Source organism: Nocardioides sp. (genome assembly GCF_036503465.1).
Lineage (GTDB): Bacteria > Actinomycetota > Actinomycetes > Propionibacteriales > Nocardioidaceae > Nocardioides.
In genome coordinates this window covers 55,420-110,227 of the sequence record NZ_DASXWU010000023.1, presented here as the reverse complement: position 1 = coordinate 110,227, position 54,808 = coordinate 55,420, and the positions used below count along the sequence as shown (strand labels likewise).

The 54,808-nt window shown below is 70.9% G+C and carries 51 protein-coding genes and 2 tRNA genes (1 of these 53 cut by a window edge); 32 read left to right on the top strand and 21 right to left on the bottom strand.

Going from position 1 to position 54,808, the window contains the following annotated elements:
- The 8 genes from VGK78_RS03760 to VGK78_RS03725 all read left to right on the top strand — a co-directional run.
- Window positions 1-2,037 (top strand): DNA-directed RNA polymerase subunit beta (locus VGK78_RS03760; protein ID WP_331526014.1); only part of this gene is annotated, 2,037 nt, incomplete at its 5' end.
- 116 nt (window positions 2,038-2,153) lie between these two features.
- Window positions 2,154-6,053, top strand: a complete 3,900-nt coding sequence (locus VGK78_RS03755) for a DNA-directed RNA polymerase subunit beta' (protein ID WP_331526013.1) — start codon at window positions 2,154-2,156, stop codon at window positions 6,051-6,053.
- A 186-nt stretch (window positions 6,054-6,239) separates the two neighbouring features.
- The gene (locus VGK78_RS03750; protein WP_331526011.1) at window positions 6,240-7,523 is read left to right on the top strand and encodes a DUF429 domain-containing protein; all 1,284 of its coding nucleotides are present in this window, start codon (window positions 6,240-6,242) and stop codon (window positions 7,521-7,523) included.
- A gap of 117 nt (window positions 7,524-7,640) precedes the next feature.
- Window positions 7,641-8,888, top strand: coding sequence for a geranylgeranyl reductase family protein (locus VGK78_RS03745; protein ID WP_331526010.1), 1,248 nt, complete (start codon window positions 7,641-7,643; stop codon window positions 8,886-8,888).
- Window positions 8,889-8,924: 36 nt separating this feature from the next.
- Window positions 8,925-9,806, top strand: a complete 882-nt coding sequence (locus tag VGK78_RS03740) for an NUDIX domain-containing protein (RefSeq protein WP_331526009.1) — start codon at window positions 8,925-8,927, stop codon at window positions 9,804-9,806.
- 151 nt (window positions 9,807-9,957) lie between these two features.
- Entirely contained in the window at window positions 9,958-11,166 is a 1,209-nt protein-coding gene (locus VGK78_RS03735) for an SAM-dependent methyltransferase (RefSeq protein WP_331526008.1), read from the top strand.
- A gap of 5 nt (window positions 11,167-11,171) precedes the next feature.
- The gene (locus VGK78_RS03730) at window positions 11,172-12,158 is read left to right on the top strand and encodes a hypothetical protein (RefSeq protein ID WP_331526007.1); all 987 of its coding nucleotides are present in this window, start codon (window positions 11,172-11,174) and stop codon (window positions 12,156-12,158) included.
- Window positions 12,159-12,295: 137 nt separating this feature from the next.
- Window positions 12,296-13,303, top strand: coding sequence for a DNA topoisomerase IB (locus VGK78_RS03725; RefSeq protein WP_331526006.1), 1,008 nt, complete (start codon window positions 12,296-12,298; stop codon window positions 13,301-13,303).
- Between the two features lie 3 nt (window positions 13,304-13,306).
- On the opposite strand, the gene VGK78_RS03720 is transcribed toward VGK78_RS03725, so the two are convergent.
- Window positions 13,307-14,158, bottom strand: coding sequence for a hypothetical protein (locus tag VGK78_RS03720; protein ID WP_331526005.1), 852 nt, complete (start codon window positions 14,156-14,158; stop codon window positions 13,307-13,309).
- 59 nt (window positions 14,159-14,217) lie between these two features.
- Here VGK78_RS03720 and VGK78_RS03715 point away from each other — a divergent pair, with 59 nt between their 5' ends.
- Both VGK78_RS03715 and VGK78_RS03710 read left to right on the top strand, forming a co-directional pair.
- The gene (locus VGK78_RS03715; protein ID WP_414690626.1) at window positions 14,218-14,715 is read left to right on the top strand and encodes an O-acetyl-ADP-ribose deacetylase; all 498 of its coding nucleotides are present in this window, start codon (window positions 14,218-14,220) and stop codon (window positions 14,713-14,715) included.
- Between the two features lie 4 nt (window positions 14,716-14,719).
- The gene (locus VGK78_RS03710; protein WP_331526004.1) at window positions 14,720-15,073 is read left to right on the top strand and encodes a DNA polymerase ligase N-terminal domain-containing protein; all 354 of its coding nucleotides are present in this window, start codon (window positions 14,720-14,722) and stop codon (window positions 15,071-15,073) included.
- A 45-nt stretch (window positions 15,074-15,118) separates the two neighbouring features.
- Here VGK78_RS03710 and serC read toward each other — a convergent pair whose 3' ends face one another.
- The gene (gene serC / locus VGK78_RS03705) at window positions 15,119-16,240 is read right to left on the bottom strand and encodes a phosphoserine transaminase (RefSeq protein ID WP_331526003.1); all 1,122 of its coding nucleotides are present in this window, start codon (window positions 16,238-16,240) and stop codon (window positions 15,119-15,121) included.
- A gap of 100 nt (window positions 16,241-16,340) precedes the next feature.
- On the opposite strand from serC, the gene VGK78_RS03700 reads away from it, so the two are divergent.
- Window positions 16,341-16,802, top strand: coding sequence for a zinc ribbon domain-containing protein (locus tag VGK78_RS03700; RefSeq protein WP_331526002.1), 462 nt, complete (start codon window positions 16,341-16,343; stop codon window positions 16,800-16,802).
- The gene (locus VGK78_RS03695; protein ID WP_331526000.1) at window positions 16,792-17,277 is read left to right on the top strand and encodes a GNAT family N-acetyltransferase; all 486 of its coding nucleotides are present in this window, start codon (window positions 16,792-16,794) and stop codon (window positions 17,275-17,277) included. The genes VGK78_RS03700 and VGK78_RS03695 overlap by 11 nt, the downstream gene beginning before the upstream one ends.
- A 126-nt stretch (window positions 17,278-17,403) precedes the next feature.
- Here the strand turns inward: VGK78_RS03695 and VGK78_RS03690 are convergent, their stop codons facing one another.
- Both VGK78_RS03690 and VGK78_RS03685 read right to left on the bottom strand, forming a co-directional pair.
- A complete protein-coding gene (locus VGK78_RS03690; protein WP_331525998.1) occupies window positions 17,404-18,255 on the bottom strand; it encodes an ABC transporter permease subunit in 852 nt (283 codons plus the stop codon).
- Window positions 18,252-19,187 (bottom strand): ABC transporter ATP-binding protein, encoded by a 936-nt coding sequence (locus VGK78_RS03685; protein WP_331525997.1) that lies wholly within the window; start codon window positions 19,185-19,187, stop codon window positions 18,252-18,254. Before VGK78_RS03685 ends, VGK78_RS03690 begins: the two co-directional genes overlap by 4 nt.
- Window positions 19,188-19,319: 132 nt before the next feature.
- Here VGK78_RS03685 and VGK78_RS03680 point away from each other — a divergent pair, with 132 nt between their 5' ends.
- Window positions 19,320-20,399, top strand: coding sequence for a sensor histidine kinase (locus VGK78_RS03680; protein ID WP_331525996.1), 1,080 nt, complete (start codon window positions 19,320-19,322; stop codon window positions 20,397-20,399).
- Window positions 20,396-21,052 carry a response regulator transcription factor gene (locus VGK78_RS03675; RefSeq protein WP_331525995.1) on the top strand — a complete coding sequence of 219 codons (657 nt, stop codon included), beginning with the start codon at window positions 20,396-20,398 and terminating at the stop codon, window positions 21,050-21,052. Before VGK78_RS03680 ends, VGK78_RS03675 begins: the two co-directional genes overlap by 4 nt.
- On the opposite strand, the gene VGK78_RS03670 is transcribed toward VGK78_RS03675, so the two are convergent.
- Window positions 21,004-21,600: a GNAT family N-acetyltransferase gene (locus VGK78_RS03670; RefSeq protein WP_331525994.1), complete on the bottom strand. Its 597-nt coding sequence runs from the start codon at window positions 21,598-21,600 to the stop codon at window positions 21,004-21,006. The genes VGK78_RS03675 and VGK78_RS03670 overlap by 49 nt on opposite strands.
- 24 nt (window positions 21,601-21,624) lie before the next feature.
- Entirely contained in the window at window positions 21,625-22,740 is a 1,116-nt protein-coding gene (locus tag VGK78_RS03665; protein WP_331525993.1) for a citrate synthase 2, read from the bottom strand.
- 92 nt (window positions 22,741-22,832) lie between these two features.
- Here VGK78_RS03665 and pdxH point away from each other — a divergent pair, with 92 nt between their 5' ends.
- From pdxH to VGK78_RS03635, 6 genes are all read left to right on the top strand, one after another.
- Window positions 22,833-23,471 carry a pyridoxamine 5'-phosphate oxidase gene (gene pdxH, locus VGK78_RS03660; RefSeq protein ID WP_331525991.1) on the top strand — a complete coding sequence of 213 codons (639 nt, stop codon included), beginning with the start codon at window positions 22,833-22,835 and terminating at the stop codon, window positions 23,469-23,471.
- Between the two features lie 80 nt (window positions 23,472-23,551).
- The gene (locus tag VGK78_RS03655) at window positions 23,552-24,661 is read left to right on the top strand and encodes a hypothetical protein (RefSeq protein ID WP_331525989.1); all 1,110 of its coding nucleotides are present in this window, start codon (window positions 23,552-23,554) and stop codon (window positions 24,659-24,661) included.
- Window positions 24,662-24,778: 117 nt separating this feature from the next.
- Window positions 24,779-25,357 carry a TetR/AcrR family transcriptional regulator gene (locus VGK78_RS03650; protein WP_331525988.1) on the top strand — a complete coding sequence of 193 codons (579 nt, stop codon included), beginning with the start codon at window positions 24,779-24,781 and terminating at the stop codon, window positions 25,355-25,357.
- Window positions 25,357-27,102 (top strand): ABC transporter ATP-binding protein, encoded by a 1,746-nt coding sequence (locus tag VGK78_RS03645; RefSeq protein ID WP_414690625.1) that lies wholly within the window; start codon window positions 25,357-25,359, stop codon window positions 27,100-27,102. Before VGK78_RS03650 ends, VGK78_RS03645 begins: the two co-directional genes overlap by 1 nt.
- On the top strand, window positions 27,099-29,177 hold the full coding sequence (locus VGK78_RS03640; protein WP_414690624.1) for an ABC transporter ATP-binding protein: 2,079 nt from the start codon (window positions 27,099-27,101) through the stop codon (window positions 29,175-29,177). Before VGK78_RS03645 ends, VGK78_RS03640 begins: the two co-directional genes overlap by 4 nt.
- Window positions 29,178-29,827: 650 nt before the next feature.
- Window positions 29,828-30,262, top strand: a complete 435-nt coding sequence (locus tag VGK78_RS03635; RefSeq protein ID WP_331525987.1) for a MarR family winged helix-turn-helix transcriptional regulator — start codon at window positions 29,828-29,830, stop codon at window positions 30,260-30,262.
- A 5-nt stretch (window positions 30,263-30,267) separates the two neighbouring features.
- On the opposite strand, the gene VGK78_RS03630 is transcribed toward VGK78_RS03635, so the two are convergent.
- The gene (locus tag VGK78_RS03630; protein WP_331525985.1) at window positions 30,268-31,869 is read right to left on the bottom strand and encodes a glycoside hydrolase family 13 protein; all 1,602 of its coding nucleotides are present in this window, start codon (window positions 31,867-31,869) and stop codon (window positions 30,268-30,270) included.
- Window positions 31,870-31,874: 5 nt separating this feature from the next.
- Entirely contained in the window at window positions 31,875-32,678 is an 804-nt protein-coding gene (locus tag VGK78_RS03625; RefSeq protein WP_331525984.1) for a hypothetical protein, read from the bottom strand.
- Window positions 32,679-32,776: 98 nt separating this feature from the next.
- On the opposite strand from VGK78_RS03625, the gene VGK78_RS03620 reads away from it, so the two are divergent.
- Window positions 32,777-33,463 (top strand): metal-dependent transcriptional regulator, encoded by a 687-nt coding sequence (locus VGK78_RS03620; protein WP_331525983.1) that lies wholly within the window; start codon window positions 32,777-32,779, stop codon window positions 33,461-33,463.
- Window positions 33,464-33,548: 85 nt separating this feature from the next.
- Here the strand turns inward: VGK78_RS03620 and VGK78_RS03615 are convergent, their stop codons facing one another.
- From VGK78_RS03615 to VGK78_RS03605, 3 genes are read right to left on the bottom strand one after another with little or no spacing between them, the layout of a single operon-like run.
- Window positions 33,549-34,400, bottom strand: a complete 852-nt coding sequence (locus VGK78_RS03615; RefSeq protein WP_331525982.1) for an NAD-dependent protein deacetylase — start codon at window positions 34,398-34,400, stop codon at window positions 33,549-33,551.
- Window positions 34,401-34,407: 7 nt separating this feature from the next.
- Window positions 34,408-34,677, bottom strand: a complete 270-nt coding sequence (locus VGK78_RS03610; RefSeq protein WP_331525981.1) for a DUF2277 domain-containing protein — start codon at window positions 34,675-34,677, stop codon at window positions 34,408-34,410.
- A gap of 15 nt (window positions 34,678-34,692) precedes the next feature.
- Window positions 34,693-36,759: a beta-propeller domain-containing protein gene (locus tag VGK78_RS03605; protein WP_331525980.1), complete on the bottom strand. Its 2,067-nt coding sequence runs from the start codon at window positions 36,757-36,759 to the stop codon at window positions 34,693-34,695.
- 56 nt (window positions 36,760-36,815) lie between these two features.
- Here VGK78_RS03605 and VGK78_RS03600 point away from each other — a divergent pair, with 56 nt between their 5' ends.
- Complete coding sequence (locus VGK78_RS03600) at window positions 36,816-38,021, top strand: saccharopine dehydrogenase family protein (protein WP_331525979.1); 1,206 nt, start codon at window positions 36,816-36,818, stop codon at window positions 38,019-38,021.
- Between the two features lie 75 nt (window positions 38,022-38,096).
- Here VGK78_RS03600 and VGK78_RS03595 read toward each other — a convergent pair whose 3' ends face one another.
- The 3 genes from VGK78_RS03595 to VGK78_RS03585 form a co-directional block, all read right to left on the bottom strand.
- Complete coding sequence (locus VGK78_RS03595) at window positions 38,097-40,496, bottom strand: CHAP domain-containing protein (protein WP_331525978.1); 2,400 nt, start codon at window positions 40,494-40,496, stop codon at window positions 38,097-38,099.
- Window positions 40,497-40,883: 387 nt separating this feature from the next.
- A tRNA-Arg gene (locus tag VGK78_RS03590) sits at window positions 40,884-40,959 on the bottom strand.
- Between the two features lie 64 nt (window positions 40,960-41,023).
- A complete protein-coding gene (locus VGK78_RS03585; protein WP_331525977.1) occupies window positions 41,024-42,457 on the bottom strand; it encodes a PQQ-binding-like beta-propeller repeat protein in 1,434 nt (477 codons plus the stop codon).
- Between the two features lie 185 nt (window positions 42,458-42,642).
- On the opposite strand from VGK78_RS03585, the gene VGK78_RS03580 reads away from it, so the two are divergent.
- A complete protein-coding gene (locus tag VGK78_RS03580) occupies window positions 42,643-43,833 on the top strand; it encodes an LCP family protein (protein WP_331525976.1) in 1,191 nt (396 codons plus the stop codon).
- Complete coding sequence (locus VGK78_RS03575; protein WP_331525974.1) at window positions 43,833-44,027, top strand: hypothetical protein; 195 nt, start codon at window positions 43,833-43,835, stop codon at window positions 44,025-44,027. Before VGK78_RS03580 ends, VGK78_RS03575 begins: the two co-directional genes overlap by 1 nt.
- A 23-nt stretch (window positions 44,028-44,050) precedes the next feature.
- Here VGK78_RS03575 and VGK78_RS03570 read toward each other — a convergent pair whose 3' ends face one another.
- From VGK78_RS03570 to VGK78_RS03555, 4 genes are all read right to left on the bottom strand, one after another.
- Window positions 44,051-44,449, bottom strand: coding sequence for an MscL family protein (locus tag VGK78_RS03570; protein ID WP_331525972.1), 399 nt, complete (start codon window positions 44,447-44,449; stop codon window positions 44,051-44,053).
- Window positions 44,450-44,498: 49 nt separating this feature from the next.
- Entirely contained in the window at window positions 44,499-45,152 is a 654-nt protein-coding gene (locus tag VGK78_RS03565; protein ID WP_331525969.1) for an SAF domain-containing protein, read from the bottom strand.
- Window positions 45,153-45,213: 61 nt separating this feature from the next.
- Complete coding sequence (locus VGK78_RS03560; RefSeq protein WP_331525968.1) at window positions 45,214-45,603, bottom strand: FmdB family zinc ribbon protein; 390 nt, start codon at window positions 45,601-45,603, stop codon at window positions 45,214-45,216.
- Window positions 45,604-45,863: 260 nt separating this feature from the next.
- The gene (locus VGK78_RS03555) at window positions 45,864-46,430 is read right to left on the bottom strand and encodes a 5-formyltetrahydrofolate cyclo-ligase (protein WP_331525967.1); all 567 of its coding nucleotides are present in this window, start codon (window positions 46,428-46,430) and stop codon (window positions 45,864-45,866) included.
- Between the two features lie 73 nt (window positions 46,431-46,503).
- On the opposite strand from VGK78_RS03555, the gene VGK78_RS03550 reads away from it, so the two are divergent.
- The 7 genes from VGK78_RS03550 (at window position 46,504) to VGK78_RS03520 (ending at window position 51,708) form a co-directional block, all read left to right on the top strand.
- The gene (locus VGK78_RS03550; protein WP_331525966.1) at window positions 46,504-47,880 is read left to right on the top strand and encodes a UTP--glucose-1-phosphate uridylyltransferase; all 1,377 of its coding nucleotides are present in this window, start codon (window positions 46,504-46,506) and stop codon (window positions 47,878-47,880) included.
- Window positions 47,873-49,105 carry a gephyrin-like molybdotransferase Glp gene (glp, locus tag VGK78_RS03545; protein ID WP_331525965.1) on the top strand — a complete coding sequence of 411 codons (1,233 nt, stop codon included), beginning with the start codon at window positions 47,873-47,875 and terminating at the stop codon, window positions 49,103-49,105. The genes VGK78_RS03550 and glp overlap by 8 nt, the downstream gene beginning before the upstream one ends.
- Window positions 49,106-49,576 carry a cyclic pyranopterin monophosphate synthase MoaC gene (gene moaC, locus VGK78_RS03540; protein ID WP_331525964.1) on the top strand — a complete coding sequence of 157 codons (471 nt, stop codon included), beginning with the start codon at window positions 49,106-49,108 and terminating at the stop codon, window positions 49,574-49,576.
- Entirely contained in the window at window positions 49,573-50,052 is a 480-nt protein-coding gene (locus VGK78_RS03535; RefSeq protein ID WP_331525963.1) for a molybdenum cofactor synthesis domain-containing protein, read from the top strand. The genes moaC and VGK78_RS03535 overlap by 4 nt, the downstream gene beginning before the upstream one ends.
- A gap of 22 nt (window positions 50,053-50,074) precedes the next feature.
- Complete coding sequence (locus VGK78_RS03530) at window positions 50,075-50,683, top strand: GNAT family protein (RefSeq protein ID WP_331525962.1); 609 nt, start codon at window positions 50,075-50,077, stop codon at window positions 50,681-50,683.
- A gap of 60 nt (window positions 50,684-50,743) precedes the next feature.
- Complete coding sequence (locus VGK78_RS03525; protein ID WP_331525960.1) at window positions 50,744-51,523, top strand: hypothetical protein; 780 nt, start codon at window positions 50,744-50,746, stop codon at window positions 51,521-51,523.
- A gap of 112 nt (window positions 51,524-51,635) precedes the next feature.
- Window positions 51,636-51,708 (top strand) — tRNA-Ala (locus tag VGK78_RS03520).
- A 63-nt stretch (window positions 51,709-51,771) separates the two neighbouring features.
- Here VGK78_RS03520 and VGK78_RS03515 read toward each other — a convergent pair.
- Window positions 51,772-52,014, bottom strand: a complete 243-nt coding sequence (locus VGK78_RS03515) for a DUF3263 domain-containing protein (RefSeq protein WP_331525959.1) — start codon at window positions 52,012-52,014, stop codon at window positions 51,772-51,774.
- A 701-nt stretch (window positions 52,015-52,715) separates the two neighbouring features.
- On the opposite strand from VGK78_RS03515, the gene VGK78_RS03510 reads away from it, so the two are divergent.
- Window positions 52,716-52,865 (top strand): hypothetical protein, encoded by a 150-nt coding sequence (locus VGK78_RS03510; protein ID WP_331525958.1) that lies wholly within the window; start codon window positions 52,716-52,718, stop codon window positions 52,863-52,865.
- 7 nt (window positions 52,866-52,872) lie between these two features.
- Here VGK78_RS03510 and VGK78_RS03505 read toward each other — a convergent pair whose 3' ends face one another.
- Window positions 52,873-54,234 (bottom strand): helix-turn-helix domain-containing protein, encoded by a 1,362-nt coding sequence (locus tag VGK78_RS03505; protein ID WP_331525957.1) that lies wholly within the window; start codon window positions 54,232-54,234, stop codon window positions 52,873-52,875.
- A gap of 292 nt (window positions 54,235-54,526) precedes the next feature.
- Window positions 54,527-54,808, bottom strand: the 3' end of a protein-coding gene (locus tag VGK78_RS03500) for a TetR/AcrR family transcriptional regulator (protein WP_331525955.1). 318 nt of this gene lie beyond the right edge of the window; only the last 282 of its 600 coding nucleotides appear in the window; its start codon lies beyond the right edge, outside the window; it ends in the stop codon at window positions 54,527-54,529.

Genomic DNA, 54,808 nt, shown 5'->3' with positions numbered 1-54,808 from the left:
ACCTTCGGCCGGATCAACCCGTTCGGGTTTGTGGAGACGCCCTACCGCAAGGTCGTCAAGGGCAAGGTCACCGACCAGATCGACTACCTCACCGCCGACGACGAGGACAAGTACGTCATCGCCCAGGCGAACGCGCCGCTGGACGACAAGGGCCGCTTCGCCGAGGAGCGCGTGCTGGTCCGGCAGCGGCACGGCGAGGTCAGCGAGATCCTGGCCGACGAGGTCGACTACATGGACGTCTCGCCGCGGCAGATGGTCTCGGTCGCGACGGCCCTGATCCCGTTCCTCGAGCACGACGACGCCAACCGGGCCCTGATGGGTGCCAACATGCAGCGCCAGGCCGTGCCGCTGATCACCAGCGACGCGCCCCTGGTCGGCACCGGCATGGAGTACCGCGCGGCGGTCGACTCCGGCGACGTGCTCACCGCCGAGAAGGCCGGTGTCGTCAAGGAGGTGTCGGCGGACGCCATCGAGGTGATGAACGACGACGGCACCTACACGACGTACAAGCTGTCGAAGTTCCGCCGCTCCAACCAGGGCACCTGCATCAACCAGCGGCCGCTGGTGGCGGAGGGTGACAAGCTCGTCGAGGGCTCCCCGATCGCGGACGGACCTTGCACCGACGAGGCCGAGATGGCGTTGGGCACCAACCTGCTCGTCGCCTTCATGCCGTGGCAGGGCCACAACTACGAGGACGCGATCATCCTCAGCCAGCGTCTGGTGCAGGAGGACATCCTCACCTCGATCCACATCGAGGAGCACGAGGTCGACGCCCGCGACACCAAGCTCGGCCCCGAGGAGATCACCCGCGACATCCCCAACGTCTCCGACGAGATGCTGGCCGACCTCGACGAGCGCGGCATCATCCGCATCGGCGCCGAGGTCACCACGGGCGACATCCTGGTCGGCAAGGTCACGCCCAAGGGCGAGACCGAGCTCACCCCGGAGGAGCGGCTGCTGCGCGCGATCTTCGGTGAGAAGGCGCGCGAGGTCCGCGACACCTCGATGAAGGTGCCGCACGGCGAGGAGGGCACCGTCATCGGTGTCCGGGTCTTCGACCGTGAGGAGGGCGACGAGCTGCCGCCGGGCGTCAACCAGCTGGTGCGCGTGTACGTCGCGCAGAAGCGGAAGATCTCGGTCGGTGACAAGCTGGCCGGCCGACACGGCAACAAGGGCGTGATCGCCAAGATCCTGCCGATCGAGGACATGCCGTTCATGGAGGACGGCACCCCGGTCGACGTGATCCTCAACCCGCTCGGCGTCCCGCGTCGTATGAACATCGGGCAGATCCTGGAGCTGCACCTCGGCTGGCTGGCCAAGCAGGGCTGGGACCTCAACCTGTCCGACGACCCGAAGAACGCAGACTGGAAGCAGCGGCTGATCAAGATCCACGCCGACAAGGCCGACCCGGACACCAACCTGGCGACGCCGGTCTTCGACGGCGCCAAGGAGGACGAGATCACCGGGCTGCTCGGCGCGACCCTTCCCAACCGGGACGGCGAGCGCGTGGTGGGCCGGGACGGAAAGGCGCGTCTGTTCGACGGGCGCTCCGGCGAGCCGTTCCCCGACCCGGTCGCGGTCGGCTACATGTACATCCTCAAGCTCCACCACCTGGTCGACGACAAGATCCACGCACGGTCGACCGGCCCCTACTCGATGATCACGCAGCAGCCGCTGGGCGGTAAGGCCCAGTTCGGCGGCCAGCGGTTCGGCGAGATGGAGGTGTGGGCGATGGAGGCCTACGGAGCGGCGTACGCCCTCCAGGAGCTGTTGACCATCAAGTCCGACGACGTGCCGGGCCGGGTCAAGGTGTACGAGGCCATCGTCAAGGGCGAGAACATCCCCGACTCCGGCATCCCCGAGTCGTTCAAGGTGCTCGTCAAGGAGATGCAGTCGCTCTGCCTCAACGTCGAGGTGCTGTCGCAGGACGGTACGGCGATCGAGATGAAGGACGCCGAGGAAGACGTCTTCCGGGCGGCCGAGGAGCTCGGCATCGACCTGTCCCGCCGCGAGCCCAGCTCCGTCGAGGAAGTCTGAGTGCCCCGCATCCCGGTGGTTGAGGAGGCGCGCCAGCGCCGTCTCGAGACCACCGGGAAGGGGACTCGGTCCACAGCCTCTAGAGAATTCGAAACGAACGAAGGATTGCAGCCACCGTGCTCGACGTGAATTTCTTCGACCAGCTTCAGATCGGCCTGGCCACCGCGGACGACATCCGTCAGTGGAGCCACGGCGAGGTCAAGAAGCCGGAGACCATCAACTACCGCACGCTCAAGCCCGAGCGTGACGGCCTCTTCTGCGAGAAGATCTTCGGTCCCACCCGGGACTGGGAGTGCTACTGCGGCAAGTACAAGCGCGTGCGCTTCAAGGGGATCATCTGCGAGCGCTGCGGCGTCGAGGTGACCCGCAGCAAGGTCCGCCGCGAGCGGATGGGCCACATCGAGCTCGCCGCTCCGGTGACCCACATCTGGTACTTCAAGGGTGTCCCGAGCCGGCTCGGCTACCTGCTCGACCTCGCTCCGAAGGACCTGGAGAAGGTCATCTACTTCGCGGCGTACATGATCACGCACGTCGACGAGGACGCACGCCACCGCGACCTCTCCTCCCTGGAGAACAAGGTCGGCCTGGAGCGTGAGCGCCTCGAGAAGCGTCGCGACGGCGCGCTGGACGACCGCTCCAAGAAGCTCGAGGAGGACATCGCCGCCCTCGAGGAGGAGGGTGCCAAAGCCGATGCCCGCCGCAAGGTCCGCGACGGCGCCGAGCGTGAGATGAAGCAGATCCGCGACCGGGCGCAGCGCGAGCTGGACCGGCTCGAGGAGGTCTGGAGCACCTTCAAGTCCCTGCAGGTCCAAGACCTCATGGGCGACGAGATGCTCTACCGCGAGATGAAGAACTGGTTCGGCAAGTACTTCGAGGGCCACATGGGGGCCACCGCCATCCAGAAGCGTCTCGAGAGCTTCGACATCGAGGCCGAGGTCGCCAACCTGCGCGACACCATCGCCAACGGCAAGGGTCAGCGCAAGGTGCGTGCCCTGAAGCGGCTCAAGGTCGTCGACGCGTTCCGCAAGACCGACAACAAGCCGCAGGGCATGGTCCTCGACGCTGTCCCGGTCATCCCGCCCGACCTGCGCCCGATGGTGCAGCTCGACGGTGGCCGGTTCGCGACCTCCGACCTCAACGACCTGTACCGCCGGGTCATCAACCGGAACAACCGCCTCAAGCGGCTGCTCGACCTCGGGGCGCCCGAGATCATCGTCAACAACGAGAAGCGGATGCTCCAGGAGGCCGTCGACTCGCTGTTCGACAACGGCCGTCGTGGTCGTCCGGTCACCGGGCCGGGCAACCGTCCGCTGAAGTCGCTGTCCGACATGCTCAAGGGCAAGCAGGGCCGCTTCCGGCAGAACCTGCTGGGCAAGCGCGTCGACTACTCCGGCCGTTCGGTGATCGTGTCGGGTCCCCAGCTGAAGCTGCATCAGTGCGGTCTGCCCAAGCAGATGGCGCTGGAGCTGTTCAAGCCGTTCGTGATGAAGCGGCTGGTGGACCTGTCGCACAGCCAGAACATCAAGTCCGCCAAGCGGATGGTCGAGCGGGCGACGTCCGGCCTGTCCCGGTACGCCGTGGTGTGGGACGTGCTCGAGGAGGTCATCACCGAGCACCCCGTGCTGCTCAACCGGGCGCCCACCCTGCACCGACTGGGCATCCAGGCCTTCGAGCCCCAGCTGATCGAGGGTAAGGCGATCCAGATCCACCCGCTGGTCTGCACGGCGTTCAACGCCGACTTCGACGGTGACCAGATGGCGGTGCACCTGCCGCTGTCCGCCGAGGCGCAGGCTGAGGCGCGGATCCTGATGCTCTCGACGAACAACATCCTCAAGCCGTCGGACGGTCGTCCGGTGACCATGCCGACCCTGGACATGGTGATCGGTCTGTTCTTCCTGACCACCGACCGTGAGGGCGAGCCGGGCGAGGGCCGTGCGTTCGCGAACGTCGCGGAGGCGATCATGGCCTTCGACCGGGGCGAGATCACCCTGCAGAGCAAGGTCAAGATCCGCTTCGACGACATCGTCCCGCCGCTTGAGCTCGAGCTCGGTGCGGACTGGGAGGAGGGCCAGTCGATCACGCTCGAGACGACCCTCGGCCGGGCGATGTTCAACGACACCCTGCCGGCCGACTACCCCTTCGTGAACTACGAGGTGGGCAAGAAGGCCATGGGGGCGATCATCAACGACCTCGCCGAGCGCTACACCAAGGTCGAGGTCGCCGCGTCGCTGGACGCCCTGAAGGACACCGGTTTCCACTGGGCCACCCGCTCGGGCGTGACGGTCTCGATCGACGACGTCACGACCCCGCAGAGCAAGGGCGAGATCCTGGCGGGCTACGAGTCGCAGGCCAACAAGGTCCAGAAGCAGTTCGAGCGCGGCCTGGTCACCGACGAGGAGCGTCGCCAGGAGTTGGTCGAGATCTGGACCCAGGCCTCGAACGACGTGGCCAAGGAGATGGAGAAGTCCTTCGACCGGACCAACCCGATCTTCATGATGGTCGACTCCGGCGCCTCCGGAAACATGATGCAGATCCGTCAGGTGGCGGCGATGCGTGGTCTGGTGGCCAACCCGCGAGGCGACATCATCCCGCGCCCGATCAAGGCCAACTTCCGTGAGGGTCTGTCCGTGCTGGAGTACTTCATCTCCACGCACGGTGCCCGCAAGGGTCTGGCCGACACCGCTCTCCGTACTGCGGACTCCGGGTACCTGACCCGTCGTCTCGTGGACGTCTCACAGGACGTCATCATCCGCGAGGACGACTGCGGCACCGAGCGCGGCATGGAGAAGCGGATCGGTGTCCGGGGCGAGGACGGCGTGGTCCGCAAGGACGAGAACGTCGAGACCTCGGCGTACGCCCGGACGACCGCGGTGGACGTCACTCACCCGGAGACCGGCGAGGTGCTCTCCCCGGCCGGGGAGGACCTCGGCGACGTCCGGATCGGCGAGCTGGTCGCGGCCGGCATCGAGTCCGTGCGGGTCCGCTCCGTGCTGACGTGCGAGGCGCGCACCGGCACCTGCGCCAAGTGCTACGGCCGGTCGCTGGCCACCGGCAAGCTGGTGGACATCGGCGAGGCCGTCGGCATCATCGCGGCGCAGTCGATCGGTGAGCCCGGCACGCAGCTGACGATGCGGACCTTCCACACCGGTGGCGTGGCGTCGGCCGACGACATCACGCAGGGTCTGCCGCGTGTCCAGGAGATCTTCGAGGCGCGTATCCCGAAGGGTCGTTCCCCGATCTCCGAGGCGGCCGGCCGGGTCGAGATCGAGGAGACCGACAAGGCCCGCAAGGTCATCGTCACTCCCGACGACGGCTCGGAGGTGCTGGAGTACCCCGTCTCGAAGCGCTCTCGCCTGCTGGTCGCCGACGGCGACCACATCGAGGTCGGCGAGATGCTGACGGTCGGTACGCCGGAGCCGCATGAGGTGCTGCGCATCCTCGGCGTCCGCAAGGCGCAGGAGCATCTGGTCGAGGAGGTCCAGGCGGTCTACCGGAGCCAGGGCGTGTCGATCCACGACAAGCACATCGAGATCATCGTGCGGCAGATGCTGCGCCGGATCACGGTGATCGAGTCCGGTGACACCAACCTGCTGCCCTCCGACCTGGTCGACCGGGTGATCTTCGAGGAGGAGAACCGTCGGGTGGTCTCCGAGGGCGGCAAGCCGGCCTCGGGTCGTCCCGTGCTGATGGGCATCACCAAGGCATCGCTGGCCACCGAGTCGTGGCTCTCGGCAGCCTCCTTCCAGGAGACGACCCGGGTGCTCACCGACGCGGCCATCAACGCCCGCTCCGACAGCCTTCGTGGTCTGAAGGAGAACGTGATCATCGGCAAGCTCATCCCGGCCGGCACCGGCCTGGAGCGCTACCGGAACATCCGGGTCGAGCCGACCGAGGAGGCCCGCGCGGCGGCGTACGCCGTGACCGGGTACGACTCGTACGACTACGAGTTCGGCAACACCGGCGCCGGCCAGGCAGTGGCCCTGGACGACTTCGACTTTGGTTCGTACCAGAACTGAGCGCGAAGCGCTCAGTTCTGGTGTGAGGAACCCGATCGAGCAAGACGAGGCCCGCCCACGCAGGTGGGCGGGCCTTGTCGCGTCGAGATCCAGTCGGTGTACCCAGAGCATCACCACGCTGACCCGGCAGACAAAGCACGCCGAGCAGCGCTGAACTGGCAGAAACCTCACGCCTAGGGTGACCTCATGCCGTTCCCGGATGAGGCGTTCACGAAGCGGGGAGTGGAGGTCTCGGCCTACCGGGGGACCTGGGGCGACGAGGCAGCCACGTACCTCGGGCTCCTGCAGGAGCGCGTGCCCGGCGCGCTGTCGGTCGACCACATCGGCTCGACCAGCGTCCCAGGCCTGCCGGCCAAGGACTGTCTCGACCTGATGGTGCAGGTCGATGCGCTGGATGAGGACGCCGTCACGACGGCGATGGCGAGCCACGGCTTCCGGATGCGCCCCGAGCCGTGGAACCACGACGAAGTGACCGAGGGGGTCAGCTATCGCAAGCTGGTGTTCGCCGGTCCCCCCGGAGGTCGCGCTGTGAACGTCCACGTCCGGGTCGCCGGTGGTCGCAACGTCCGGTACGCGCTGCTGTTCCGCGACTTCCTGCGAGCCGACGACGCGGCCCGGGACGCATGGGGCGAGTTCAAGACGCGGCTGGCCGCGAGCGTCACGGACCTCATGGAGTACGGGCAGATCAAGGCGACCGCGCAGCCGCTGCTGATGCGTGCGGCCGAGAGCTGGGCGACCCGGACGGGGTGGACCGTTGCATTGGCGACACGGTCGGACGGGCCATCCGTGCTCGGGGTGGACGGGTGCCGCGCGGGCTGGGTCGGGGTCCTCGTCGCGGGTACGACGGCCGAGGCTCTCGTGGCGCCGGCGATCAAGGACCTGGTGGAGACGGCCCGCACCCGTCAACCCGATTTGGCGGTGGTGGCCGTCGACATCCCCATCGGGCTGCCCGATCGCGGACGTCGACGGGCCGACCTGCAGGCGCGCAGGCGTCTCCCGGCGGGACGCAAGTCGTCGGTGTTCCCGACACCGACCCGCGCCACGGCCCTGGAGTCGACGTACGCGGGGGCTACCGACGCCAGCCGGGCGACGACGGACGGGAAGGGGATCAGTCGGCAGACGTTCATGATCGTGCCGAAGATCCTCGAGGTCGACGGCTACGTCCGCTCGGGCCCGCCGGTACCGGTCGTGGAGGCGCACCCAGAGGTGAGCTTCGCGGAGATCGACCCGGCCTGCGTGCTTCCGGGCAAGACGACGGTGGACGGAGCGGCGAGCCGGCTGCAGGCGCTCCGGAGCGTCGGGCTGGAGCCTCCGGCGTACGACCGTGGCCGGGGCTACGCGACCGACGACCTGCTCGACGCGTGCGTCGTCGCCTTCACCGCCGCCCGGTACGCCGCCGGCACGGCGTACTCCCTGCCCGACCCGCCCGAGGTCTTCTCCGACGGCATCCCGGCGGCGATCTGGGTCTGACGGGATGGTCCCCGACCTTCTGGTCGCCCAGGAGCGCCCCCCGGGGTGCCGGTTGTCGGGGACGATCCCTCCCGGCGTCGATTCGGAGGGCGAAGGGCCCCCTGAGAGAATCGGGGCATGACCGCGCGGGAGGAGACCGACGTCCTCGTCGTCGGTGCCGGGCCGGCGGGGTCGGCGACGGCGGCCTGGCTCGCCCGGCTCGGGGTCGACGTCCTCCTGACCGATGCGGCGGTGTTCCCGCGCGACAAGACCTGCGGCGACGGCCTCACCCCACGCGCGATCGGCGAGCTCGAACGGCTCGGACTCGGTGACTGGCTCCGCGCGCACACCGTCAACCGCGGTCTCCGCACCCACGGCTTCGGCCAGACCCTGCTGCTGCCCTGGCCGGGCGGGAATCTCCCCGACTGGGGCTCGGCCGTCGCCCGCACCGAGCTCGACGACCATGTCCGCACCACCGCGATCAAGGCGGGCGCGCGGGCGATCGACGGCGTCCGTGCGCTCGACGTACGCCGGGACGGCGGCCGGGTCGCGTCGGTCGTGTTCAGCCGTGGCGACGAGACCCTCGAGGTCGACTGCCGACGCCTGGTCGTCGCCGACGGCGTACGGTCGCCGCTCGGCAAGCTGCTCGGACGGGAGTGGCACCGCGACACCGTGTACGGCGTGGCCGGACGCGCCTACGTCACCTCGACGATGGCGGACGACCCGTGGATCAGCTCCCACCTCGAGCTGCGCGGCGACCGCGGCGAGGTGCTGTCCGGCTACGGCTGGATCTTCCCCCTCGGCTCGTCGTCCGGCACCGCCGAGGTCAACCTCGGTGTCGGCACCCTCGCCACAGCCAAGCGCCCGGCCGAACTGCCGGTCCGCCGGCTGATGACGACGTACGCCGACGACGTGCGCGAGGCGTTCGGGCTCGGCGACGAGCTCCGGGCGCCCACGAGTGCCCTGCTGCCGATGGGCGGCGCCGTGAGCGGGATCGCCGGACCCAACTGGGTCCTGGTCGGTGACGCCGCCGCCTGCGTCAACCCGCTCAACGGCGAGGGGATCGACTACGGCCTCGAGGGCGGCCGCCTCGTCGCCGAGCTCATCGCCGACGGGGCCGACCTCGAGACGGCCTGGCCGGCCACGCTCACCGAGCACTACGGCGAGGCGTTCTCGATCGCCCGTCGCCTCGCCGGGCTGGTCACGATCCCGCACCTCCTCGCCGCGCTCGGGCCGGCCGGCATGCGCTCCGACTGGCTGATGACCCTGGCCCTGCGCTGGATGGGCAACCTCGTCACCGACGACGACCGCGATCGCGCCGCCCGGGTCTGGCGCTGGGCGGGCCGACACTCCCAAGCCCGGGACACCCGGCCACCCTTCTCCTGACAGGATGGGCCGGAGGTCCGTCCGGAGGAGGCAGCCATGCCGAAGACCCTGCCGAAGGTGCAGCGGGTCGCGGCGTACGGACTGATCCTCCGCGAGGGCCGGATCCTCCTGACCCGTCTCGCGCGCCGCATCTCGGCGGACGAGCGCTGGCACCTGCCGGGCGGCGGCGTCGACCACGGCGAGGACCCGCGCGACGCCCTGGTCCGCGAGATCCGCGAGGAGACCGGGCTCGCGGCCGAGGTCGGCGAGACGGCGCACGTCTACTCGGCGCACCGCCCGTCGATGTGGCGGCAGGGGCGCCGCTGGGACTACCAGGCGCTCCGGATCGTGTACGACGCCTGGGTGCCCGCCGACGCCCCTGCCCCCCGTGTGGTCGAGGTCGGCGGCTCGACGGTCGACGTCGGCTGGCATCCCGTCGCCGACGTCCTGTCCGGGGTGCTCCCGGTCACCGACGTCGTCACCGGGGCACTCGCCGACCACCGACCGTTCCGCCTGCAGCGGCTCGCGGTGTACGCGCTGGTACGCCGCGGCGACGACGTGCTGCTGACCCGGATCTCGTCGCTCGGTGCCCATCCCGGCGCCTGGACGCTGCCCGGGGGAGGTCTCGACCACGGCGAGTCCCCGCGCGACGCCGTGGCCCGCGAGGTCCGCGAGGAGTGCGGCGTCGACTGCGAGGTCGGCGAGCTCCTCGACGTCCACGACACGCACTTCGAGGGCACCGCGCCGTCCGGACGCTTCGAGGACTTCCACGGGGTGCACCTCGTCTTCCGCGGGACCGTCGCCGTCGGGGCGGAGCCGCGGGTGGTCGAGACGGACGGGACCACCGACGCCGCCGCCTGGGTGCCGCTGGCCGAGATCGAGGCGGGCGAGGTGCGCACCCTCGACGTGGTCCGGGCCGCGTTGGAGGCGGATACCTAGACTGACCCGGTGAACCCCCGGCACCGGCGACTCGTCATCCCCGTCGCCCTGGCGGGGCTGCTGTTGATCGTGATCATCGCCGCCGTGGTACGGCGATGATCCACCTCTCGACGCCGCTCGCTGCGCTCGGACCGAGGCAGGGACCCCGACGATGAGCGAGCCACTCCTCCGCGTCCTCACCCGGATGCGCGGGCTGATCCTCGACGACGAGATGCTCGTGCGCGCGGTCGGCTCCGGCCGGCAGCGGGGCACGCAGCCGCGGTGGCGGCGCGTCGAGCTCCGGTACGTCGACCTCAAGTCCGGCCGCCACCTCCAGGTCACGGCGTACGACGAGGCACAGGCGCACACCAGCAACCATCCTGTCGGCGACCGGGCTCGGACCGCCCTCGACGACCTGCTCGACCAGCCCTTCGGCAACTGGCACGTCGAGACCACGACCGAGACCCATCAGCTGCGGGTGACCAAGAAGGGCGAGGCGGTCGTCCACTCCCGCGCCCGGGACGCCGAGCAGCAGGTCGATCGGGACCACGACCGCGACAAAGGGCGGCTGCTCGCGGAGGACGACCCGGTCTTCCGGGTGCTCGGACTGTCCGACCACGAGGGCCGGATGAAGCCGAGCCGGCAGGGCAAGTACCGGCAGGTCGAGGAGTTCCTGCGCATCCTCGACGCCTCGATCGGTGACGCACTCGCCAAGGGACACCTCCGCACTCCGACGCCCGAGGAGCCGCTGCAGATCGTCGACCTCGGATGCGGCAACGCCTACCTCACCTTCGTGACCGAGCGGTACCTGACCCACGTCCGCGGCCTGCCGGTGCACCTCACGGGCATCGACCAGCGCGAGCAGTCGCGCGACCACAACCAGAGGCTCGCCTCCGAGCTCGGCGTCGACGCGACGTTCATCTCCTCCTCGATCGGGGATGCGCGTCCAGGCGTACGGCCCGACGTCGTGCTGGCCCTGCACGCCTGCGACACCGCGAGCGACGACGCGCTGGCCCGGGCCGTGGAGTGGGAGACGCCGCTCGTGCTGGCCGCTCCCTGCTGCCACCACGACATCGCCGCGCAGTTCCGCAAGCAGCCGACGCCCGCGCCGTACGCGATGCTCACCCGGCACGGCATCCTCCGTGAGAGGTTCGCGGACACCCTCACCGACGCGCTGCGGGCCTCGCTGCTCCGGCTCGAGGGGTATCGCGTCGACGTCATGCAGTTCGTCGGCAGTCAACACACGCCGCGCAACACCCTGCTCCGCGGTGTCCGCACGGGTGGCCCGGCCTCGGGTGGCGCGGCACGCCGGGAGTACGACGAGCTGGTGGCGACCTGGGGTGTGCAGCCGCGCCTCGGCGAGCTGCTCGAGCAGAGGTGACGCGGGTGCACCACCTGCTGGCCGGCCTTGCGATCGCCGCCCCCTTCACACTCGGTGTCGCCGTGACTCCGTCGGGTCCGGCCGGCGACCGCGTCTTCAGCTTCGACGACCCCGCGATCGTCGAGGCGAGCGCGCTCGTCGCCGAGAACGGACTCTTCCTGACCACCAACGACTCGGGTGACACCGGCCGGGTCTTCGCTGTCGACGACACGGGGCGCACGGTCGGTGTCACCCACTGGTCCGACGACCCCACCGACACCGAGGCGCTAGCGCCCGCCGGCAACGGCTTCGTCTGGGTCGGCGACATCGGTGACAACCTCGGCCACCGCTCCTCGGTCGACATCGCCCGGGTCCCGGTCGGCCCGGGGGACCGCACGGTGCACGCCACGACGTACCGGCTGACGTACCCCGACGGCGCGACGGACGCCGAGACCCTGCTGCGCGATCCCGCGACCGGGCGGCTCTACATCGCGACCAAGAACGTCTTCGGCGGCGTGCTGTACGCCGTTCCCGAGCATCTGCATGCGAACGCGACCAACCGGCTCCACTCGATCGGACGGGTGCTGCCCGTGGCGACCGACGGCTCGTTCTTCCCCGACGGCAAGCACCTGGTCGTCCGCAACTACTCCACCGCCGTCGTGTACGCCTGGCCGTCGCTGCAGCCGGTGGGGTCCTTCGCGCTGCCGCACCAGCGTCAGGGCGAAGGGATCGCGGTAGCGTCGGACGGCGAGGTGTACGTCTCGTCGGAGGGTCCGCACGCACCGGTGCTCCGGGTGCGACTGCCGAAGCAGATCCAGGACGCCGTGCGCCCCGCGGTGTCTGCCGCGCCGAGCAACCCGTCGTCCTCCCGCTCGGACGACTCCGACGCCGCGCGCTCGAGCGACCCGGCGGAGGTCGAGCCGGCGTCCCGCGACGCCTGGCCCTGGGTCGCCGGCGGCCTCTTCGGTCTCGTCGCGCTCGGCGTCCTCGTCCGTGCCTTGCGTCCTCACTGAGCGGGAGCCCGGGATAGTACGGATCACGCGGCCGGTCTTCCCGCGGGCGCCACCGGCCATGTGATCCGTACTATCCGTCCGACGCCGCTGTGCAGGCCGGAAGCATGCGGCGTACGTCGCGTGGTTACGTGGGCGGCATGGCGCGGCTGAGGCGGAGCTCACCCGACGACCCGGGGTGGAGCCGCCGTCGGGCCGGGAAGGGGTTCGTCTACCTCGACGAGCGTGGCGCCCGGCTGCCGGCCGAGGAGGCGGAGCGGGTCAAGGCGCTCGTGATCCCGCCGGCCTGGGAGGAGGTCTGGATCTGCCCGTGGCCGAACGGCCACCTCCAGGCGGTGGGCACCGACGACGCCGGGCGGAAGCAGTACCTCTACCACCCCGACTGGCGTGCCCAGCGCGATGCGGCCAAGCACGTGCGGGTGCTGGAGCTCGGCCGAGTGCTGTCGCGGGCACGGGAGCGGGTGATCACCGACCTCGGCACGGCCGGCATGTCGTGCGACCGGGCGTGCGCGGCCGCGGTCCGGATGCTCGACCTCGGGTACTTCCGCATCGGCAACGACGTGTACGCCGACCGGTACGGCAGCTTCGGCCTCACCACGCTGCAGCGGCGCCACGTGCGCCGGAAGGGTTCCTCGCTGGTCTTCGACTTCGTCGGCAAGTCCGGCGTCGAGCACGAGGTCACCATCGACGACCCGCCCACGGTCGAGGCGCTCGAGATGATGCGCAAGCGCCGCGCCCCGGCGGACGTGACGCTCCTCGCCTGGAAGGAGCGCGGCCGCTGGCACGTCCTCGACGCCGAGCAGGTGAACGAGTACGTCCGCGCCGCCACCGGAATGGACGCCACGGCGAAGGACTTCCGCACCTGGCACGCCACGGTCATCGCTGCCGCGGCGCTCGCAGAGAGCGAGGAGCCCGGCACCAGCAAGGCGTCACGCAAGCGGGCAGAGGTGGCCGCGATGAAGGAGGTCGCGGAGTTCCTCGGGAACACGCCGGCCCAGGCGCGCGCGTCGTACGTCGACCCGCGCATCGTCGACGCCTACGAGGAGGGCCGCACGATCCGGTCCGCCGTACGCCGCAAGGCCGCCTCGCCGGACGAACGGCAGACGATCCTCGAGCGCGCGGTGCTCCGGCTGCTCAAGGACTCGTGAGGATCACCCCACGTCCGGGTTGCGCCAGACCCAGTTGGGTCGGGTGTGGACCTCCGTGAGTCCCGCGCGGCGCATGTTGTGCTGCGACGGGTTGGGGTTGTCGGGCGCCTCGAGCCATGTCTCGGCCGAGGCGAAGCGGATCCCGCGGTCGCGCGCCTCGCGGATGCGCGCGTCGAGGAGCGCACCCTGCGCGCCGCGGTTGCGTCCTTCCGGCAGCGTCGCGGCGCCGAAGAGGGACACCGCGTCGGTCTCCGGGACGACGAGCATCCGTGCCGCGGCGACCAGCCGGTCGCCGTCGTACGCGCCGTACGCCGCCCAGTCGCCGTCGAAGTACTGCGGCCCGTCGAACAGTGCGTGGGCCTCCTCGGTCTCCTCGAGACCGAAGCCGACGCACAGAACGTGCGTGAACGACGTCGCGTCCTCCGGGCCGAGACGACCGATGCGCAGGTCGGTCTCGACATCGCGCGGCTCGGCCCCACCGAAGCACTTGACGAACATGGTGCCCTCGGTGAGCTGGTGTCGTTCGACGATGGCCGACCAGCCGTCCGGCACCGCCCGCGGCTGGACCTGGATCGCGAACGCCGGGACCCGCTGGTCGCGCGCTCGCGCGACCGCCTCGGCGACGGTGGTCTCGTCGACGGGCGAGCAGAAGCCCAGCGCCTTGTTCCAGTAGCCCCACATGGGGTCGCGGACGACGACGGTGTGCACGCCGTCGGCGAGGTCCGGGGCGCTGACGCCGAGCAGCTCGATCGTCTCGGGGGACTGGTGGAGCATCATTCGCTGCATCGCCATGGCCTCGGTGCGCTCGGCGAGGTCGGACCACTCCGCGACCTGCTCGGCGTACGGCTCGGGCATGGCGACAGCGTGCCCGACCCATGGCGTCGCCGTCATCGTCCTGGGGAACGATGGGAGTCATGGAGCTGAGCGTGGTCCAGGGAGACATCACCGAGCAGGGGGTCGACGCCGTGGTGAACGCCGCCAACCGTGCCGTGCGCGGCGGCGGAGGAGTCGACGGAGCGATCCACCGGGCCGGCGGGCCGGAGGTGCTCGAGGACTGCATCCGTCGATTCCCGCACGGACTGGCGACGGGCGATGCCGGCTGGACCACGGCGGGGAAGATGCGGGCTCGGTGGGTGATCCACGTGGTCGGGCCCAACTACCGCGGCGGTGAGAAGGACCGCTCGCTGCTGACGTCGTGCTACGCCCGCGCCCTCGCCGTCGCGGACGAGCTGGGAGCCCGGTCGGTGGCCTTCCCGCTGGTCAGTGCCGGGATCTACGGGTGGCCCAAGGAGGACGCGATCGCCGCTGCCGTCTGCACGCTGAGGTCGACGCCGACCCAGGTCGAGGAGGCCCGGCTGGTCGCGTTCGACGCCGGCACGTACGCCGCGCTGGTGGCGGCGGTCGATGCGTAGGTCGATGCGTAGGAAGCGACGGCCGGTCTTCGTGCTCCACGACCACCGCAAGCCGCAGCCCCACTTCGACCTCCGGCTCGAGGAGGACGGTGTGCTGAAGTCGTGGGCGGTCCCGAAGGGGATGCCGCCCGACTCCAGGAGCGACCGGCTCGCGGTCGCCGTCGCCGACCACGACCTGGGCCACGCGACGTACACGGACGCGACGAAGTCGATCGCCGACTCCGGGTGGTGGGAGCTCGAGGACCGGAACGAGAAGCGCTTCGTGTTCGTCCTGCACGGCCGCGCCGGCCCCCGCCGCTACGCCCTCATCGACACCGGCTCCGACTGGCTGCTGCACCTGACCAAGGCGCAGCCATGAGCGCTGGTCGGATCAGCCGGCTAGCCGGGTGATCCGACCGGGGGCCTACAGGCGCTCGACGACGTAGTCGATGCAGCCGGTGAGGGCCTCGACGTCTCCGGGGTCGATGGCCGGGTACATCGCGATCCGCAGCTGGTTGCGGCCGAGCTTGCGGTAGGGCTCCGTGTCGACGATCCCGTTGGCACGCAGGGTCGCCGCGACGGCCGAGGCATCGATCGAGTAGTCGAAGTCGATGGTGCCGATCACCAGGGAGCGTTGGCCGGGGTCGGCGACGTACGGCGTGGTGTACGCCGTCTTCTCGGCCCAGCCGTACAGCGCGTCCGACGAGGCGGTCGTGCGCTCGACCATCCCGGTCAGCGATCCGTGCCCGTTCATCCAGTCCAGCTGCTCGGCCATCAGGAACAGGGTCGCGATCGACGGCGTGTTGTAGGTCTGGTTCAGCCGCGAGTTGTCGATCGCGGTGACCAGGTCGAGGAAGGCCGGGATGTGCCGACCGCTCTCCTTGAGCTCCGTGGCCCGGGAGACGGCCGCCGGCGACAGCAGCGCGACGAAGAGCCCGCCGTCGGATGCGAAGCACTTCTGCGGTGCGAAGTAGTACGCGTCGACCTGGGTGAGGTCGACCGGCAGCCCGCCGGCGCCCGAGGTCGCGTCGATGAGGACCAGGGCGTCGTCGTCGGCGCCGGCCACCCGGCGTACCGGGGCCATCACCGCGGTCGAGGTCTCGTTCTGCGCCCAGGCGTAGACGTCGACCCCCGGCTCGGCCACCGGGTCAGGTCGGGTGCCGGGCTCGGAGGCCACGATCGACGGCTCGGCCAGCCAGGGAGCGGCCTTCGCCGCCTTCGCGAACTTCGAGGAGAACTCCCCGAACGACAGGTGCTGGCTCCTCTCCCGGATCAGGCCGTACGTCGCGACGTCCCAGAAGGCGGTCGCGCCGCCGTTGCCGAGCACGACCTCGTAGCCGTCGGGCAGGTCGAAGAACGTCGTGAGTCCCTCCTGCACACGGCGTACCAGTCCTCGCACCGGAGCCTGCCGGTGCGACGTGCCCATCAGGGAGGCGCCGGTGGCCGCCAGCGCATCGAGGTGGCTGGTCTGGATCTTGGACGGCCCGGCGCCGAAGCGGCCGTCGGCCGGCTTGAGATCGGCGGGGATCGAGATCGCGTCGCTCATGGACAACCTTCCGGAGGGGGTGGGGTGGTCTGCCGGACGACGCTGTCGGCGGTGACTATTGTGTCAGGGCCGTTGATCCGGGCACACGGGAGGACACCAGATGAGCACCGACCCGACCACACCGCCGCCGGGCATCCGCGGCCAGCGCGTCACCCGCAACGTCTTCCGCGTCGTCGGCCTGGTGGCCCTGGTCGTCGCGCTCGGCTTCATCGCGGTCGGGCTCCAGGACTTCTTCGCGAGTGCCGACTCGTTCGACGGTCCGCACAAGTTCTGGATGATCTTCGTCGGCATCTTCGGCGTGGCAATCGCCGTCTGGTGCCTGCAGGCCGGCTTCATGGGCGCCGCGTCCCGCTACGTCGCCGGGGAGACGGCACCGGTGATCAAGGACTCCGCGGCGTACCTCACCGACGGCGAGGGCGTCCTGGGCGTGGGTCGCACAGTCGACGACGCTCCCGCCCCGCACGCGGCGGCCGTGACCGGCCCCTACTGCTCGAAGTGCGGCACCCGCAACGACGACGACGCGTCGTTCTGCGACAGCTGTGGTGCCGCGCTTGCCCGCTGACCTGCGGATCGAGCAAGTGCCGATCACCCATCCCGACGCGCGCGTGCTGGTCGACGCCGTCCAGCAGGAGTACGTCGTGCGGTACGGCGGCCCCGACCACTCGCCGCTGGTGCCCGACGACCTCGCCCCGCCGTCCGGGGCGTTCTACGTCGGCTACCTCGACGACGCGCCGGTGGCGACCGGCGCCTGGCGCTTCCGAGACGACGTCGAGCGACTGGGGTCGACCCGGCCGGCCGAGGTGAAGCGGATGTACGTCGCGCCCTCCGCACGGCGACAGGCGCTCGCCCACCTGATGCTCGCCCACCTCGAGGACAGTGCCCGTGCGGCCGGAGCCGACGTGATGATCCTGGAGACCGGGACAGCCCAGCCGGAGGCGATGGAGCTGTACGTGGGCGCCGGCTACGAGCCCGTCGAGCCGTTCGGCCACTACCGCTGGTCGCCGCAGAACAGGTGCTACGCCCGCCGCCTGGGCTGACGCCCGTCCTGGGGTCTGTGGACAACGAACGCGATCGGGCGCTCGGTCGTGCCAGGCTGTCGGGAGATCGACAGGGTGGCTCGGGCGACGGTGACGATCGATGCGGGGCTGCTTCCTGGTCCCACCTCACGCGACGTCCCGGCGCCTGACCAGCCACAGCGAGGCCACCGGGAGGACGACGGCCCAGGCAGCGACGGTCACCACGGCTCGGACGGCGGGCAAGGTGTCGAGCAGTCCCGGGGTCGCGTCGGGACCGCCGGCGCCGACGATGCTGCCGATCAGGGAGCCGGCCGCCGTACCGGGAAGGAAGTGGGTGAACACGGCGACGGCCTGCAGCGAGGTGCCGACGCCGCGGAGCAGCCCCTCGATCACCAGCGCCCAGACCAGGCCCAGACCGACCGACACGGCGGGGCTCCGGGCCAGGGTGCCCAGGAAGTAGCCCGCGAGTGCCCACATCTCCATCACCAGCAGCCCGCCGCCGAAGGACTGCAGAAGATCACCTGGATGTGACCACGTGACCGGCTGCGACTCCAAGCCTGCGACACCGAGCGCCAGCAGCGTGTCGGAAACCAGCGTGACCACCACCAGGCCGGCGACCAGGACCACCACGGCCCACATCGAGCCGAGCATCGTGGTGACCCGCGACGGGCCTTGGGTGAAGACGGTCTTCCAGGTGCCCCAGCCGTAGCCGTTGCCGGCCACGATCGCGCCGAGCACCATCATGATGGCGCCGCCGAACAGTGGCATCCCCTGCGGCAGCGTGTTGGCGACGCCCGACGGCACGATCGTGGCGAGCACGTCGGCGCGGGTCTGACCCTCGTTGGAGAAGCTGTTGTCGCCGCTGGTGTAGGTGACGAAGTTGAACACGTAGCCGAACATCGCGTTCAGCAGCAGCCACGCCGTGACCGTCACCCAGAAGGCGGGCCACCGCCGGAGCCGGAACAGCTCGGCGCGGACGGTTCGGGACAGTGCGTTCATCGCAGGATCTCCGTTCCGGGCTCGACGAGCCCACGGTCGGTGTCGAGCTCGAGCCGGGTCATCTCGAAGAAGACCTCCTCGAGGGTGCGTTCGGTGACGACCGCCTCGTGCACGTCCAGGCCGTCCGCCACGAGGGCACGGACGACGTCCGGCGTCCGGTCGTCGGGTACGTCGAGGAGTACGGCGTCGCCGGACAGCTCGGCGTTCTCCGTGAAGCGCATGCCGACCGTCAGCGCCCGGTCGAGCGGTGCGGCGACCACGCGGAGCCGCCGCCCTCCGCGCAGGGCGGACACGGTGGACTCCTCGAGCAGCCGGCCACGGGAGATCACGCCGACCCGGTCGCAGATCTCCTCGACCTCGGCCAGCAGGTGACTCGAGAGCAGGACGGTCTGGCCGCCCCGCGCGAGGTCGACGATCAGGGCACGCATATCGGCCATGCCGCCCGGGTCCAGACCGTTGGTGGGCTCGTCCAGCACGATCAGGTCGGGGTCGCCCATCAGCGCCGCCGCCACCCCGAGCCGCTGCTTCATGCCCAGCGAGTACGTCTTGAACCGGTCGCCCCCTCGGTCGCTCAGGTCGACCCGCTCGAGCGCCGCATCGGCTGCGGCGTCAGGAAGGCCGCGATAGCGAGCCATCACGTGCAGGTTCGCGCGGCCGGACAGGTACGGGTAGAAGCCCGGACCCTCGATCAGCGCGCCCACGCGGCCGATGGCCGCGGGGTCGCCGGCCGGGCGGCCGAGGACAGTCGCCGAGCCGGAGGTGGGGTGCACCAGTCCCAGGCTCATCCGCAGGGTGGTGGTCTTGCCCGCGCCGTTCGGGCCCAGGAAGCCGTACACCTCGCCCCGCCGCACGGTCATGGTCACGCAGTCGACGGCGAGGCGGTCGCCGTACCGCTTGGTCAGGCTCTTCGTCTCGAGCACCAGGTCATCCATGTCCTCGAGCCTCGTCGGTGGCGGCTTCCCCGTCGTCCGACGACGAGCGGCGTCGTCGTACGCGGATCTGCGTACGACGGATACGCGGCCGCCGGTACGTCGGCGCCCCGCCCCGCGCCTAGGGTCGGGGCCGTGACCGGGATACGCGACTGGCTGCGGGCGCACTGGTGGGTGCTCCTGCTGCTCGTCGTGACCCTTGCCGGGACTCTCGGTCGTTGGCACGACCGGCCCAAGACAGGTGCGGGCATCCTGGCCGGGATCGCGGTGCTCGTGCTGCTCGGCCGCAGATGGCGACCCGAGCTCACCTGGCTGGCGAACGCCGCGGCGGTCACCTCCTACTTCGCGCTCGGGTACGGCGACGGGCCGATCTACCTGAGCATCCTCGCCTCGGCCTACGCGCTCACCTCGCGGTGGCCGCCGCGCCGGTGGTGGCCCTACGCCCTCGCCGCCGCGCCGATCGCGGCAGCCATCGCCAGCCGGTGGGCGGACCAGCCGCCGGGATCCGTGGCCGCGCGGATCGTCTGGTTCGTGGCGGTGCTCTCGGCGTCCGCGGCGATCGGCGCGGCGATGCGCACCCGCACCGAGACGCGGCGCGAGCACGCTCGGCGTACGGCGACGGAGGAGCGGCTCCGGATGGCCCAGGACCTGCACGACGGTGTCGGGCACGGGCTGGCGGTGATCGCGATGCAGGCGGGGGTGGCGCTGCACGTGCTCGACCGCGATCCGGTGAAGGCCCGCGAGTCGCTGTTGGCCATCCGGGAGACGAGCCGCGAGTCGTTGGACGCCCTCCGAGCCGAGCTGAGCCGTCTCTCGGCGGAGCCGGGCGGAGGTCCCCGGACCGTGCGCAACGGCCTGGCGGACCTGGCCGGGCTGGTCGCCCGGGTCCGTGCCGGTGGGCTCGACGTCGACCTGCACAGCACGTCCGAGCCGGTGCGCGACGAGATCGGAGCAGCCGCCTACCTGGTCGTGCAGGAGGCGCTGACCAACGTGCTGCGTCACAGCGGAGCCACGTCGGCGCGGGTCGACGTGAGCGAGGAGCCCGGGGCCGTTGTGGTGACCGTCGTCGACGACGGGCAGGGTGGTGCCGTGAGCGAGGGGCTGGGCATCGGCAGCATGCGCGCCCGGGTCGAGCGGCTCGGTGGGACGCTGAGCGTCGGGCCGACTTCAGGTGGGTTCGAGGTGCGCGCGGTCATCCCGTCGGTCGTCCCATGATCCGGGTGGCGGTGGTCGACGACCAGGCGCTGGTTCGCACCGGGTTGCGCACGCTGATCGAGTCCGAGCCGGACCTCGAGCTGGTCGGGGAGGCCGGTGACGGCCGGACCGGGCTCGGGCTGGTCCGGGCCACCCGCCCCGACGTGGTCCTGTGCGACATCCGGATGCCGGTGCTGGACGGGCTGGCGCTGCTCGCCGAGGTGACCGCCGACGCGGACCTGGACGCCGTACGCGTCGTGATGCTGACGACGTTCGAGCTCGACGAGTACGTCTTCGAGGCGCTGCGGTCGGGCGCGAGCGGGTTCCTGCTCAAGGACGCCGAGCCGACCGCGCTCCTGGACGCGATCCGGGTCGTCGCGGACGGTGGCTCGCTGCTCGCACCGTCGGTGACCCGCCGGGTGATCGAGCACTTCGGCTCGGCGGCTCCGGCGGCCGATCCTCACCCGCGGCTGGGTGACCTGACCGATCGGGAGCGCGAGATGGTGGCATGGGTAGCGACCGGGATGTCGAACGCCGAGATCGCGCGGCAGCTCGTCGTCAGCCCCGACACCGTGCGCACGCACGTCAGCCGGGCGATGGTCAAGCTCGGCGCGCGAGACCGCGCTCAGCTGGTGGTGTTCGCACTCCGTTCGGGGCTCATGCCGCCGGTGTGATCCGCCCACCTCCTACGGGTGAGCTCGTAGCCCACCTCGCCCCGGTCGGTGCCGGGGAGCGGGGCGGCGAAGTCCTCATGCCAGGTGCGGACGTGCACCATGCCGAGCTTCTCCATCACCCGCCTCGAGCGCGTGTTCACCGCCATCGTCCCCGCCGCCACGCGCTCGATCCCGGGGATCGTGAAGGCATGGGCGAGCATCGCGTGGCAGCCCTCGGTGGCGAGCCCGCGTCCCCAGGCCTCTCGCCGGAGGCGGTATCCCAGTCCGGCCAGGGTGTCGTCGCCGGCGTAGTGGCTGGTCGACCACCAGCCGACGAAGCCGCCTCCGGCCGCGGTCTCGAACCCGGCCCAGTAGCCCAGCCCGCGCTCCTCGTCGCTCTGCGGCCCGCGCCGCCGCTCCCACTCGGCGTACGTCTCCTCGGGGGTCGCCGCTCGACCGATGAGGAACCGCATCACCTCGGGGTCGGAGTTGAGCTCGACCAGCAGGGGCAGGTGCTCGTCGGCCACCGGCTCGAGGGTCAGTCGTGTCGTATGGAGGGTGGGCCTCATGACCGCCGCGGCCGCCTGCAGCACTCACTCCGCCCAGGTGGAGTCCCAGCCCTCGACCGAGGAAGCAGGTCGGGCCGGCGGGCCGGTGTAGACCGCCGACGGACGGATCAGCCGGCCGGTGCGCTTCTGCTCGAGGATGTGGGCGGACCAGCCGCCGGTGCGGGCACACGTGAACATCGAGGTGAACATCGTCGCCGGCACCTCGGCGAAGTCGAGCACGATCGCGGCCCAGAACTCGACGTTCGTCTCGAGCACCCGGTCGGGGCGACGGGCGCGGAGCTCGGCCAGCGCGGCCTTCTCCAGGGCCTCGGCGACCTCGTAGCGCGGGGCGTCGAGTTCGCGCGCCGTACGTCGCAGGACGCGAGCGCGTGGATCCTCGGCGCGGTAGACCCGGTGGCCGAATCCCATCAGCCGTTCGCCGCGGTCGAGCAGCGACTTGACGTAGGCCTCGGCGTCGCCGGTGCGCTCGACCTCCTCGATCATCCCGAGCACCCGCGACGGGGCGCCGCCGTGCAGCGGACCGCTCATCGCGCCGATGGCGCCGGAGAACGCCGCCGCGACGTCCGCGCCGGTCGAGGTGATGACCCGGGCGGTGAAGGTCGAGGCGTTCATGCCGTGCTCGGCGGCCGAGCTCCAGTAGGCGTCGATCGCCTTGGTGTGCTTGGGATCGGCCTCGCCGTGCCAGCGGATCAGGAACTTCTCGGCCAGCGTCGTGCCCTGGTCGACCTCGCGCTGGGTGACCACCGGCCTCCCGAGGCCACGGGCCGACTGGGCGGCGTACGACAGCACCATCACCGCTACCCGAGAGAGGTCGAGGCGCGCCTGCTCGTCGGAGATGTCATAGGTCTGCCCCATGCCGAGCATCGGCGCGAGCATCGCCACCGACGCCTGGACGTCGGCCCGCACGTCGCCGGTGTGGATCGCGATGTTGTACGGCTCGGCGGGCGGAAGCCCGGGCTCGAACCGGCCGTCGACGAGGAGGCCCCAGACCTTCTCGAACGGCACCCGCCCCACCAGCTCCTCGATGTCGACGCCGCGGTAGCGGAGCGCTGACCCCTCCTTGTCGGGCTCGGCGATCTCGGTCGCGAACGCGACCACGCCCTCGAGGCCCTCGTGGATCTGGGGCTGTTGCTCGCTCATCGGCCGCTCCTGTGTCGTTGCCAGCTCGATTCTCCCCCGGGGTGGGGACGGAGGCATCACGAGGGCCGGTGGCCGGTGGTTGGATTGACGATGTGACCGACCGGTATGCCGACCTGCGCCGCGAGTACGCCCTCGGCGGTCTGACGGAGGCCGACCTGGCTCCCGACCCGTTCGCGATGTTCCAGCGGTGGTACCACGACGCCGTCACAGCCGGGGTCTACGAGCCGAACGCGATGGTGGTGGCCTCGGCGTCGGCCGACGGACGGCCTTCGGCGCGGCTGGTGCTGCTCAAGGGCTTCACGCCCGCGGGCTGGGTGTTCTTCACCAACCTCGGCTCGCGCAAGGGGACCGAGCTGGCGGCCAACCCTCGCGTCGCGCTGCTCTTCCCCTGGCATCCGCTCGAACGCCAGGTGAGGGTGGACGGCACCGCCTCGGAGCTCGCTCGGGACGAGGTGGCGGCGTACTTCAAGACTCGGCCTCGCGGCTCGCAGCTCGGCGCCCATGCCTCGCACCAGTCCCGCGAGGTCGGCTCGCGGCAGGAGCTGGACGACGCCTGGGCGGTCGCGGACTCGGCGTACCCCGACGAGGTGCCGGTGCCGGAGGAGTGGGGCGGCTTCCGGGTCGAGCCCGAGGCCGTGGAGTTCTGGCAGGGGAGGCCGGGTCGGATGCACGACCGGCTGGTCTACCGCCGGGACGGCGACGGCTGGTCGGTGCACCGCCTGGCGCCGTAGTCGATCCGTCCCCGGCCGGGCTCCGGCGGCGCGCCGTCGAAAAGCGCCCGTACGGACGCTCCGATCCCTATCTTGGCCGGGTGCGTCTCTCGGTGCTGGCTCCCCTGGCCCTGCTCGCCGCGACGGCGGTCGCTGTCCCGTCGTACGCCGGCGCTGCGGTGCGCCCGGCCCCCGGCGCGCCAGCTCTGAACGGTGCCGAGCCGGCCCTGCGGACCACCCTCGCGACCACGACGGACCGTGGCGTCGAGCGGGTGGCGGTGCCGAAGGAGGCGCGAGCGGCGGACACCAGCAATCCGACGCGCGTCATCGGCCGCGGGACACCCGCGAGCTGCACCTCCCGGAAGGTGGTGCGCGCCGTCGCGAAGGGCGGCGTCATCACGTTCCGCTGCGGCCCGGACCCGGTGGTGATCCGGATGCGACACACGGTCAAGGTCAACAACACCCACCGCCGCGTCGTGCTCGACGGCGGCGGGCTGGTCACCCTCTCGGGCGCGGGCAAGCGGCGGATCCTCTACGAGAACGCCTGTGACCCGAGCCGAGGGCTGCGGCTGCGCAACTGCCAGGACAGCCCTCGCCCGCAGCTGGTCGTGCAGAACATCGGGCTCGCCAACGGCAACTCGAGCGGCGACCTCGACTACGGCGGCGGTGGTGGCGCGATCTTCTCCTACGGCGGGCGGCTCAAGGTCGTGAACGTGACCTTCACCGACAACCGCTGCGACCGGACCGGTCCCGACCTCGGGGGTGGGGCGGTCCGGGCGCGATTCCAGTACCACAACGAGCCGGTGTACGTCGTGCACAGCACCTTCGTCGGCGGGCGCTGCAGCAACGGGGCTGCGCTGAGCAGCATCAACGTCTCGTGGACCGTCCTGAACAGCGTCTTCAGCGGGAACCGGGCGATCGGCTACGGCGCCAACCCCCGACGCCCGCACACCCCGGGCGGCGGGTCCGGCGGTGCGATCTACACCGACGGTGAGGACTACACGGTGCGGATCGGCGGCACCCTGATGCGGCGCAACCACGCGAACGAGGGCGGAGGGGCGGTCTTCTACGTCAGCAACGACCGCACCGGTCGACTGCACATCTACTGGTCGACGCTGAAGGACAACGTCAGCGAGCGGTTCGAGACCCGGCCCGGGATCTTCTACGAGGGCCACGGCCCCATCGACGTCCGCCACTCCATCATCCGCTGAGCCGGATGGTCCCCGACGTCCTGGTCGCCCGGACCGCCCCGGGGACGACCATTTCGTCGGGGACCATCCGAACAATTCATTTGTGAGTGAGCGCTCACTCAGTTACTGTGGCGGGCGATGTCTCCTCGTGCCACCGCCATGTCACCCGACGACCGCCGTACGGCGCTCATCCAGGCCACCCTGCCCCTGCTCCGTGAGCACGGGCGGGGGGTGACGACGCGACAGATCGCCGAGGCGGCCGGGGTGGCCGAGGGCACGATCTTCAGGGTCTTCCCCTCGAAGGAGGAGCTGGTCGAGGCCGCGATCACGTCGGTGTTCGGGCCCGGGCACTTCGAGCACGACCTCGACGACGTGGACGTCGACGCCCCCCTGCGCGACCGTCTGGTCGCGATGGTGACCGTCTTCCAGCGCCGCCTCCAGGAGATCTTCGGGCTGATGCGCGCCGTCGGCATGGTGGCGCCGCCCGACCACGACTCGAAGAGCGCCGCGAAGGCGCGCGCCGAGGCTCGCAGGCGGCTCGTGGCCCTCGTGGAGCCGGACGCCGACAAGCTCACCATCCCGCCGGCGGACCTGGTCCACATCCTCCGGTTGCTCACGTTCTCGGCCAGCCACCACGAGATCGCCGACGGCCGGCTCCTGACCCCCACCGAGATCGTCGGGGTCGTCCTCGACGGCGTCCTGAAGAAGGAAGTCTGATGCTGCGCGACCTGTCCAGCCTCGTCCGCCGCTTCCTCGCGGCCTACCGCGGCCCCCTCACCGTGGTCGTCGGCCTGCAGTTCGTCGGCACCGTGATGGCGCTGTACCTGCCCAGCCTGAACGCCGACATCATCGACAAGGGCGTCGTCACCGGCGACACCGGCTACATCGTCCGCACGGGCGCGATCATGCTCGGCGTCGCCCTCGTCCAGATCTGCTGCTCGATCGGGGCGGTCTGGTTCGGTGCACGTACGGCGATGGGCTTCGGCCGCGACGTGCGCGCGGCAATCTTCCACCGCGTCGGCAGCTTCAGCCAGCGCGAGGTCCAGCACTTCGGCGCACCCAGCCTGATCACCCGCGAGACCAACGACGTGCAGCAGGTGCAGATGCTCGTGCTGATGTCCTGCACGCTGATGGTGATGGCGCCGATCATGATGGTGGGCGGCATCGTGATGGCCGTCCGCGAGGACGTCGGGTTGTCGTGGTTGGTGGCCGTGACAGTCCCGGTCCTGGCGCTGTGCCTCAGCCTGATCGTCACCCGGATGGTGCCGAGCTTCCGTCTCATGCAGAGCCGGATCGACGAGGTCAACCGGCTGCTGCGCGAGCAGATCACCGGCGTCCGGGTGGTGCGGGCCTTCGTCCGCGAGCCGCTGGAGACCGAGCGCTTCGCGACGGCCAACACCGATCTCACCGCCGTGGCCGTCCGCGCCGGCCGCTACATCGCGTTGATGTTCCCGACGGTGATGCTGGTGGCGAACGTCGCGTCCGTCGGCGTGCTCTGGTTCGGCGGGCACCGGGTCGACTCCGGGGCCATGCAGGTGGGTGCGCTGACGGCGTACCTCTCCTACCTCATGCAGATCGTGATGTCGGTGATGATGGGCACCTTCATGATGATGATGATCCCGAGGTCGGCGGTCTGCGCCGACCGGATCAACGAGGTGCTGCAGACCACGACCTCGGTCCCGGAGCCCGACGACCCGGTGAGCGACCTGCCCGAGCACGGCACGCTGCGGCTCGACGGCGTCGACTTCAGCTACCCCGGCGCCGACCTGCCGGTGCTGCGCGACCTGTCGTTCGAGGCCCGGCCCGGGCAGACGGTTGCGGTGATCGGCTCGACCGGGGCCGGCAAGAGCACCCTGGTCAACCTGGTTCCGCGCCTCTTCGACGTCACCGGCGGCGCCCTCCAGGTCGACGGCGTCGACGTACGCCGCCTCGACCCGGAGCGGCTGTGGTCCCTGATCGGCCTGGTGCCGCAGAGGGCCTACCTGTTCTCCGGCACGGTCAGGTCCAACCTGCTGCACGGCAAGCCCGACGCCACCGACGACGAGCTGTGGGAGGCGCTACGGATCGCCCAGGCGGACGACTTCGTGCTGGCCATGCCCGAGGCCCTCGACGCCCCGATCGCCCAGGGCGGCACCAACCTCAGCGGCGGCCAGCGGCAGCGGCTCGCGATCGCCCGGGCCGTCGTACGGCGTCCGGAGATCTACCTGTTCGACGACTCCTTCTCGGCGCTCGACCTCGCCACCGACGCGCGGCTCCGGAGCGCGTTGCGCCCGGTCACCCGCGACGCCACGGTGCTGATCGTGGCCCAGCGGGTGTCCACGATCCGCGACGCCGACCTGATCCTCGTGCTCGAGGACGGCGTGGTGGTCGGGCGGGGGCGGCACCACGAGCTGCTCGACACCTGCTCGACGTACCAGGAGATCGTCGCATCCCAGCTGAGCGCCGAGGAGGCCGTGGCATGACGACCGGGACGAAGGGCCGCGGGCCCGTGCCCGTTCCCCGCGGCGAGCCCAGCGGGGTCCCCGTCGGTGGGCCCGGCACCGCGTCCAAGACCGGGCAGCTCAAGGAGACCGAACGGATCACGGCCGGGCACGGGGGACCCGGCCGGGGTCCGTTCGGCGGCGGCATGGTCGGCCAGAAGGCCAACGACTTCAAGCCGTCTGCCAAGCGGCTCGTCCGCCGGATGGCGCCCGAGCGGACCAAGGCGATCGCGGTCGTGGTCCTGGCGGTCTGCAGCGTCGCGCTGATGTCCCTGGGTCCGCGGATCCTGGGACGTGCCACCGACCTGATCTTCGCCGGCATCCTCGGCAGGAACCTCGCCGGCCAGGTGCCCGACGGCACCTCGCAGGAACAGGTGGTCCGGCACCTCCAGCAGGCGGGCGACGACAAGCAGGCCTCGATGATCGCCTCGATGAAGCACTTCGTGGTCGGCCAGGGCGTGGACTTCACCGCCGTCGGGCACGTCCTCCTGCTGGTCCTCGGCGTGTACGCCGCGGCGTCGCTGCTGGCGGGGCTCCAGGGGTACCTGCTCAACGACGTCGTGCAGCGCACGATCTTCCGGATGCGGTCCGACGTCGAGGACAAGGTCAACGCGCTGCCGTTGAGCTACTTCGACCAGCAGCCGCGCGGCGAGCTGCTGAGCCGGGTCACCAACGACATCGACAACGTCAGCCAGACCCTGCAGCAGACGATGAGCCAGCTGCTGAGCTCGCTGCTGACCGTGCTCTTCGTGGTCGGCTTCATGTTCTCGATCTCGTGGGAGCTCGCGCTCGTCGCCCTGGTGACGGTGCCGATCACGATGGTGGTCAGCGGCCAGGTGATGAAGCGCAGCCAGGGCATGTTCATCGACCAGTGGCGGCGTACCGGGAAGCTCAACGCCCACATCGAGGAGACCTTCTCCGGCAACGCCCTGGTCAAGGTCTTCGGCCGGCAGCGGGAGGTCGAGGAGACCTTCGCCGAGGAGAACGAGAAGCTCTACCAGGCCTCGTTCGGCGCGCAGTTCGTGAGTGGGCTGATCATGCCGACGATGATGTTCATCGGGAACCTCAACTACGTCGTGATCGCGGTGCTCGGTGGTCTCAAGGTGGCCAACGGCTCGATCTCGTTGGGTGAGGTGCAGGCGTTCATCCAGTACTCCCGCCAGTTCACCCAGCCGCTGACCCAGGTCGCCTCGATGGCCAACCTCCTGCAGTCCGGCGTCGCCAGCGCCGAGCGCGTCTTCGAGCTGCTCGACGCGCCGGAGCAGGAGCCCGACGCCACGGGGACGCCGGCGGCGGCCGAGCGTCGACACGGGGAGGTCCGCTTCGAGGACGTCTCGTTCTCCTACGACCCCGGGTCACCACTGATCCAGGGCCTCTCGCTGGTCGCCGATCCCGGACACACGGTGGCGATCGTCGGGCCGACCGGTGCGGGGAAGACCACGCTGGTCAACCTGGTGATGCGGTTCTACGACGTCTCCTCCGGCCGGATCACCCTCGACGGGGTCGACATCGCCTCGATGCCGCGGGCGGCGCTGCGCGAGCAGATCGGGATGGTGCTGCAGGACACCTGGCTGTTCGAGGGCACGATCCGCGACAACATCGCCTACGGTCGGCCCGGCGCCACCGAGGAGGAGATCCTCCGTGCCGCGCGCGCGACGTACGTCGACCGTTTCGTGCACTCCTTGCCCGACGGCTACGACACCCGGCTCGAGGAAGAGGGGACCAACCTGTCGGCCGGCGAGCGGCAGCTGGTCACGATCGCGCGGGCGTTCCTGTCCGACCCCGACCTGCTGATCCTCGACGAGGCCACGTCGTCGGTCGACACCCGCACCGAGCTGCTCCTGCAGCAGGCGATGGCGGCGCTGCGGACCGATCGCACGTCGTTCGTGATCGCGCACCGGCTCTCGACGATCCGTGACGCCGACCTGATCCTGGTGATGGAGGACGGCGCGATCGTCGAACAGGGCACGCACGAGTCGCTGCTCGAGTCCGGTGGGGCGTACGCGCGGCTGTACAACGCGCAGTTCGTCGCGCCGGAGGAGAGCGCGGTCGCCTGAGGCGCGGGTCGAGCGGGTCGAGGATCAGACGGGCTTGACCTCGGGGTCCGGCGGCGGAGCGTTCGGCTCCGGGCTGGGCTCGGTCCCCGGCGCCGGCTCACCTGGCGGTGCCGCAGGGTCTCCGCTGGGGACGACGTCCGGGTCTTCCACGGGTTCGTTCGGTGTAGTGGTCATGCCCTTCGGTACCCGGCCGGGGCGGCGGCATGTGGTCGGGTCGACGGCCGCCCGGGACACGGCGTGCAGAAGACACATCGGAAACCTGTTGAGCAGTCTTGGGCCGACGGGTTAGCGTCGTCGTACACGGGAAAGGAGGTGGTCCAGAGTTGAGTACTTATAGGACGCGTGAGGTGGCTGCGGTCTAGCAGCAACCGGCCAGCCCGAAGTACTGCTGGCAATCCCAACGCAGACACCCGACCCGCAGGTGATCCGGCCAACGTCCGGCCGGAGGGACCCGGACTCTTCCGTGGTCACACCTGCGGGTCGTCTGCGTCTCGGAGATAGTACGGATCGCCCGGCCGGTGATCTGTCGGTCCGGAGCAGCCTGCTGATCCGTACTATCCGCTCGTGGCGCACCGGGTTCCGGTGAAGTTGTTGCCTGTGGCAACCTTGTCTTGTGAACTCCGACCGGCCGGGTACTAGATTGCGTCGAAATGTCGCGAGCTGACGAGCTGGGCCGTCTCGAGCAGGAGATCGGCGTGCTGATCCGCCGGGTCAAGCGGGTGATCGGCGAGCGGGCCCGCGCCGTGCATCCCGACCTGCACCCCGCGTCGTACCTGATGCTCACCTACCTGGCCGCCGAGGGCCATCAGCGGTCGTCGGTGATGTCGGAGCGGATGAACGTCGACAAGGGCGCGATCAGCCGTCAGGTGCAGCACCTGTGCGACCTCGGCCTGCTCGAGCGCGAGCGCGACCCGGACGACGGGCGCGCGATCCTGATCTCGGCCAGCGAGGACGCCGTACGCCGGATGCAGGCCGTCGACCGCGACCGCCGACGGTGGCTGGAAGGTCAGCTGGCCGAGTGGTCGGAGAGCGACCTGAGCAGCCTCGTCTCCTCGCTCGCCCGCTACAACCAAGCCCTCGACTGACAGCGTCAGGCCAGCCAGACCGCGGTGTCGGGCGGGAGCAGACCCTCGTGCAGGGGGCCGCTCGCGATCACGACCTCGCCGGCGGGCATCCGCGCCGGGCGGGAGCCGCAGTTGCAGAGGATGGTGAGCTCTCCCCGACGCAGGTGCAGCACGGTCGAACGGCCCTCGACGATCTCGACGTCGTCACCGGCGCCGGCGAAGGTACGCCGCGCCCGCAGCGCCGAGCGGTAGAAGGACCAGGTCGAGCGCGGGTCCTTCCTCTGGGCGGCGACGGTCAGGGGAGCCCAGTCGTCGGGCATCGGGAGCCATGGTGTGGTCCTGGCGGGCCCGAAGCCGTACGGCGTACGCGATCCCCGCCAGGGGATCGGCACGCGGGCGCCGTCGCGCCCCGGCTTCCCGGTGCGGAACCAGGAGGGATCGGCCCGGCTCTCGGGAGGTACGTCGACCTCCTGGAGCCCGAGCTCCTCTCCTTGGTAGAGGTACGCCGATCCCGGCAGCCCCAGCATCGTCAGCGTGGCTGCCCTGGCCCGGGCCAGCCCCCGCGCGCCGCCGCCGTACCTGGTCGGGTGGCGGGCGACGTCATGGTTGGACAGCACCCAGGTGGGTGCCGCGTCGACCGGTGCGACGGCGGTGAGCGTCCCGCGCACGACGTCGGCGAAGGCTGCGGCCGACCACGGTGCCAGCAGCCAGGCGAAGTTGAACGCCTGGTGCAGCTCGTCGCGCCGGACGTAGCGCGCCATCGACTCCGGGGTCCGGGTCCAGGCCTCGGCGACGGCCATCCGGTCCCCGTCGTACTCCTCGAGCAGCCGGCGCCAGGAGCGGTAGACCTCGTGCACCTCGGGCTGGTCCCACATCGGCTCGTCGAGGACCGTGCGCTCGACCATCGCGCGGTCCTCGCGGTCCCGGGGGAGGTCGCTGCCGCCACCGTGGGTGCCACGGCGCTGGTCGCGCAGGCTCTTCACCTTGAACAGGCCGTGCGCCACGTCGACCCGGAAGCCGTCGACCCCGCGGTCGAGCCAGAACCGCAGCACCTCCTCGAACAACGCCGGAACCTCGGGGTTGCGCCAGTCGAGGTCTGGCTGGGACGAGTCGAAGAGGTGGAGGTACCACTCACCGTCGGGCACCCGGGTCCAGGCCGGGCCGCCGAAGACCGACTCCCAGTTGTTCGGGGGACGGTCGCCACCGCGGCCCCGGCCGCGGCGGAACAGGTAGCGCGCCCGCTCGGGGCTGCCCGGCTCCGCTGCCAGGGCTTCCTGGAACCAGGGGTGGTCGGACGACGTGAGGTTGGGCACCAGGTCGACCACGACCTGCAGGCCCAGGTCGTGGGCGCGGCCGAGCAGGTCGTCGACGTCGCTGAGCCGGCCGAAGCGCGGGTCGACACCGCGGTAGTCGCTCACGTCGTACCCGGCGTCGCGCTGCGGCGAGGGGTAGAACGGCGTGAGCCACACGGCGTCGACGCCGAGGTCGCGCAGGTAGCTCAGCCGTGAGGTGACCCCGGGGAGGTCGCCCAGGCCGTCGCCGTCGGCGTCGGCGAAGCTGCGGACGTAGACCTGGTAGAAGACGGCGTCGCGCCACCAGGGCCCCGAGATCGTGGTCGAGTCCACCATGTCGGTCAGGCGAAGGCCGCGGGGTCGACCGAGACCCAGAGGTGCTCGGCGCCGGCGACGACGCGACCCTCGGCGTCGTACATCGTGGACGACGTCCAGGTCTTGCGGCCGTCCCGGCCGCGGCCCATGCCGACCAGCACGTGCTCCCCACCGACGACGGGAAGCGAGTCGAGACGAGTGGTCATCCGGGCCAGCACGATCAGCCGTTCCTCGAGGTCGCCGGCCCACCCGCCGATGCAGTCGAGGGCGGCCCAGGTGACCGGGAGGCTCGCGCGGCGCTGCGCGTCGACGTAGGCATGCCAGTCCTCGGCGACCGTGGCGTCCGGCGTCCAGGTGGCGGCGACGCGGGGACGCGGCGCGTCGTCCACGTCGGACGAGTCCGGGACGCGGCCCGGGAAGATGCGAAGGCCGTCGCCCGGTTCGCGGCCGGTGCCGCAGGAGAAGCAGGTGGGGAAGGGGTGGCCGGCGAGTCCGGCGTACGACGCCTCCGCGGCGCGGGCCTCGTCGTACGCCACCGGTGCGACGTCCGGCACCTCGTCGTCGGTGCGGCGGGCGGACAGCACGGGGCGACCGTCGTACGTCGCGACGACGCCGCCGTCATCAGACGGCGCGACCGTCATCGGCACCTCGAGTGGCGGCGGAGCCAGCAACGAGACGGTGATCGTCGGCCAGGGGCGGGAGTGGTCGGCGGGAGAGCCGTCGTGGACGTACGCCGCGACCGCGCCGGCGCTGTAGCCGCCGTTCCCGGAGGACGGCGGGCCGCAGAAGCGGCTCGGCACGACCAGGCGAGGCAGGTCGGACTGACTCATCGGGCTCCTCGTGGTGCGGAGTCCCTCACTCTGCCAGGCCCTCGGCTCAGGCAGGGACATGGGTCACAATGGGTCGGTGAGGACGCGGTGAAGACCCGGTGAGCGACCTGATCGACACCACGGAGATGTACCTCCGGACCATCTACGAGCTGGTCGAGGAGGGCATCGTGCCGTTGCGTGCCAGGATCGCCGAGCGGCTGCACCAGTCGGGACCCACCGTGTCGCAGACGGTCGCGCGGATGGAGCGCGACGGCCTGGTCACGGTCGAGGGGGACCGCCACCTGGAGCTGACCCAGGAAGGACACCGGTTGGCGACGCGGGTGATGCGCAAGCACCGGCTTGCCGAGCGGCTCCTCACCGACGTGATCGGTCTCGACTGGGAGCTGGTCCACGCCGAGGCCTGCCGGTGGGAGCACGTGATGTCCGAGACGGTCGAGCGCCGGCTGGTCGACCTGCTCGGCCACCCCACGGAGTCGCCGTACGGCAACCCGATCCCGGGTCTCGGCGAGCTGGGTGAGAGCGGCTCCGACGCCCTCTTCCTGGACGGCACCGAGCTGCTGGCCGATCTGGCGGGGGAGGAGCAGGCGAGCGTACGGGTACGCCGCATCTCCGAGGAGCTGCAGAAGGACGAGCCGCTGATGGGCACGCTGCGCCGGATCGGCGCCCTCCCCGACAAGGTGGTCGCGGTCACCGCGACCGACGCCGGGGTGCTGGTCGGCTCCGGTGGCGAGACCGCCGAGCTCGACCTCGAGGCCGCCGGGCACATCTTCGTCAGCCGGGTGTGAGTCGGGCGGCGCGAATTCCCCGCTCAGGCGGGGAACTCGACACTTGTCTGGGCAGATTTCCCCCACTATGTGCAGAGTTCCCCGCTCAGGCGGGGATTTCGCCGCCCGCCCCTCGCACCCGCGCCAGGGCGGTGAGGAACTCCGAGCACCCGGCGTCGAGCTTCACGCTCGCCAGGTCGTCCCCGCGGGTCGCGCCACGGTTGACGATCACCACGGGTACGCCGGCCCGCACCGCCCGGCGGACGAACCGGAAGCCGCTCATCACCGTCAGCGACGAGCCGACCACCAGCAGCGCGTCGTCGGAGCCCAGACCGTCGACGGCGTCGTAGCAGCGCTGGACCCGGGCGGCCGGCACGTTCTCGCCGAAGAACACCACGTCGGGCTTCAGCACGCCGCCGCACGACTCGCAGGACGGCACCGCGAAGTCGGTGGTGTCGTCAAGTTCGACGTCGCCGTCCGGTCGGGACTCGGCGTGCGCGTGGCGCGCGGCGTACCCCGGGTTCGCCGAGACCATCCGCGTGTCGAGTGCCGCCCGCGAGGAGGTCCGTCGGCAGGACAGGCAGGTCACGTCGGCGATGCGACCGTGCAGCGCGACCACGCGCCGGGAGCCTGCGGCCTCGTGCAGGCCGTCGACGTTCTGGGTGATCAGCAGGTGCGGATCAAGAGCGGCCAGCGCGTGGTGCCCGGCGTTCGGCGAGGCGCCCCGCATCCGGCCCCAGCCGAGGTGACTGCGCGCCCAGTACCGCTGCCGGGCCGCAGGCCCGCTCACGAACTCCTGGTAGGTCATCGGCTGCCGCGCCGGCGAGCCGGGACCCCGGTAGTCGGGGATTCCCGAGTCGGTCGACAGTCCGGCACCGGTGAGCACGACGAGGCGGGCGTGCCGGAGGATCGCCGGTACGGCGATCGCGCGCAGCTCGCTGGGTGCCTCGACGGTCATGATCAGGCTAGCTCGCGTACCGTGCCCGCGCCCGGGAGCGACGCTTCTCGGCCTCGACCTCGCGGTTCTTGGGCGGCGCCGTGGTCACCAGGTCGTCGAGCAGGTGCTGGGTGACGTGGGCGATCTCGTGCACCGCCCGGTCGAACGCCTCCTGGTTGGCCGTCGACGGGCGGGTGGTGCCGCTGACCTTCCGGACGAACTGGAGCGCGGCGTCGTGGACCTCCTGCGAGGTCGCGGGGGGCTGGAAGTTGTTCAGCGGGCGGATGTTGCGGCACATGGCTCGAGCCTACGATCACACGCCCAGGAACCGCACCGAGTCGCCCGCGACCAGCACCACCCTCCCGTCGCCGAGTGGCAGGGTCCGGATCTCGTTCACGTCGGGGTCGGCGACCGGCACCAGCCGGCTTCCCAGCGACCCGTCGCGCACGGTCAGCACTGACACCCACGCCGGGGGCACCGGCGTCGCTGGGTGAGGCGCCGTGCCGCCCCACACGCCGTACCCGGACACCACCGTGAGCAGCACGCGCCGGTCTGGCAGCCAGGTGACCTGGTGCGGCTGGGTGGCAGCCATCGGGACGCTGCCCCCGGGATAGGAGACGGTGTCGACGTCGCGGGGGTGCGCGTGGTCGGAGATGTCGAAGAGCGTCGCCTTCCCGCGTTGCAGCGGGACCGCGATCTCGGGTCCCGCGATCGGGGGGTCGACGGGCTCCGCGGTCGCCGTGCCGCTGTTCGGAAGTCCGGGCGCCGGCTTCGGGGGAGCCGGCACCGTAGGCGGAGGCAGCGGCGTCGGCAGGGTCTGCTCGGGAGCAGGGGGCGCGAACACGTCGGTCGCTGAGGTCTGCCCGAGCCCGAGCAGGAGGTGCGGCGCGACCGGGTGCAGGTACGACGACCAGCCCGGGAGGTGGAGTGCCCCCAGCACCCTCGGGGAAGTCGGGTCGGTGAGGTCGACGACGTAGAACGGGTCGGTCTGCCGGTACGTCACCAGCACGGCCAGGTCGTCGAACCACCGCACCGACATCAGCTGCTGACCGGCTCCCAGCCCGTCCAGGTGGCCGACCTCGACCAGCCGCCCCGATGCGGACCGCAGCAGCCGGATCGAGGTGGCCGCGTCCGGCGAGCCGGCCCGGACGGCCACCCGGAGGACACCGTCGTGCTCGTCCATCGACCAGCTGCCGGTGACGGTGCCGTCGACCGATCCCATCCCGACGTAGCGCGCGGACGTTCCGGTGAGGTTGAAGCCGTAGATCCGGGTCGGACGGCTCCCGTCGACCGGCATCATCGGCAGCGGCCCGGGTGGCGCGTACGCGGACCACGGCGAGGCCGCGACGTACAGATGGGTCGGCGACATGTAGGCCGTGTCCGAGGAGGTCGCCACGGCGGTCGCGTCGGTGTGTGCCGGTGCGGTCGCGTCGAACCCCACCACGGTCAGGGTGCCGAGGCCGTTGAAGGTCTCCGGCACCGCGACCTGGCTGCAGTCGACGAGCGGACTCCGCCGACCGGCGCCCTCGGCGTACGACGTGACCCCGGGCAGCCAGTCCTCGACCGTGGATTCGCGCACGACCTCCCGGTTGTGGGCGAGTGCCGCCGTCTCGCTGACCCAGCCCGACGGCGTCTCGAAGTCCAGCGTCGGCAGCCCACCCTCGAGCACCAGCCGGACGGTGGATCCGACCTGCCGGGCGGTGACCAGGGACCCGTCGTACAACCGCGAGTCCACGAGGGTCGGGTGGCTCGGATCCGCGAGGTCGAAGGTGCGCACCCACGTCCGCGGCGGTGGCGGGATCATCGGCGCTCCCGCCGTCGGGTCCTCCAGCCAGGTACCGATCACGACCGCGTGGTCACCCGACAGCAACAGCATGGGATCACCGAGCCGGTCCAGCGGCGTGACGCCGAGCCACCTCGGTGCCGGCCCGCTCACGTCGTCCGTCTCGAGCACGCCGCGATGGATCCGCACCAGCAGGTCGCCGGACACCTTCGCGATGTCCGGCTCGTCGACCCCGGCCTCCTGCACGTTCGTCCCGGTGCTGCTGCCGGTCGTGGTGTCGAGCCCCGCCTGCGGGTCCGACGTGGAGCCGGACGCATCGGCGGCGGTGCCCGGAGCCGCGACCTGGGGCACCAGCGGTCCGCGATACATCGGCCCCTGCCACCCCCAGGCGGTCACCCGCTCGACGCCGTGGTCGACGTACCACTGGCGCACCCGGTCGCACGTCAGCCCGCTGTCGAGGCCCGCCCCGGTGAGCCGGTACGACGGCTGGTCGCCGCGGCCGTCCGCGACCAGGAGGCCAGCGGCGAAGGCGGTGGCCAGCGCCACCAGCACGGTCACCGACGCCACGACCCTGCGCAGGATCATCGGTCCGGTCATGCTCATCGGACGGCCGGTCTGGCCCGGGGGTTCCCTCTGCTGAGACGATGGAGCGCATGACCGACGCGTCATCGTCCCCATCCTCGTCGGACCGCGAGCTCGACCTCGTCCTGTTCGGGGCCACCGGTTTCACCGGGCGCCTCACTGCGGAGTACCTCGCCCGGAACGCTCCAGCCGGTCTGCGCTGGGGCCTCGCCGGCCGCAACCGGGACAAGCTCGAGGGTCTCCGTGAGCACCTCACCACCCTTGGCGGCGATCTCGGCCCGGATCTGAGCGAGCTGCCCCTCCTGGCCGCCGACGTGACCGACGACGTGTCGCTCAAGGAGATCGCCAACCGGGCGCGCGTCGTGATCACGACCGTCGGCCCCTACCTGCACTTCGGCGAACCTCTGGTCGCCGCCTGCGCCGAGGCAGGCACGGACTACGTCGACCTGACCGGCGAGTCCGAGTTCGTCGACCGCACCTACGTCGCCCATCACGCGACGGCACAGCAGACCGGCGCCAGGCTGGTGCACGCCTGCGGCTTCGACTCGATCCCCCACGACCTCGGTGCCTACTTCACCGTCCAGCAGCTGCCCGACGACGTCCCGATCACGCTGCGGGGCGTGGTCAGGGCGAGCGGGATGATCTCGGGCGGCACCTTCCACTCCGCGATGAACGGCTTCGCGCGGGTGCGTCAGAGCCGGGCCGCGTACGCCGCGCGGCGCCAGGTCGAGCCGCGACCCGAGGGGCGCAGCTCCCGCCCCGTCGCCGGGAAGCCGCACCGCGACCCGGTGCTCCACCGCTGGCTGCTCCCGCTGCCGACCATCGACCCGATGATCGTGGCCCGCAGCGGCGCCGCCCTCCCGGCGTACGGCCCCGAGTTCCGCTACTCCCACTACGCCGGTACGCGGACGTTGCGGTACGCCGTCGGCGGGGCGTCGACCGTGGCGGCGCTGGGAGTCGCCGCCCACGTGCCTCCGGTCCGCCGGGCGCTCCTCGACCGGATCAGGCAGGGCGAGGGCCCGGACGCCACGCGCCGGGCGCGCTCGTGGTTCACCGTCGACTTCGTCGGCGAGGGCGGTGGCCAGACCGTCCGCACCCGCGTGTCGGGCGGCGACCCGGGCTACACCGAGACGGCCAAGATGCTCGCCGAGTCGGCGCTGTGCCTCGCCTTCGACGACAACCCGCCGACCTCGGGACAGGTGACGACGGCCCAGGCGATGGGCGACGCGCTCACCGAGCGACTCCGCGCCGCCGGCCTGAAGTTCGAGAACCTGTAGGGAGGACCGTCCGATCCGGCGACGCCGGAGGGGACGACCGCAGCAAACGGAGCAGCGCGCTCGCGCGCAAGCCGCCTACGGGATGGTGACGGTCACCGTCCTGATGCCCACCGTCTCCAGCGGCCCGCCGCGGTAGATCACGGTCAGGGTGTGCGTCCCGCGCCGCATCGGCGCGAGCCGCCGGCTGCCCCGTCCGTCGGTCACGTCGAACAGCCCGACCCGGTGGTCGCCGAGCCTCACCCGGGCCACGCCGTTCGGTTCAGTGATCCCGGGCGACTCCACGAGCAGGCGGAGGAAGACCCGGCCGCCGCGCAGCGAGGTGCGCACGTGCAGGCGTGGAGTCGTCTTGACGTCGCCGACCGCCACCGACCGCCGCGCGCGCGACAGCCAGTTGTCCGCGCTCATGGTCACCGAGACATGGAGGTGGTGTCCGAGGTCGGAGGTCTGGACGACGTACGTCGCCTCGCGCGCGCCTCGGACCCGCGTGCTGTCGCGGTACCACTGGAACCGTGGTGTCGCCGCCGACGGCGCGACGTTCGCGAGGCGGGCGGTGAGGGTGCTCCCCACCACCGCGCGGCCGTGGATCGTCGGCCTGTCGAACGCGACCCGGCCGAAGACGACGCGGTCCGTGGTCACCGACTCGGACGACGCCGGTGTGTAGCCCGCGCTTCTGGCGGTGACCACGACGTGGATGCGCTTGCCGGCTTCTGCCGCGGTGGGGTGGTACGTCGGACTTGTGGCGCCCTCGATCGCCGTGCTGCCGGCGTACCACTGGTAGCGGAACCCGTCCGGGGTGATCGACCAGGTGCCGTTCGTGGTGCGGAGCGTCCGCCCGACGACGGCCCGGCCACTGACGACCGGCGCCTGGTGGTTGTGGATCACGCCCGGCAGGACGTCCGCTGTCGCAGGCGTCGTGACCACCGCCGTCAGGTAGCCCGGCCGCGAGGCCAGGACCTTGAGGGTGACCGGCTTGCCGAGGTCCTCGGGGCGCGGGGTGAAGGTGCTCCGGGTGGCGCCCGGCACCGGCTCGCCGTCGACGAGCCACTGGTAGCCGACCGCGGGCCGCGGCGACCACGTGCCCTTGTCGGCCGTCAGCTCCTCGCCGACCTGGGCCGTGCCGGAGATCGAGGGCGCGACGCTGTTGAGGAACGTGCCCGGCGCAACGCCGTCCGTGGCGACGGACGTGGCCACCGCGTCGCCGTATCCACGCTGCTTGAGGGTGACGCGGACCGCGATGTTCTTGCGCAGGTCGCCCGGGGTCGGCGTGTACGCCGTCCCGGTGGCACCGGAGATCGGTGTCCCGTTCGCGAGCCACTGGTAGCTGACCGAGCCGGGCGGGTTCCAGGTGCCGGCGCTCGCCGTCAGTGGCCGGTCGACCTGGGCGACGCCCGAGACACTGGGCGGGCTGCTCGCCACGAACTGGCCGGGCACCACGTCGTCCGTCGGGTCGGACCTCACCCGCAGGGTCCGGTAGCCGGGGGCGCTGAGCGCGACCCGCACCTTCAGGCCGTCGCCGAGCTGGTCGGCGGTCGGGGTGAAGCTGGCGGCGGTGGCGCCGTCGATCTTGTCGCGGCCGGCATACCACTGGTAGTTGAAGGTGCCACGCGGGCTCCACGTGCCGCGGTCGGCGGCGAGGGGGATGCCGACCTGGGCCTTGCCGTCCACCGTCGGCACGGTGGTGTTCACGAACTCACCCTTGATGACGTCGTCGGTGGCGGCGGACTTGGCCCGGCCCGAGTGCGCACCGGGTTTCGAGGCGGTCACCCTGGCCTGGAGCTGGTCGCCGAGCTGGTCGGCACCGACCCTGAGCCGTCTCGTGGTCGCTCCGTCGATCCGCTTGCCGTCGGCGTACCACTGATAGCTGAAGGTCAGGTTCTTCGTGGTCCAGGACCCGTTGCTGGTGATGAGCTTCTGGCCGACCTGCGCCGTACCGGTCACCTTCGGTGCCACGGTGTTGCGGATCTGGGTGTCGCGGATGTGGAGGAAGCCGCTCGGCCACAGCGAGCTGGAGCTGGAGATCGTGCGGGTGTCGTACCCGCCGCGGCGGAGGTAGTTGTACTCCTCGATCGTGATCGCGCCGTCGCCCACCTTCTGCACCCATGCGACGTGGCCGCGGGAGGAGCCGGCGGACCCGGCCGCCCACCAGGCGACCGCGCCACGCGTCGGGTTGTTGTCGACGGGGATGTCGAGCGCGACCGCGGCCTTGCGCCAGTTGGACGCGTCGCCCCAGTGCTGGCCCTGCCAGTAGTCGTTGAACGCGACCTGGTTCTCCGAGTTCAGCCGCCAGGCCACGAACGACGTGCACTCCCGGTTGTAGAACTGCCACGGATCGACCAGCGAGTCCTGCGGCGCGTTTTTCAGCCGCGTCGGATAGTCGTCGACGCCCGACGCCGCGCTCACCGGCTCGGGGTGCAGCATCGGGGCGACCGCGGTGAGCAGTCCCAGGAGCAGGACGAAACCCGCCCGGCGTGTCAAGGAGGCACGCCGATCCGAGCGACGTCTGAGGCGCATGTGGCAGACGTTAACTGTGGGAAAGGCGTGGCGGGAGAGGCTTCGGATAACTACAAATGTGTAGTTTCCGGCGCGGAATCGTGTGTCGATTCTCGACCATGGACGCCGCCGCCGTACGGCGATTCGCAGAGCCCGTGGCCTGAGCTTGCGAAGACCACGAGCACGGCTCGAAGGTTGAGGAGGGTGGACGCAGACCGGCGCGCAGCGACGGGAGTGTCACGCGTCTCGAAATCCGGTGACTGTGCCTGGGGCGGTGACCGGTGTCTGCTCGGCCTGCCGTGGTGCCCCAGGCCGGAGTCGAACTGGCGGGCCTGTCGCCCTGGGGGAGTCGGCTGCTCTGCTCGCCTGCCTTGGTGCCCCAGGCCAGAGTCGAACTGGCGACCTTTCGCTTAGGAGGCGGCTGCTCTATCCACTGAGCTACTGGGGCGGACGCACCATCTTGACAGGCGACGGGGGAACGCACCGAGTCGGCGCGTTCAGGCTCGGCCGCCTCAGTCGTGGAACGCAGTGATCCCGGTCAGCGTCGGCACGAAGACGAACCCGCCGTCGACGATCTGGGAGGGGAAGTTGGGGAGGTCTCCGGCGTGGATGCGCTGGATCGCGTGGCCCGTGGACAGCCGGAGCACGACCAGGTCACCGGAGTAGCGGTCGGCGACGTACACGCGGGGGCCGGCGATGACCGGGGCGCCGAATACGTTGTCCGCCGACCAGGTCCAGTGCAGCTCGGAACGGCCGACGCGGAGTGCCCGGATCTGGTTCTCGCCCAGACACGGCATCAGCACCGTCCGTCCCACACGGGCGCCGCCGCCGAACGCGCGGCAGCCGGTGCGGCCGGCCACCGCGGAACCGACACCTCCGAAGTGTTCGCGCAGCAGATAGACGACACCGCGCTTGCCCGCGATCACGATCCGCCTCACCGAGGGAACCGACATCGGGGCCATCGAGCCCAGGTCGAGATCGTTGGCGTTGTCGTCCTTCCACGTCGCCGGGGCGAACACCGATCGCCGGATCAGTCGCTTGCCGCTGAGCTCGGTCACCGAGTCGCTCTTGTCCCAACGCCCGTTCACCTCCGCACCGTTCCCGGCAGCGACGTACACGTGGCCGTTGCGCCCCAGCCCCGGCCCCGGCGTTGCCCAGATCCCGCCCTCGCGGGCCGTGGGTACGGCGTAGTGGAAGGTGCGGCCACCGCCCTTCACGGACGTCGAAGTCACGTAGCCCACGTAGTCGTCGCAGTCGCCGGCGAGGCCGCCGAAGGAGACGAGCACCCGGCCGTGCGCGACCAACAGGGCCGCCCGCTGCTGCTCGGCCCTGCGGTTGCGATCGGGCAGTAGGTCGAGCGAGCGGTGCCAGCGCTTCGCACCGGTCGCCGCGTCGAGTGCCCACAGCGTGTGGTGCCCGCCGACGGTCTCCGCGACGGCGAACACCGACCCGGTGCCGGCGTCGTACGCCGGGGTGCTGGTGATGCCGAGCGGGTCGATGTTGCCGCACGGCAGTCCGCCCAGCGGTTGCGGCGTACCGAGGCTCTTCTTCCAGCGGACGTGTCCCGTGCGGGCGTTAAGCCCGTAGACCCGGTTGCCCTCGGTGGCGACGATCAGGGTGCTGCCGACGAGGAGCGGCTCGCCGTACACCGCGTGGCCCAGACCCTTCGTCCACGCATGCACCAGCGGGGTGCCCACGGCATGGTCGGTGTGGCCCGAGCGGGACGTGGTCCGGTGGTAGGTCGACCAGGGGGTGAACGCGCTCCCGGTGCGCTGCCCCGGAGAGGTCGGGCGGGTCGTCTCGCGGGAGGTGGGGCTCGAAGCGGGGCTCGAGGCGGCGCTGCGGGAGGTCTCGGCGTCGGGTCGTGACTGCGCGGGCGAGGCGGAGGAGCAGGCGGCGGCCAGGACGCAGGTCAGGGGCACGACCACCGACACCAGGCGACGCATGACCTCAGTCTGGCTTCCCCCGTCACTCGCGTCACCTGTCCGTGCGCGCAGGTTACGGGCCGGTAGGGCGGCGAGTTGTGATCGCGCCGCGTCCTGGTCACACTTTTGTCACGCCCCGTATGTTGGGATAGCCCCGGTCGTGCCCGGCCGGCGGCCCGATCTTCGTGACCCGAGGTACCTCGCTGATGTCTGCCCCGCCCTCCGACGGCCCCGGGAACCCCGGCGACGCCACCGTCGGTGGGAAGCGGAAGGGCAGGGCCAAGGCCCACCACACGGTGGCCAAGGCCGTGGGCGCGACCATGGTCGTGATCTCGCTGATCACCGGGCTGACCGTGGTCTTCCTCTACCGCCACTACAACGGCAACCTCAACGTCAAGGACATCTCCACCGAGCTCGGCACCGACCGTCCGACTCCGACGGCACCGAAGGGCCCTCACGGCCCGATCAACATCATGATCATGGGCTCGGACAACCGCGACGCGCCCGGCGACCACATCGACAACCTGACCGGCATCGGCAAGCGGTCCGACACCACGATCCTGCTGCACCTGTCGGGAGACAGGCAGCACGCGTACGGCGTCAGCATCCCGCGCGACTCCATCGTCAACCGGCCCACGTGCCTCAACGACAACGGCAAGGTGATCTCGCCCGAGGCGACGGGCGTGATGTGGAACGAGGCCTTCAACATCGGCGGCCCGGGCTGCACGGTGCGGCAGTTCGAGCAGCTGACCGGTGTCCGGGTGGACCATTACGTCGTGGTCGACTTCAACGGGTTCAGGTCGATGGTCGACGCGATCGGCGGGGTCGAGGTCTGCATCCCGCATGCCGTGAACGACCCGATCGGGCACATCACCCTGCCCGCCGGCACCCACAAGTTCACCGGTGAGCAGGCGCTCAACTACGTCCGCGAGCGCCACTCACTGGGCAACGGGTCCGACATCGGACGGATGAAGAGGCAGCAGGCGTTCATCGCCTCGATGGCTCATCAGGCCATCAGTGCGAACACCCTGGCCAACCCGATCCACCTCGCGAAGTTCATCGACGCGGCCACCAAGTCGCTGACGCTCGACCCCGACATCGGGAACATCTCCAAGCTGGTCGGGCTGGCTTGGCAGTTCCGCCACATCGGCCTGGACCACATCCAATTCGTGACCACGCCCTGGGAGCCGGACCCCAGCGACCCGAACCGCGTCGTCTGGGCGCCCGCGGCCCGTTCGCTGTGGAGTGCCATCAAGAACGACCAGGTGCTCACCAAGGCGATGCTCAACGGCTCGTTGAACGCCAAGCACATCCCGGGCGTGACCAAGCACCCGAAGAACGGCAAGCAGGAGCAGGCCCAGGCCGCCAACAACCTCGCCAATGGTCTGTGCGCCTGATGAGCGACGAGCACGTCCCCGCCACGCCGCGCCCCGGCCAGGAGCCCGAGTGGCAGCGCAGGAAGCGCCTCGCAGCGGTGTTCGGCGACGTCCTGCCCGAGACCACCCGCGACGAGCGCGACCCCGAGGCGGCCGCCGACGATGCGGCCCAGGACCGGTGGCTGCGCAGCCAGGTGCCCCCGCACCACGGCTGACCGCGGCACGGGGCTGACCGGAGTCAGACGGTCGGAGGGGTGGTCGAGGTGCCGGTCGAGGTCGTGCCGCTCTGCCGGGCGAGCAGGTCACGGATCTCGGTGAGCAGCTGGACGTCCTCCGGCGTACCGGGCTCGGGGCTGGGGAACCAGCGCTCCTTGGCGACCGTGTACGGCTGGACGACCAGGAAGTAGACGACTGCGGCGATCACCAGGAACGCGATGATGGCGGTGATGAAGGCTCCGACGTGAACGCCTCCCGGCGTGTAGTTGCTGAAGTCGGCGGTGCCGCCCGCCTTGCCGATCAGGTCGAGGATGATCGCGACGAACGCCGTGACCACGGCGGCGAACGCGGTGGCCATGATGAAGGCGACCGCCAGCTCGACGAGGTTGCCGCGGAGGATGAAGTTCCTGAACCCGGTCATGACTCTCTCTCCTTCCAGGGCCGCCCCGGACGGTCGGCCGTCGGTCACGCTAGCGAGAAATCACGATGCTGAGGAGATCGGTCGCCGCGGCCCCGGCGATGCGGTCGACGTCCGAGGGCAGTGCCGCCACCACCACCAGGCGTCCGGTGAGGCCCGGCGTGCCGGCGTCGTGGTCCGACGGGGCGGGTAGGGCCAGCACCGGCACGTCCACTGCGACGTACGACGCGCTGCCGCGGCGCGGGTCGGCCACGACGAGGTCGACGTGGTCGCCCGCGCGGAGCAGCGCGACCGCGTCGGCGTCCGCGATGCGCACCGGCAGCGCCACCCGGCCCGGGTAGCCGTCGATCAGGGACGGCGCGACCAGCCGGACGTCGGTGACCGGCTCACCGCGGCGGACTGGCGCGGCGAGCGTCCGCCCGATCGCATCAGCCTGCGAGCCGACGGGAGCGGAGTCGGCGGGAAGCTTCCTCACGACCAGGTCCTCGGCTCGGAGCACCGTGCCGGACGGGAGGTCGTGGGCGGCCACCGTCACCGCGACCGCTCGAGGGGCCGGCGGCCGTACGGCGTGCACGCCCGCCAGCACCGCGACCGCGGCACAGCCGGCCGCCAGCGGACGGCGCCGGGCGAGGACCGTGCGGCGCACGGCGCGGCGCACGCGAGCCCGTCGGTCACCGCTCGGCGACGGCTCGGTCGAGGAGGACATCCTCCGACGCTAGGCGCGTCGGCGCCCTGCCCGCGGAGCCTCTCCACAGGCCGCTGCCCGATCAGCCGGCGGTGGTCGACCCTGCCTTGCTCGTGGACGGCCCCGAGGAGGAAGGGGTGCCCGACGACGGGCTCGAGGTCGCGCTCGACGAGGACTTCTCAGAACCGGACGAGCCACCGGTGGAGCCACCCGAGCCCGAGCCGGAGGAGCCCGACGACTCGGACGAACCCGAGGAGTCGGACGACGAGTCCGAGGAGCCGCCCGCGGTGCCATTGCTCCGGCTGTCGTTGCGGTAGAAGCCGGACCCCTTGAACACCACGCCCACAGCGTTGAACAGCTTGCGCAGCCGCCCGCCGCACTCCGGGCAGACGGTCAGCGCGTCGTCGGTGAAGCTCTGGAACTGCTCGAAGGCGTGGCCGCACTCCGTGCAGCGGTACTGGTAGGTGGGCAACGCGGGTGATCCTCGCTGAGGTGGACTTCGGGTCGGACGTCCGGCGGTTGGCACTCGCCACCGCCGACTGCCAATTCTACGGCACGCCCCGGACCCGCCGACGGTCAGCGGAGGTCGAGCGGGCTTCGGGGGCCGAGCGCAGTCGAGACCACGCTGATCCGGCGGCCTAGTCGGCTTCGATGGTCGACCACCGAACTGCGGCTCGACCACCGCACTTCCGGCTCGACCACCGACGGTTCGAGCTCGCTCTCCGAACGGGATCAGCCGCGGAGGTCGAGCCAGCGGGTGGGGGTGGCGACCGAGGTGACCGGGCGGTCGTGGTCGTCGACGGGTACGTCGCGGCCGACCTCCTCGTCGTACAGCAGGCACACGATCGGCGTGCCCACCGGCACCCGGGTGAGCGCCCGGTCGTAGCAGCCGCCGCCCTGGCCCAGGCGGTACCCGGTGCCGGAGACGGCCTGTCCCGGGACGAGCACCACGTCGGCGGTCGCGATCGCGTCGACCCCGAGCCGGTCGACCGGTTCGAGCAGCCCGTACCTCGCGGGTGCCAGCGACGTGGGTCCTCGCCAGGTGCCCCAGTCGAGGTCCATGCCGGGGAGCACGATCGGGAGGATGACGCGTTTCCCCATCGCGGCAAGGGATTCCAGCAGCGCGCCGGTCGCCGGCTCCGTCCCGATCGAGACGTACGCCGTCAGCGTGGCCGCCCGGCGTACCACCGGATGGGTGGTGACGACCTCGGCCAGGTCGCGGCCCAGAGACCCCAGCTCGGCGACCGACAGCCGGTTGCGCGAGGTGCGGATCTGGTCGCGCAGAGCGATCTTCGCCACAGCGACGGCCGAGGCGGGCGGATCCCCTGGTCGGGATTGCGGTGGTGGCACCCCGCAAGCCTACGATCGGACGATGAGCAGTGCCGGACTCGACCGCGCCCGCACCAAGATGTCCGACGCAGGCATCGACCCCGTCGCGATCGAGACCTTCGCCCACTACTACCGCCTCCTCGAGCACGGCGAGACCGGGATGATCCCGGAGTCGTCGATCGAGCCGATCGACAGCGAGTCGCTGGCCGACGTCGACGTCGACGACGAGACCGCATCCGCGGCGCTCCGCACGACGGCGGTGATCAAGCTGAACGGCGGCCTCGGCACGTCGATGGGCATGGAGCGCGCCAAGAGTCTGCTCTGCGTCCGCAAGGGCATGTCGTTCCTCGACGTGATCGCACGCCAGGTGCTGCACCTGCGTCGCGACCATGACGCGCCGCTGCCGTTGATGTTCATGAACAGCTTCCGCACGTCGGCCGACACCATGGACGCGCTCGCGAGGTACGCCGACCTGCCGGTCGACGGGCTGCCACTCGAGTTCCTGCAGAACCGCGAGCCCAAGCTGCTCGTCGACGACCTGACGCCGGTCAGCTGGGGACGTGAGCCCGACCTCGAGTGGTGCCCGCCCGGGCACGGCGACCTCTACACCGCGCTGCGCGGGACCGGGCTCCTCCAGACGCTGATCGACCGTGGCTACGAGCGGGTCTTCGTCTCCAACAGCGACAACCTCGGCGCGGTCCCCGACGCCAGGATCGCGGGCTGGTTCGCCCGGGCCGGGACGCCGTTCGCGATCGAGGCGGTACGCCGTACCCCCTCGGACCGCAAGGGCGGCCACTTCGCACGCCGGAAGTCCGACGGACGGATCGTGCTCCGGGAGACGGCCCAGACCTCGAAGGAGGACCAGGCCGCGCTCGCCGACCTCGACCGGCACCGGTTCTGCTCGACCAACAACCTCTGGTTCGACCTCCGAGCGATGTCCGAGGCCCTCGACGCCCGGCACGGCATCCTCGGCCTGCCGCTGATCCGCAACGTCAAGCACGTCGACCCGGCCGATCCCTCGAGCCCCGAGGTGATCCAGATCGAGACCGCCATGGGCGCCGCCATCGAGGTCTTCGAAGGTGCGCGCACCATCGAGGTCGGCCGCGACCGCTTCGTGCCGGTGAAGACAACCAACGACCTGCTCGTGCTGCGCTCCGACGTGTACGACGTCGGCAACGACTTCGTGCTCGACCCGGCGTCCGACATCCCGTTCGTCGACCTCGACCCCGACTACTACAAGATGGTGCCCGAGTTCGAGCGCCGCTTCCCCGAAGGTGCTCCGAGCCTGCGTCGCGCCACCTCGCTCACCGTCAGCGGCGACTGGACCTTCGGCGCCGACGTGAAGGTGGTCGGCGACGTGAAGCTCCGGACCGGTGCGGCCGAGCGGGTCGCTCCCGGTAGCGTCTTGGAGCATGACTGACGCGCTGGTCTCCGTCGAGGCTCATCTCGAGCGGATCCTGACCGCCGTCGACCCGCTCCCGGCCTTCGACCAGCCGCTCATGGAGGCGTTCGGCCTGGCGGCGGCCGAGGACGTGTACGCGCGGGTCGCCCTGCCGGGCTTCGACAACTCGGCCATGGACGGGTACGCCGTGGCGCACGCCGACGTCGCGACGGCCAGCCGGGAGACGCCGGTCCACCTGCCGGTCGTCGGGGAGATCGGCGCCGGCCAGGCGTCGCTGCTCGCGATGTCTCCGGGCACCGCGGTCAAGATCATGACCGGTGCTCCGGTCCCCGCCGGCGCGGACTCCGTCGTCCCCTACGAGTGGACCGACCACGGCGTCGCCAACGTCGTGATCTCGCAGGCGCCCGACCGGGGGCAGCACGTGCGACCGAAGGGCCAGGACATCAGCGAGGGCGACCTGATCGTCCAGGCCGGGACGGTGCTCGGGCCGCGGCAGATCGGCCTGCTCGCCGCGATCGGGCGACCCTCGGTCCGGTCGCGGCCCCGTCCGCGGGTGGTGGTGATGTCCACCGGGTCCGAGCTGCGCGAGCCGGGCTCGGCCCTCGGGCGTGACTCGATCTACGACGGCAACTCGTTCCTGCTCGCCGCGGCCGCCCGCCAGGCGGGAGCGATCGCCTACCGGGTCGGCATCGTCCCGGACGAGCCGCGCACGTTCCTGAACGCGCTCAACGACCAGCTGGTGCGCGCCGACCTCGTGGTCACCAGCGGCGGGGTCTCGATGGGCGACTACGACGTGGTGAAGGAGGCGCTCAGCCCGCTCGGGACGGTCTGGTTCGGCGGCGTCGCCATGCAGCCGGGGAAGCCCCAGGGCTTCGGCACGGTCGGCGAGGACGCGATCCCGATCGTGACCCTGCCCGGCAACCCGGTGTCGTCGTACATCTCCTTCGAGCAGTTCGTGCTCCCCGCGATCCGGCGCCTGATGGGCCGCACGCCGTACACCCGGCCGGAGGCGGACGCGATGCTCACCCACGGGCTGCGCGCGCCCGAGGGACGCCGGATGTTCGCCCGCGGCATCCTCTCGGTCGTCGACGGCAGGCTGGCCGTCACCCCCGTTGGGCCGCAGGGCTCGCACATGATCGGCGACCTCGCCGAGTCCGACGCGCTGATCGTGGTGCCGGAGTCCGTGACCTGGGTCGAGGCCGGTGAGACAGTGACCGTGCAGCCTCTCGACGAGGAGTTCTGAATGGAAGACGGACTCACGCACATCGACGAGTCCGGTGCCGCCCGGATGGTCGACGTGTCCGGCAAGGACGTCACCGCCCGCGAGGCGGTGGCGGCCGGTCGGGTCCAGGTCTCCCCGGAGGTGGTCGCACTGCTCCGCGGTGCCGGCGTACCCAAGGGCGACACCCTCGCCGTCGCCCGGCTCGCCGGGATCCTCGGTGCCAAGCAGACCTCGTCCCTGATCCCGCTCTGCCACCCGCTCGCCCTCTCCTCGGTCACCGTCGACCTCGAGGTCGCCGACGACTCGGTCGAGGTGACCGCCACGGTCCGCACCACCGACCGCACCGGCGTCGAGATGGAGGCACTGACCGCGGTCGCGGTGGCAGGTCTGACCGTGATCGACATGGTCAAGGCGGTCGACAAGCGGGCCGCGATCACCGACGTCCGCCTCCTGCGCAAGTCGGGCGGCAAGTCCGGCGACTTCGTGAGATGACCTCCCTTCGGGGCGCGGTGGTGGTCGCGTCCAACCGCGCGGCGACCGGCGTGTACGACGACACCACCGGCCCGCTGCTCGTGGAGTTCCTCGTGTCACTGGGGTTCTCGTGCGACCGGCCGATCGTGGTCCCCGACGGCGAGCCGGTCGGCGCGGCCATCGCGGCCGAGGTCGCGGGCGGCGCGCGGGTGGTCCTGACCACGGGAGGCACCGGGCTCACGCCGACCGATCTCACCCCCGAGGTCACCCGGTCCCTGCTCGACCGCGAGGTGCCGGGGATCGCCGAGGCGATCCGCGCGTACGGCGTCGGGAAGGGCGTGCCGACCGCGGCCCTGTCGCGCGGCCTGGCCGGCGTGGCCGGTGACTGCCTGGTCGTCAACCTGCCGGGCTCGCGCGGCGGGGTGAAGGACGCGGTCGCCGTCCTCGAGCCGCTCCTCCTGCATGCCGTGGAGCAGATCGTGGGGAGTGACCATTGACCGCAGCACCTCAGGACCCCGCATGAACACCGGCTGGCCGGTGACGCTGCAGTACGGCGACGTCACGCTCCGCCCGCTCCGCTACCGCGACGCCCGCGCCTGGCGCGCCGTACGCCGGAGGAACGCCGCGTGGCTGCAGCCGTGGGACGCCACCGTGCCGCCCGGCGGCACGGAGCGTCCGGCGACCTTTCGCAGCCTGGTGGCCCGCATGCAGCGGCACGCCCGGCAGGGCCTCGGGATGCCGTTCGCGGTCGAGGTCGACGGACGGTTCGCCGGGCAGGTGACCGTCAACAACATCGTCCGCGGCTCCGCCCAGTTCGCCTCGATCGGCTACTGGCTCGACCGCGACGTCGCCGGACGCGGTGTCATGCCGACCGCGGTCGCGCTGGTGATCGACCACTGCTTCCGGTCCGCCGGGCTGCACCGGATCGAGGTCGCGATCCGTCCGGAGAACACCAACTCCCTGCGCGTCGTCGAGAAGCTCGGCATCCGTGAGATCGGCTACGCGCCGAGGTTCCTCCACATCGACGGCGCCTGGCGCGACCACCGCATCTACGCGATCACCGTCGAGGAGTGCCCCGAGGGGATGCTGGCTCGCCTCTCCGGTTCGTCCCAACAGTCACAGGAGTGATTTCGCGACACACCTGTTCACATCCACAGGCGTCTGTGCGAGCGAATCTAGGGTCGGGTCGTGGACCTGAGCGGACTCATCTTCGTGGCCCTGGCGGTCGCCTGGGCCGCCTATCTGATCCCCAAGGCTCTTCGTCACCACGACGACGTCGTCCGCGGCCGCTCGATCGACCGCTTCTCCGAGAGCATGCGGGTCCTGGCTCGTCGCGAACCGGTCAGCGCGCGGATGGCCCAGCTGGTGGTCACGCCGGCCCGAGCCGCCGCCGCGGTCGTCAGCACCAAGCCGTCCGCGGCGTCGCCCTCGCCGGATGAGCAGTACGCCGCGCGCCGGGCCGCCGTCCGCAAGGCCACCAAGCGCCGCCGCCGGGTGCTCACCCTCCTGCTGCTCGCACTGGTCGCGGTCACCGCTGCCTGCGCCGACGGTCGGATCGTCTGGACGTACGTCGCGATCCCCGCCGGACTGCTGGTCGCCTGGCTGGTCGCCTGCCGGCTCATGGTTCGCAAGGAGCGCGCCTGGCGCCCAGTCGCGCGGACGGAGGTCGAGGAGGACCTCGCCGGCGATCCCGACGCGTCCACGGACGAGCAGCCGCAACCCGAGGCCGTGCGAGACCCGAAGCTCTGGGACCCCGTGCCCGTGACGCTCCCGACCTACGTCTCCAAGCCGGCCGCACGCCGTACCGTCCGCACCATCGACCTCGACTCCACCGGCGTCTGGACATCGGGCCGCACCGAGGCCGACTCCGCACTCGCCCGCGAGGCCGATGCCGCCGAGGCGGCCGAGCGCGTCCGTCGTCGCGTCTCCCGCAAGGACGAAGCCGGCGACGAGGCCGTCAACTCCTGAGCGCGCCGCGGTGCCTGGCCGATTCGGGAAGGCCCCGCAGCCGGTGCTAGCCTTTCGCTTCGCGTCGCCGGCCGGTCAGGCTGAGTCAGGGCGAGTCAGGCGACGCTGACCCGGGGCTGTGGCGCAGCTGGTAGCGCATCTCGTTCGCAACGAGGGGGTCAGGGGTTCGAGTCCCCTCAGCTCCACCCGATCCGGATCCACCAGGTCCCCGTGGCCGACTCGGACGACGGGTTGACGGCACAAGACGGTCAGCCGGCCAGACGCCGTCCGGAGCGCGCGTCGAGGCGACGGGCTCGCTGGCGACGGAGCCGGCGTACCAGCACCGGCGCATGGTCGAGGCACTCGTCGTCGTCGAGAAGCCGCGCGAGCCGCCGATAGTACGCGGTCGGCTCCTCCGCGAACCGGTCTCGGATCGCGGCGTCCTTGGTGCCGGCGTACTGCCACCATCCCGCCTCGAGATCCAGAGTGCGACGGGCCGTCTCGTCGAGCATGCGGTCGAGCCTGCCACACGCCCTCCGGGCTCTCGACGTGGCCCGTGTCGGGCCCGATTTGGCGGGGTGACGCCGATGTACCAGCGAAGTCGAGCCCTTGGACCCAGCGCGGTCCGGGCAGTACGGACGGGTCCGCGGCGTCCGTTGGTCCCGCCGGACGGGCACAACGGGCCATGGGCACCTACCCGAACGGCCCAACTGGTCTAGTCCAGTTGTAGGCGTGGGCAAAGCCGATATTCGGCGTGTTTATCGAGTGGGTCTTGTCAAAAGGTAAAAGTCCAGGAAATGTAAGGACCCCCCGCACGGATGCGGGGGGCCGGTCGCGATTGGAAGGAACCAGTCGCGGTCTCGCATTCGGCCTGGGGGGCTGGCGCCTGCGAGCTTCTCACCTGATGGCTGGGGGGTTGCCATCCGATGGGTGGCATCTGATGGCTGGGGGGTTGCCATCTGATGTTGACTCAAGTTTACACGTCGCGCCTGCGCGCGATGCACTTTCTGCAAATTGATCGGCTTTTTACCTTACGCATCTGATTTCACGCTCGGAAGACGCACGGCAGGGGATTTGAGGGCTCCAGGGCGGTCGTCACAGGCGCCACACACGACACGTGGGTACTTGTCAAGACTTCCAAATTTGCCACGGCGTACCCCAAACTTCTCTCGGAGCGTCTCGGGACAGGCACCACACAGGGAGAAACACTGACATGGCACGTCACACCAAGATCAAGCTCGCCGCGCTGGCCACCTCGTTCGTGGCTGCGATCGGGATCGTCGCCGTCGGGCCGGCCACCAGCGCCGACGCCGGGCACAGCCAGATCACCCAGCTGCGCGGCGGCTACGAGGGCTGCTGCTGACGTTCAGCTACGACAGCTGAGCAACACCCGCACGGCTCTTCGGCCGGATGCGCAGGCCTGACGAGGCCGCTGCGCTTCGGTAGGCGTCGCGTGCCGCCTCGAGGTCGCCCACGTCCTCGAGCAGATCCGCGAGCTCGAACCACAGCTGTGCGGCATCGCGGTCTGCGCCGACGGCCGTCAGCAGGAAGACCGCACGTCGGTAGGCCCGCTTGGCGCCTTCACCGTCTCCGCGCGCGGCGGCCACCTGGCCGGCCAGCGATTCCGCATCGGCGGCCAGGATCGGAGCTTCGTCCTTGACCGACGAGATGATCTCCGCACAGATGTCGTCGGCCCGCGCCAGGTCACCGTCCAAGTAGTGCGCGCGGGCGATCGCCAGTCGGTTGCCCGAGATCTCGATCGTGCTGGCACTCGACCAGACCAGTTCCTCGGCGGCCTTCTCGAGGTGACGCTTCGCCTCCGTCACGTCGGGCGGGTCGAGCTCGAGCTGCATCCGACCGAGGCTGGTGCGCAGTCGCGCCAGGTTGCGCGAGTCCTGTCCCTCCGCGAGCAGGGCGAGGGCGCGCTCGGCGAGCGGCACCGCGTTGCTGACCGAACCGCGCTCGGCCTCGAAGATGCTGGCGTTCCAGTACGCCGAGGCGCGGGCCACCGGCGAGTCCAGTGCCTCGGCCTTGACGATCGCCTTGCGGCACATCCGGACCGCGTGTCCCGCGTCCCCGCGCACGAAGTACGCAAAAGCGACGGTCACCGTCAGCTGGACGGCCTCGTCGCAGCTGCCGATGTGGGATCCCTCGAGCGAGGCCATCACCCGCTCGCCGACCTCGATGGCACGCGTCAGATCGCCGGAGTTCTTCAGGCAACGGACCATCGCGATCGCGCTCTTGATCCGGACCAGGCCGCCCTTGCGGGAGTAGACCAGCTCCTCCAGCTGCAGGATCGCGTCGTCGATACTGCCCTGACCCTCGAGCGCGCGGGCGATGATGTACTTGCCGCGGAAGACGAGCTCCTCCTGCGAGGCGACAGCGGCGCGGTCGACCGCCTGTCGCGCCTGCGACTCGGCCTCGAGGTGCTGGCCGGACTCCAAGGAGAGCTCGGCGAAGTCCAGGGTCAGCTTGATCTCGTCGTACTCGCGCGCGGTGACGCCGCGGAGCAGGTGCTCGGTGGGTACGCCGAGGCGCGCGGCCAGGTCCTCGAGGGTCTGGCTGTTCGGCCTTCGCTGGCCGGACTCGATGCGCGACACATAGCCGACGGAGATGTCGTCGCCGGCGAGCTGGGTCTGGGTCCACCCCTTGGCGACCCGGGCAGCACGGATGCGCTGACCGAGCTCCGCCGGGTCGATCTCCTTCAGGAGGTCTGCCTCGAGCACGTCCATAGCGGGATTGTGACCGAGAGATGCGCCGTCCGGGCAAGAAATCTGACAAGACGAGGATCTTTGGAGGCAAATTTGGGTGAAGTGGCCCGAAAGGACTACGCGGCACCAACCGAAAGACTAGATTCACCCCGTCGGCATCCGAACCGCTCGCGGATAGAATGTCGATGTTTGGCCGGGGGGCTAGGCGTCACGCGTGCGTCGTTCCGACGCACGCGTGACGTGTCTCTGGCCCCGGTCACGCCGCCTCCCCGCTTCGCGGGCCACCGCCGGCGACTCCGCTCCCCGCAGGGTGTCAGCTCGCGAGGGCAGCGTCGAGGATCGCCTCCGCCGTGCGCAGGGTCAGCCGCCGCGCAGCGTCGGCCGACAGCCCGCGCACGTCGAGCAGGACTATGAAGGCCTCCCACCCGATCACCAGAGCCAACCCGGAGACCAGGTCCTCGTAGTCCTCGCGGGCGAGTCGTTCGCGGCACGGCTCGACCGCCCACTCGATCCAGCCGACCCGTCGGTGCCCTCGACGTGGACCGCCGCCGGCCGGTGGCGGAGCGTCCACCGTCAGCCTGATCAGCTTGCGCCC

Coding starts and splice junctions, on each gene's coding strand:
- VGK78_RS03750 (WP_331526011.1), top strand. CDS start 6,240: ATGCCGTTCCCGGATGAGGCGTTCACGAAGCGGGGAGTGGAGGTCTCG.
- VGK78_RS03745 (WP_331526010.1), top strand. CDS start 7,641: ATGACCGCGCGGGAGGAGACCGACGTCCTCGTCGTCGGTGCCGGGCCG.
- VGK78_RS03740 (WP_331526009.1), top strand. CDS start 8,925: ATGCCGAAGACCCTGCCGAAGGTGCAGCGGGTCGCGGCGTACGGACTG.
- VGK78_RS03735 (WP_331526008.1), top strand. CDS start 9,958: ATGAGCGAGCCACTCCTCCGCGTCCTCACCCGGATGCGCGGGCTGATC.
- VGK78_RS03725 (WP_331526006.1), top strand. CDS start 12,296: ATGGCGCGGCTGAGGCGGAGCTCACCCGACGACCCGGGGTGGAGCCGC.
- VGK78_RS03720 (WP_331526005.1), bottom strand. CDS start 14,158: ATGCCCGAGCCGTACGCCGAGCAGGTCGCGGAGTGGTCCGACCTCGCC.
- VGK78_RS03715 (WP_414690626.1), top strand. CDS start 14,218: ATGGAGCTGAGCGTGGTCCAGGGAGACATCACCGAGCAGGGGGTCGAC.
- VGK78_RS03710 (WP_331526004.1), top strand. CDS start 14,720: ATGCGTAGGAAGCGACGGCCGGTCTTCGTGCTCCACGACCACCGCAAG.
- serC (WP_331526003.1), bottom strand. CDS start 16,240: ATGAGCGACGCGATCTCGATCCCCGCCGATCTCAAGCCGGCCGACGGC.
- VGK78_RS03700 (WP_331526002.1), top strand. CDS start 16,341: ATGAGCACCGACCCGACCACACCGCCGCCGGGCATCCGCGGCCAGCGC.
- VGK78_RS03690 (WP_331525998.1), bottom strand. CDS start 18,255: ATGAACGCACTGTCCCGAACCGTCCGCGCCGAGCTGTTCCGGCTCCGG.
- VGK78_RS03685 (WP_331525997.1), bottom strand. CDS start 19,187: ATGGATGACCTGGTGCTCGAGACGAAGAGCCTGACCAAGCGGTACGGC.
- VGK78_RS03675 (WP_331525995.1), top strand. CDS start 20,396: ATGATCCGGGTGGCGGTGGTCGACGACCAGGCGCTGGTTCGCACCGGG.
- VGK78_RS03670 (WP_331525994.1), bottom strand. CDS start 21,600: ATGAGGCCCACCCTCCATACGACACGACTGACCCTCGAGCCGGTGGCC.
- VGK78_RS03665 (WP_331525993.1), bottom strand. CDS start 22,740: ATGAGCGAGCAACAGCCCCAGATCCACGAGGGCCTCGAGGGCGTGGTC.
- VGK78_RS03650 (WP_331525988.1), top strand. CDS start 24,779: ATGTCTCCTCGTGCCACCGCCATGTCACCCGACGACCGCCGTACGGCG.
- VGK78_RS03645 (WP_414690625.1), top strand. CDS start 25,357: ATGCTGCGCGACCTGTCCAGCCTCGTCCGCCGCTTCCTCGCGGCCTAC.
- VGK78_RS03640 (WP_414690624.1), top strand. CDS start 27,099: ATGACGACCGGGACGAAGGGCCGCGGGCCCGTGCCCGTTCCCCGCGGC.
- VGK78_RS03635 (WP_331525987.1), top strand. CDS start 29,828: ATGTCGCGAGCTGACGAGCTGGGCCGTCTCGAGCAGGAGATCGGCGTG.
- VGK78_RS03630 (WP_331525985.1), bottom strand. CDS start 31,869: ATGGTGGACTCGACCACGATCTCGGGGCCCTGGTGGCGCGACGCCGTC.
- VGK78_RS03625 (WP_331525984.1), bottom strand. CDS start 32,678: ATGAGTCAGTCCGACCTGCCTCGCCTGGTCGTGCCGAGCCGCTTCTGC.
- VGK78_RS03615 (WP_331525982.1), bottom strand. CDS start 34,400: ATGACCGTCGAGGCACCCAGCGAGCTGCGCGCGATCGCCGTACCGGCG.
- VGK78_RS03610 (WP_331525981.1), bottom strand. CDS start 34,677: ATGTGCCGCAACATCCGCCCGCTGAACAACTTCCAGCCCCCCGCGACC.
- VGK78_RS03605 (WP_331525980.1), bottom strand. CDS start 36,759: ATGACCGGACCGATGATCCTGCGCAGGGTCGTGGCGTCGGTGACCGTG.
- VGK78_RS03600 (WP_331525979.1), top strand. CDS start 36,816: ATGACCGACGCGTCATCGTCCCCATCCTCGTCGGACCGCGAGCTCGAC.
- VGK78_RS03585 (WP_331525977.1), bottom strand. CDS start 42,457: ATGCGTCGCCTGGTGTCGGTGGTCGTGCCCCTGACCTGCGTCCTGGCC.
- VGK78_RS03580 (WP_331525976.1), top strand. CDS start 42,643: ATGTCTGCCCCGCCCTCCGACGGCCCCGGGAACCCCGGCGACGCCACC.
- VGK78_RS03575 (WP_331525974.1), top strand. CDS start 43,833: ATGAGCGACGAGCACGTCCCCGCCACGCCGCGCCCCGGCCAGGAGCCC.
- VGK78_RS03570 (WP_331525972.1), bottom strand. CDS start 44,449: ATGACCGGGTTCAGGAACTTCATCCTCCGCGGCAACCTCGTCGAGCTG.
- VGK78_RS03565 (WP_331525969.1), bottom strand. CDS start 45,152: ATGTCCTCCTCGACCGAGCCGTCGCCGAGCGGTGACCGACGGGCTCGC.
- VGK78_RS03550 (WP_331525966.1), top strand. CDS start 46,504: ATGAGCAGTGCCGGACTCGACCGCGCCCGCACCAAGATGTCCGACGCA.
- glp (WP_331525965.1), top strand. CDS start 47,873: ATGACTGACGCGCTGGTCTCCGTCGAGGCTCATCTCGAGCGGATCCTG.
- moaC (WP_331525964.1), top strand. CDS start 49,106: ATGGAAGACGGACTCACGCACATCGACGAGTCCGGTGCCGCCCGGATG.
- VGK78_RS03535 (WP_331525963.1), top strand. CDS start 49,573: ATGACCTCCCTTCGGGGCGCGGTGGTGGTCGCGTCCAACCGCGCGGCG.
- VGK78_RS03530 (WP_331525962.1), top strand. CDS start 50,075: ATGAACACCGGCTGGCCGGTGACGCTGCAGTACGGCGACGTCACGCTC.
- VGK78_RS03515 (WP_331525959.1), bottom strand. CDS start 52,014: ATGCTCGACGAGACGGCCCGTCGCACTCTGGATCTCGAGGCGGGATGG.
- VGK78_RS03510 (WP_331525958.1), top strand. CDS start 52,716: ATGGCACGTCACACCAAGATCAAGCTCGCCGCGCTGGCCACCTCGTTC.
- VGK78_RS03505 (WP_331525957.1), bottom strand. CDS start 54,234: ATGGACGTGCTCGAGGCAGACCTCCTGAAGGAGATCGACCCGGCGGAG.